The 54,061-nt window shown below is 62.8% G+C and carries 62 protein-coding genes (2 of these 62 running past the window's edge); 46 read left to right on the top strand and 16 right to left on the bottom strand.

Features of this window, described 5'->3' with window-relative positions; translation table 11 throughout:
- Nucleotides 1–258: the 5' end (the start) of a hypothetical protein gene (locus LBW87_RS08680; protein WP_225201050.1), read on the bottom strand. Its footprint begins 648 nt before the window's first position; only the first 258 of its 906 coding nucleotides appear in the window; the start codon lies at nt 256–258; its stop codon lies beyond the left edge, outside the window.
- A 434-nt stretch (nt 259–692) separates the two neighbouring features.
- On the opposite strand from LBW87_RS08680, the gene LBW87_RS08675 reads away from it, so the two are divergent.
- Nucleotides 693–3,083 carry a penicillin-binding protein 1A gene (locus tag LBW87_RS08675; RefSeq protein WP_413927629.1) on the top strand — a complete coding sequence of 797 codons (2,391 nt, stop codon included), beginning with the start codon at nt 693–695 and terminating at the stop codon, nt 3,081–3,083.
- Between the two features lie 70 nt (nt 3,084–3,153).
- Here LBW87_RS08675 and LBW87_RS08670 read toward each other — a convergent pair whose 3' ends face one another.
- The 4 genes from LBW87_RS08670 to LBW87_RS08655 form a co-directional block, all read right to left on the bottom strand.
- Nucleotides 3,154–4,350: a serine hydrolase domain-containing protein gene (locus LBW87_RS08670; RefSeq protein WP_225201049.1), complete on the bottom strand. Its 1,197-nt coding sequence runs from the start codon at nt 4,348–4,350 to the stop codon at nt 3,154–3,156.
- 10 nt (nt 4,351–4,360) lie between these two features.
- Nucleotides 4,361–5,104 carry a 7-cyano-7-deazaguanine synthase QueC gene (queC, locus tag LBW87_RS08665; RefSeq protein WP_225201048.1) on the bottom strand — a complete coding sequence of 248 codons (744 nt, stop codon included), beginning with the start codon at nt 5,102–5,104 and terminating at the stop codon, nt 4,361–4,363.
- Nucleotides 5,105–5,165: 61 nt separating this feature from the next.
- Nucleotides 5,166–5,933 (bottom strand): DUF3108 domain-containing protein, encoded by a 768-nt coding sequence (locus LBW87_RS08660; RefSeq protein ID WP_225201047.1) that lies wholly within the window; start codon nt 5,931–5,933, stop codon nt 5,166–5,168.
- A 75-nt stretch (nt 5,934–6,008) separates the two neighbouring features.
- Nucleotides 6,009–7,118 carry a DUF3108 domain-containing protein gene (locus tag LBW87_RS08655; protein WP_225201046.1) on the bottom strand — a complete coding sequence of 370 codons (1,110 nt, stop codon included), beginning with the start codon at nt 7,116–7,118 and terminating at the stop codon, nt 6,009–6,011.
- A gap of 122 nt (nt 7,119–7,240) precedes the next feature.
- Between LBW87_RS08655 and LBW87_RS08650 the strand changes: the two genes are divergently transcribed.
- From LBW87_RS08650 to rfaE2, 4 genes are all read left to right on the top strand, one after another.
- Nucleotides 7,241–8,575: a branched-chain amino acid ABC transporter substrate-binding protein gene (locus LBW87_RS08650; RefSeq protein WP_225201045.1), complete on the top strand. Its 1,335-nt coding sequence runs from the start codon at nt 7,241–7,243 to the stop codon at nt 8,573–8,575.
- Between the two features lie 34 nt (nt 8,576–8,609).
- Entirely contained in the window at nt 8,610–9,416 is an 807-nt protein-coding gene (locus tag LBW87_RS08645) for a PhaM family polyhydroxyalkanoate granule multifunctional regulatory protein (protein WP_225201044.1), read from the top strand.
- 151 nt (nt 9,417–9,567) lie between these two features.
- The gene (locus LBW87_RS08640; RefSeq protein WP_225201043.1) at nt 9,568–10,425 is read left to right on the top strand and encodes a ferritin-like domain-containing protein; all 858 of its coding nucleotides are present in this window, start codon (nt 9,568–9,570) and stop codon (nt 10,423–10,425) included.
- Nucleotides 10,426–10,543: 118 nt separating this feature from the next.
- Nucleotides 10,544–11,026 (top strand): D-glycero-beta-D-manno-heptose 1-phosphate adenylyltransferase, encoded by a 483-nt coding sequence (gene rfaE2 / locus LBW87_RS08635; protein WP_225201042.1) that lies wholly within the window; start codon nt 10,544–10,546, stop codon nt 11,024–11,026.
- A 29-nt stretch (nt 11,027–11,055) separates the two neighbouring features.
- Here rfaE2 and LBW87_RS08630 read toward each other — a convergent pair whose 3' ends face one another.
- On the bottom strand, nt 11,056–11,571 hold the full coding sequence (locus tag LBW87_RS08630) for a copper chaperone PCu(A)C (protein ID WP_225201041.1): 516 nt from the start codon (nt 11,569–11,571) through the stop codon (nt 11,056–11,058).
- A 194-nt stretch (nt 11,572–11,765) separates the two neighbouring features.
- On the opposite strand from LBW87_RS08630, the gene LBW87_RS08625 reads away from it, so the two are divergent.
- The 4 genes from LBW87_RS08625 to LBW87_RS08610 all read left to right on the top strand — a co-directional run bounded on the left by LBW87_RS08625 (nt 11,766) and on the right by LBW87_RS08610 (nt 15,643).
- Nucleotides 11,766–12,746: an ABC transporter substrate-binding protein gene (locus tag LBW87_RS08625; RefSeq protein ID WP_225201040.1), complete on the top strand. Its 981-nt coding sequence runs from the start codon at nt 11,766–11,768 to the stop codon at nt 12,744–12,746.
- Between the two features lie 138 nt (nt 12,747–12,884).
- Nucleotides 12,885–13,856, top strand: a complete 972-nt coding sequence (locus tag LBW87_RS08620; RefSeq protein ID WP_225201039.1) for an ABC transporter substrate-binding protein — start codon at nt 12,885–12,887, stop codon at nt 13,854–13,856.
- Between the two features lie 97 nt (nt 13,857–13,953).
- On the top strand, nt 13,954–14,847 hold the full coding sequence (locus LBW87_RS08615; RefSeq protein WP_225201038.1) for an ABC transporter permease: 894 nt from the start codon (nt 13,954–13,956) through the stop codon (nt 14,845–14,847).
- Between the two features lies 1 nt (nt 14,848).
- Nucleotides 14,849–15,643 carry an ABC transporter ATP-binding protein gene (locus tag LBW87_RS08610; RefSeq protein ID WP_225201037.1) on the top strand — a complete coding sequence of 265 codons (795 nt, stop codon included), beginning with the start codon at nt 14,849–14,851 and terminating at the stop codon, nt 15,641–15,643.
- Between the two features lie 51 nt (nt 15,644–15,694).
- On the opposite strand, the gene trmL is transcribed toward LBW87_RS08610, so the two are convergent.
- Nucleotides 15,695–16,177 (bottom strand): tRNA (uridine(34)/cytosine(34)/5-carboxymethylaminomethyluridine(34)-2'-O)-methyltransferase TrmL, encoded by a 483-nt coding sequence (gene trmL / locus LBW87_RS08605; protein WP_225201036.1) that lies wholly within the window; start codon nt 16,175–16,177, stop codon nt 15,695–15,697.
- Nucleotides 16,178–16,207: 30 nt separating this feature from the next.
- Complete coding sequence (locus LBW87_RS08600) at nt 16,208–17,056, bottom strand: ComF family protein (RefSeq protein WP_225201035.1); 849 nt, start codon at nt 17,054–17,056, stop codon at nt 16,208–16,210.
- Nucleotides 17,057–17,121: 65 nt separating this feature from the next.
- On the opposite strand from LBW87_RS08600, the gene LBW87_RS08595 reads away from it, so the two are divergent.
- The 8 genes from LBW87_RS08595 (at nt 17,122) to LBW87_RS08560 (ending at nt 23,198) form a co-directional block, all read left to right on the top strand.
- Nucleotides 17,122–18,063: a methyltransferase domain-containing protein gene (locus LBW87_RS08595; protein ID WP_225201034.1), complete on the top strand. Its 942-nt coding sequence runs from the start codon at nt 17,122–17,124 to the stop codon at nt 18,061–18,063.
- Between the two features lie 264 nt (nt 18,064–18,327).
- Nucleotides 18,328–18,549, top strand: coding sequence for a DUF2244 domain-containing protein (locus LBW87_RS08590; protein ID WP_225201033.1), 222 nt, complete (start codon nt 18,328–18,330; stop codon nt 18,547–18,549).
- Between the two features lie 8 nt (nt 18,550–18,557).
- Nucleotides 18,558–19,718: a cytochrome c oxidase subunit II gene (gene coxB, locus LBW87_RS08585; RefSeq protein WP_225201032.1), complete on the top strand. Its 1,161-nt coding sequence runs from the start codon at nt 18,558–18,560 to the stop codon at nt 19,716–19,718.
- Between the two features lie 48 nt (nt 19,719–19,766).
- Nucleotides 19,767–21,374, top strand: coding sequence for a cytochrome c oxidase subunit I (gene ctaD / locus LBW87_RS08580; RefSeq protein WP_225201031.1), 1,608 nt, complete (start codon nt 19,767–19,769; stop codon nt 21,372–21,374).
- A 24-nt stretch (nt 21,375–21,398) separates the two neighbouring features.
- Entirely contained in the window at nt 21,399–21,527 is a 129-nt protein-coding gene (locus LBW87_RS08575; protein ID WP_413927628.1) for a cytochrome oxidase small assembly protein, read from the top strand.
- Complete coding sequence (locus LBW87_RS08570; RefSeq protein ID WP_225201030.1) at nt 21,524–22,072, top strand: cytochrome c oxidase assembly protein; 549 nt, start codon at nt 21,524–21,526, stop codon at nt 22,070–22,072. The genes LBW87_RS08575 and LBW87_RS08570 overlap by 4 nt, the downstream gene beginning before the upstream one ends.
- Nucleotides 22,065–22,289 (top strand): DUF2970 domain-containing protein, encoded by a 225-nt coding sequence (locus tag LBW87_RS08565; protein ID WP_225201029.1) that lies wholly within the window; start codon nt 22,065–22,067, stop codon nt 22,287–22,289. Before LBW87_RS08570 ends, LBW87_RS08565 begins: the two co-directional genes overlap by 8 nt.
- Before the next feature lie 48 nt (nt 22,290–22,337).
- Nucleotides 22,338–23,198, top strand: coding sequence for a cytochrome c oxidase subunit 3 (locus tag LBW87_RS08560; RefSeq protein WP_225201028.1), 861 nt, complete (start codon nt 22,338–22,340; stop codon nt 23,196–23,198).
- 46 nt (nt 23,199–23,244) lie between these two features.
- Here the strand turns inward: LBW87_RS08560 and LBW87_RS08555 are convergent, their stop codons facing one another.
- Nucleotides 23,245–23,445, bottom strand: a complete 201-nt coding sequence (locus tag LBW87_RS08555; protein WP_225201027.1) for a twin transmembrane helix small protein — start codon at nt 23,443–23,445, stop codon at nt 23,245–23,247.
- Between the two features lie 90 nt (nt 23,446–23,535).
- Between LBW87_RS08555 and LBW87_RS08550 the strand changes: the two genes are divergently transcribed.
- The 5 genes from LBW87_RS08550 to LBW87_RS08530 are packed head-to-tail and all read left to right on the top strand — an operon-like array spanning nt 23,536 to nt 27,532.
- Nucleotides 23,536–24,267, top strand: coding sequence for an SURF1 family protein (locus LBW87_RS08550; RefSeq protein WP_225201026.1), 732 nt, complete (start codon nt 23,536–23,538; stop codon nt 24,265–24,267).
- A complete protein-coding gene (locus LBW87_RS08545) occupies nt 24,254–24,868 on the top strand; it encodes an SCO family protein (RefSeq protein WP_225201025.1) in 615 nt (204 codons plus the stop codon). Before LBW87_RS08550 ends, LBW87_RS08545 begins: the two co-directional genes overlap by 14 nt.
- Before the next feature lie 48 nt (nt 24,869–24,916).
- Entirely contained in the window at nt 24,917–26,029 is a 1,113-nt protein-coding gene (locus LBW87_RS08540; protein ID WP_225201024.1) for a COX15/CtaA family protein, read from the top strand.
- 1 nt (nt 26,030) lies between these two features.
- Nucleotides 26,031–26,924, top strand: a complete 894-nt coding sequence (gene cyoE, locus LBW87_RS08535) for a heme o synthase (protein ID WP_225201023.1) — start codon at nt 26,031–26,033, stop codon at nt 26,922–26,924.
- An 11-nt stretch (nt 26,925–26,935) separates the two neighbouring features.
- Nucleotides 26,936–27,532 (top strand): SCO family protein, encoded by a 597-nt coding sequence (locus LBW87_RS08530; RefSeq protein WP_225201022.1) that lies wholly within the window; start codon nt 26,936–26,938, stop codon nt 27,530–27,532.
- Between the two features lie 77 nt (nt 27,533–27,609).
- On the opposite strand, the gene rpoH is transcribed toward LBW87_RS08530, so the two are convergent.
- From rpoH to ftsY, 4 genes are all read right to left on the bottom strand, one after another.
- A complete protein-coding gene (gene rpoH, locus LBW87_RS08525) occupies nt 27,610–28,509 on the bottom strand; it encodes an RNA polymerase sigma factor RpoH (protein WP_413927627.1) in 900 nt (299 codons plus the stop codon).
- Nucleotides 28,510–28,832: 323 nt separating this feature from the next.
- Complete coding sequence (ftsX, locus tag LBW87_RS08520) at nt 28,833–29,756, bottom strand: permease-like cell division protein FtsX (protein WP_225201021.1); 924 nt, start codon at nt 29,754–29,756, stop codon at nt 28,833–28,835.
- Entirely contained in the window at nt 29,753–30,445 is a 693-nt protein-coding gene (locus LBW87_RS08515; RefSeq protein ID WP_225201020.1) for a cell division ATP-binding protein FtsE, read from the bottom strand. The genes ftsX and LBW87_RS08515 overlap by 4 nt, the downstream gene beginning before the upstream one ends.
- A gap of 12 nt (nt 30,446–30,457) precedes the next feature.
- Entirely contained in the window at nt 30,458–31,594 is a 1,137-nt protein-coding gene (gene ftsY / locus LBW87_RS08510; RefSeq protein WP_225201019.1) for a signal recognition particle-docking protein FtsY, read from the bottom strand.
- A 153-nt stretch (nt 31,595–31,747) separates the two neighbouring features.
- Between ftsY and LBW87_RS08505 the strand changes: the two genes are divergently transcribed.
- The 6 genes from LBW87_RS08505 to LBW87_RS08480 all read left to right on the top strand — a co-directional run bounded on the left by LBW87_RS08505 (nt 31,748) and on the right by LBW87_RS08480 (nt 36,760).
- Entirely contained in the window at nt 31,748–33,118 is a 1,371-nt protein-coding gene (locus tag LBW87_RS08505; protein WP_225201018.1) for a M16 family metallopeptidase, read from the top strand.
- 50 nt (nt 33,119–33,168) lie between these two features.
- Nucleotides 33,169–33,801 carry a ParA family protein gene (locus LBW87_RS08500; RefSeq protein WP_225201017.1) on the top strand — a complete coding sequence of 211 codons (633 nt, stop codon included), beginning with the start codon at nt 33,169–33,171 and terminating at the stop codon, nt 33,799–33,801.
- Between the two features lie 55 nt (nt 33,802–33,856).
- The gene (locus LBW87_RS08495) at nt 33,857–35,188 is read left to right on the top strand and encodes a M16 family metallopeptidase (RefSeq protein ID WP_225201016.1); all 1,332 of its coding nucleotides are present in this window, start codon (nt 33,857–33,859) and stop codon (nt 35,186–35,188) included.
- 10 nt (nt 35,189–35,198) lie between these two features.
- Nucleotides 35,199–35,852: a 16S rRNA (guanine(966)-N(2))-methyltransferase RsmD gene (gene rsmD, locus LBW87_RS08490; RefSeq protein WP_225201015.1), complete on the top strand. Its 654-nt coding sequence runs from the start codon at nt 35,199–35,201 to the stop codon at nt 35,850–35,852.
- A 37-nt stretch (nt 35,853–35,889) separates the two neighbouring features.
- On the top strand, nt 35,890–36,378 hold the full coding sequence (gene coaD / locus LBW87_RS08485) for a pantetheine-phosphate adenylyltransferase (protein WP_008115784.1): 489 nt from the start codon (nt 35,890–35,892) through the stop codon (nt 36,376–36,378).
- 115 nt (nt 36,379–36,493) lie between these two features.
- Nucleotides 36,494–36,760 carry a YfhL family 4Fe-4S dicluster ferredoxin gene (locus LBW87_RS08480; RefSeq protein WP_225201014.1) on the top strand — a complete coding sequence of 89 codons (267 nt, stop codon included), beginning with the start codon at nt 36,494–36,496 and terminating at the stop codon, nt 36,758–36,760.
- A 60-nt stretch (nt 36,761–36,820) separates the two neighbouring features.
- On the opposite strand, the gene LBW87_RS08475 is transcribed toward LBW87_RS08480, so the two are convergent.
- Both LBW87_RS08475 and LBW87_RS08470 read right to left on the bottom strand, forming a co-directional pair.
- Nucleotides 36,821–37,933: a sensor domain-containing diguanylate cyclase gene (locus LBW87_RS08475; protein WP_225201013.1), complete on the bottom strand. Its 1,113-nt coding sequence runs from the start codon at nt 37,931–37,933 to the stop codon at nt 36,821–36,823.
- Nucleotides 37,934–38,127: 194 nt separating this feature from the next.
- Nucleotides 38,128–39,036 (bottom strand): class I SAM-dependent methyltransferase, encoded by a 909-nt coding sequence (locus LBW87_RS08470; protein WP_225201012.1) that lies wholly within the window; start codon nt 39,034–39,036, stop codon nt 38,128–38,130.
- A gap of 230 nt (nt 39,037–39,266) precedes the next feature.
- On the opposite strand from LBW87_RS08470, the gene LBW87_RS08465 reads away from it, so the two are divergent.
- Both LBW87_RS08465 and LBW87_RS08460 read left to right on the top strand, forming a co-directional pair.
- Nucleotides 39,267–39,800 (top strand): DUF3833 domain-containing protein, encoded by a 534-nt coding sequence (locus tag LBW87_RS08465; protein WP_225201011.1) that lies wholly within the window; start codon nt 39,267–39,269, stop codon nt 39,798–39,800.
- Nucleotides 39,801–39,806: 6 nt separating this feature from the next.
- Nucleotides 39,807–40,349 carry a chalcone isomerase family protein gene (locus LBW87_RS08460; RefSeq protein ID WP_225201010.1) on the top strand — a complete coding sequence of 181 codons (543 nt, stop codon included), beginning with the start codon at nt 39,807–39,809 and terminating at the stop codon, nt 40,347–40,349.
- 101 nt (nt 40,350–40,450) lie between these two features.
- Here LBW87_RS08460 and ychF read toward each other — a convergent pair whose 3' ends face one another.
- A complete protein-coding gene (gene ychF, locus LBW87_RS08455) occupies nt 40,451–41,542 on the bottom strand; it encodes a redox-regulated ATPase YchF (protein WP_225201009.1) in 1,092 nt (363 codons plus the stop codon).
- A 294-nt stretch (nt 41,543–41,836) separates the two neighbouring features.
- Between ychF and LBW87_RS08450 the strand changes: the two genes are divergently transcribed.
- The 16 genes from LBW87_RS08450 to hisH all read left to right on the top strand — a co-directional run.
- The gene (locus tag LBW87_RS08450; RefSeq protein ID WP_225201008.1) at nt 41,837–42,640 is read left to right on the top strand and encodes an ABC transporter ATP-binding protein; all 804 of its coding nucleotides are present in this window, start codon (nt 41,837–41,839) and stop codon (nt 42,638–42,640) included.
- Nucleotides 42,637–43,416 carry a lipid asymmetry maintenance ABC transporter permease subunit MlaE gene (gene mlaE / locus LBW87_RS08445; RefSeq protein WP_225201007.1) on the top strand — a complete coding sequence of 260 codons (780 nt, stop codon included), beginning with the start codon at nt 42,637–42,639 and terminating at the stop codon, nt 43,414–43,416. The genes LBW87_RS08450 and mlaE overlap by 4 nt, the downstream gene beginning before the upstream one ends.
- Before the next feature lie 73 nt (nt 43,417–43,489).
- Nucleotides 43,490–43,966, top strand: a complete 477-nt coding sequence (gene mlaD / locus LBW87_RS08440) for an outer membrane lipid asymmetry maintenance protein MlaD (RefSeq protein WP_225201006.1) — start codon at nt 43,490–43,492, stop codon at nt 43,964–43,966.
- Nucleotides 43,963–44,679, top strand: a complete 717-nt coding sequence (locus LBW87_RS08435) for a VacJ family lipoprotein (protein WP_225201005.1) — start codon at nt 43,963–43,965, stop codon at nt 44,677–44,679. Before mlaD ends, LBW87_RS08435 begins: the two co-directional genes overlap by 4 nt.
- Before the next feature lie 150 nt (nt 44,680–44,829).
- Nucleotides 44,830–45,465, top strand: coding sequence for a phospholipid-binding protein MlaC (locus LBW87_RS08430; protein WP_225201004.1), 636 nt, complete (start codon nt 44,830–44,832; stop codon nt 45,463–45,465).
- 16 nt (nt 45,466–45,481) lie between these two features.
- Complete coding sequence (locus LBW87_RS08425) at nt 45,482–45,796, top strand: lipid asymmetry maintenance protein MlaB (RefSeq protein WP_320442722.1); 315 nt, start codon at nt 45,482–45,484, stop codon at nt 45,794–45,796.
- Between the two features lie 202 nt (nt 45,797–45,998).
- Nucleotides 45,999–46,910 (top strand): ABC transporter ATP-binding protein, encoded by a 912-nt coding sequence (locus tag LBW87_RS08420; RefSeq protein WP_225201002.1) that lies wholly within the window; start codon nt 45,999–46,001, stop codon nt 46,908–46,910.
- Nucleotides 46,907–47,671, top strand: a complete 765-nt coding sequence (locus LBW87_RS08415) for an ABC transporter permease (RefSeq protein ID WP_225201001.1) — start codon at nt 46,907–46,909, stop codon at nt 47,669–47,671. Before LBW87_RS08420 ends, LBW87_RS08415 begins: the two co-directional genes overlap by 4 nt.
- 42 nt (nt 47,672–47,713) lie before the next feature.
- Complete coding sequence (locus tag LBW87_RS08410; protein WP_225201000.1) at nt 47,714–47,950, top strand: BolA family protein; 237 nt, start codon at nt 47,714–47,716, stop codon at nt 47,948–47,950.
- Nucleotides 47,951–47,961: 11 nt separating this feature from the next.
- A complete protein-coding gene (murA, locus tag LBW87_RS08405; RefSeq protein WP_225200999.1) occupies nt 47,962–49,212 on the top strand; it encodes a UDP-N-acetylglucosamine 1-carboxyvinyltransferase in 1,251 nt (416 codons plus the stop codon).
- Between the two features lie 13 nt (nt 49,213–49,225).
- On the top strand, nt 49,226–49,876 hold the full coding sequence (gene hisG, locus LBW87_RS08400; RefSeq protein WP_225200998.1) for an ATP phosphoribosyltransferase: 651 nt from the start codon (nt 49,226–49,228) through the stop codon (nt 49,874–49,876).
- A 47-nt stretch (nt 49,877–49,923) separates the two neighbouring features.
- A complete protein-coding gene (gene hisD, locus LBW87_RS08395) occupies nt 49,924–51,237 on the top strand; it encodes a histidinol dehydrogenase (protein WP_225200997.1) in 1,314 nt (437 codons plus the stop codon).
- Nucleotides 51,238–51,241: 4 nt separating this feature from the next.
- Nucleotides 51,242–52,045, top strand: coding sequence for a DNA-methyltransferase (locus LBW87_RS08390; protein ID WP_225200996.1), 804 nt, complete (start codon nt 51,242–51,244; stop codon nt 52,043–52,045).
- Entirely contained in the window at nt 52,026–53,153 is a 1,128-nt protein-coding gene (hisC, locus tag LBW87_RS08385; protein ID WP_225200995.1) for a histidinol-phosphate transaminase, read from the top strand. Before LBW87_RS08390 ends, hisC begins: the two co-directional genes overlap by 20 nt.
- 40 nt (nt 53,154–53,193) lie before the next feature.
- Nucleotides 53,194–53,790, top strand: coding sequence for an imidazoleglycerol-phosphate dehydratase HisB (hisB, locus tag LBW87_RS08380; RefSeq protein ID WP_225200994.1), 597 nt, complete (start codon nt 53,194–53,196; stop codon nt 53,788–53,790).
- Nucleotides 53,791–53,829: 39 nt separating this feature from the next.
- Nucleotides 53,830–54,061: the start of an imidazole glycerol phosphate synthase subunit HisH gene (gene hisH / locus LBW87_RS08375; protein WP_225200993.1), read on the top strand. Its footprint extends 407 nt past the window's final position; only the first 232 of its 639 coding nucleotides appear in the window; the start codon lies at nt 53,830–53,832; its stop codon lies off the right edge, out of view.

Genomic DNA, 54,061 nt, shown 5'->3' with positions numbered 1-54,061 from the left:
CATGCCCAGCACGCCATCGCTGAAGCGACATTGCGTCAGCATGGCGCGTGCAGCATTGCAGAGCAGATCAAGGTCGGTGATGCGGCCATGTCGGCAGATGACTTGCCCGAACCGATGTTCGGCCAATCCATACAGTTGCAGTTGTGATCGGCGGCGTCGCAGTATGGCCAGCCGCAGATGCCGGGGCCCCACGTCGAGACCGAGGCGCGGGCGAAACGATGCCGGTGAAAGGGGAAAACGGGTCAGAAAATGGAACATTGCTCAGCCTCTTGGATGCGTCGGGGGGCGCGACTGGCTGGCGATGGCGATGCGTTGCCCAGGACGATACGAGGCGATTGTTCGTCAGTGGCGTTAGCAGCGGCAATAGAGGAAATTTGATGTTGTCGCCGGAATTGAATGAGGCTGGCCGATCGACGGATCGGCGCATGCCTCGTCATTTTGGTCTATTTGCAACAAATATCGTCCTCGTGCGGCGCTCGGCGATATCGGCCACTTGCTGCACGTTGGCGGGCAGATGCTGGCCGATCAAGGCCGCCACCGCGCATTTGCCTGCGCCAGGCGCCGAAAGACCATTTCTTGCCTGCGTCTGCGGGCACGCATGGCGAGGAAGGGCCAGCGGAGCCGCTATAATGCGGTCTTGTCAGTTCAACCCGGCTTCGGCCCGCTTTATCGCTTACCCTCGTTTATCTCGCATGTCTTCACCTCCAACCGCTGGCACCAGGCCGGCACCGGCCGGCCAGCCAGAACAGGGTCCGGCGCCCAAGAAGCGCCTGCACTGGTCGCTTCGCATCGTCCTTGGCCTGTTCGGCATCATCCTCGGGGTGGTGGCGATGGCCGCGCTGGGCGTGACCTTCATTGTCGCGCTCACTTATCCCAAGCTGCCCGACCTCGATACCCTGACCGATTATCGGCCCAAGATTCCGCTGCGGATCTTCTCGGCCGATGGCGTGCTGATCGGCGAGTTCGGCGAAGAGCGCCGCAACCTGGTGCACTTCAAGGATATTCCCGAGATTATGAAGAAGGCCGTGCTGGCCATCGAGGATGACCGTTTCTACGAACACGGCGGGGTCGACTATCAAGGCATCGCACGCGCGACCTTCTCGAACCTGTCGGGCGGCAGCGGCGGCGCCAGCACGATTACCCAGCAGGTGGCGCGTAACTTCTTCCTGACCAGCAACGAGCCGACCTTCCTGCAGAAGGCGACCCGCAAGTTCTTCTACGAGATTCCGCTGGCCTGGAAGATCGAAAACAACCTCAGCAAGGACCAGATCCTCGAGGTTTATATGAACCAGATCTATCTGGGACAGCGCGCCTACGGTTTTGCCTCGGCGGCCCAGATCTATTTCGGCAAGCAGCTCAAGGAACTGAGCATCGCCGAGTCGGCCATGCTGGCCGGCCTGCCCAAGGCGCCTTCGGCCTACAACCCGGTGGTCAACCCCAAGCGCGCACATGCACGCCAGCAGTACATCCTGCTGCGCATGCGCCAGCTGGGCTACATCACCGACGCCCAGTACCAGCAAGCGCGTGACGAGCAACTGCGGGTCAAGGGCGACAGCTCGGCCTTCGGCATGCATGCCGAGTACGTGGCCGAAATGGCGCGCCAACTGGTCTATTCGCAGTACAAGGACGAGACCTACACGCGTGGCCTGAACGTCTTCACCACCATCACCAAGACCGACCAGGACGCGGCCTATATCGCGCTGCGTCGCGGCATCATCGACTATGAACGTCGCCACGGCTATCGCGGTCCGGAAGGCTACATGGACCTGCCCGAAGGCTCGCGCGAGGTGGTGGAAGACGCCATCGAGGTCGAGCTGGCCGATCATCCCGACAGCGATGACATGATCGCCGCCGTGGTGACCGAGGCCAAGCCGAAGGAAATCACGGCAGTGCTGGCCACCGGCGAGGAAATCACCATTGCCGGTTCCGGTCTTGGCTTCGGCGCCAACCTGCTGTCGGACAAGGCGCCGCCGCAGAAGCGGATTCGCCGGGGCGCGATCATCCGCGTCTTCCAGGATGGCAAGAACTGGATCATCACCCAGATGCCCGAGGTCGAATCGGCCTTCGTTTCGGTCAATTCGCAGGATGGCGCGATCCGTTCGCTGGTGGGTGGTTTCGACTTCAACCGCAACAAGTTCAACCACGTCACCCAGGCATGGCGCCAGCCGGGGTCGTCGTTCAAGCCGTTCATTTATTCTTCGTCGCTCGAAAAGGGTTTGTCGCCGGCCACCATCATCAACGATGCGCCGCTGACCTTCACCCAGACCGGCGGCCAGGTATGGCAGCCGAAGAACTACGGCGGCAAGTTCGAAGGGCCGATCTCGATGCGGCGCGCGTTGCAGAAGTCGATCAACCTGGTGTCGATCCGCATCCTCGAACGCGTGGGTGTGAAATATGCGCAGGAATACATCACCCGCTTCGGCTTCGACGCCGACAAGAACCCGCCCTACCTGACGCTGGCGCTGGGTGCCGGTGCGGTGACGCCGCTGCAGATGGTGGGCGCGTACTCGGTGTTCGCCAACGGCGGCTACAAGGTCAGTCCGTACCTGATCACCAAGGTCACCGATGCCAACGGCGGGGTGCTGTCGCAGGCGCGCCCGGCCACCGCCGACGACGAATCGAACCGTGTCATCGATGCCCGCAATGCCTTCATCATGGACAGCATGCTGCGCGATGTGGTGCGCCACGGCACGGCGGTCAAGGCGATGTCGCTCAAGCGCACCGACCTGGCCGGCAAGACCGGCACCACCAACGATTCGATGGATGCCTGGTTCGCCGGTTATCAACCGGGCCTGACCGCCATCGCCTGGATCGGCTACGACCAGCCCAAGAGCCTGGGCGATCGTGAAACCGGGGGCGGCCTGTCGCTGCCGGTGTGGATCAGCTACATGTCGAAGGTGCTCAAGGATGTGCCCAATGTCGACCGCAAGGTGCCTGATGGCGTGATCGAATCGGGTGGCGAGTACTACTATGCCGAATATCCGCCGGCGGCCATGGTGCGGGACCTGGGCATGGGCGACCGCGCCGGATTGACGCCGGAAGAAGAGAAGGCCAAGACGCAGATGAAGAACGAACTGTTCTGAAGATATTCTCTGCGCCATGAAGAAAGCCGACCATCGCAGGATGGTCGGCTTTCTTCATGAATACCTCGAATCAGTTCGGTTTCAGTCCGGCTATCACATGGCTCAGTTGGCGCATGGCCAGCAGGGTCTCGATCTCGTCCTGCTCGACCCCGTGGTCGCTCAACTTGACGATCACCGTGTGCGTGGCCGGATTGACGTAGACATATTGCCCGAACACGCCGATGGCTGAAAAATCGCGATCGCCGGCATTGCCGGGCGGTATCCACCAGCCATCGCGATAGGCCAGTTTCTGTTCGCCGTTGATGACCTGGCGCGGCGTGTCGGCCCATTTGGCGCTGACGACCTGACGGGTCCCGGCGCGACCTTCATCGAGGTACAGCAGCCCGAGCCTGGCGAAATCACGTGCCGTGGTATTGATGCAGCAGAAGGCCTTTTCGATCCGGTGAGCGTCGCTGTCGACGCTCCAGGTGGCGTCCTGCTCCATACCCAGCGGTTGCCACAACGTTTCGCGGGCGTAGGCCGACAGGCTCTTGCCGGTGGCGCGCGCCAGCACCCGCGACAATACCAGGGTGTCGACGCTGCGATATTCCTGCCGACTGCCGGGCGCAAAGCGCAAGCCTTTGCGGCGGGCGATGAAACTGCCCAGGTCACGGCTCAGGTACATGCGCACCACCGGCGAGGTGAGCGAGCCGCCGTAGCGTTCGTCGACATCGATGCCGCTTCGCATATCGAGCAATTGGCCGATGGTGATGTCGGCGTAGGCGGGGGATATTTCGTCGCGGCCCAGGTAGGTGCTGATCGGGTCATCGAGCGACTTGATGCGGCCTTCGGCCAGTGCCGCGCCGGTCAGCGTGGCCACGAACGACTTGGCCACCGAGAACGAAGCGAAGCGCGAGTTGGCGTCGAAGCCGGCAGCGTAGTGCTCGAAGGCGATTCGGCCATCCTGGATCACCACCATGGCGCGCGTATGCGTGACGTCGAGAAAGTCTGCCAGTCCGATGTCGCTGCCCTTGGACCACGGCAGCCGCAGGCCATCGACGGCTTGCGGTTGCAGCGCCAGCGCGCGCGGCTGGGACGAGCGCGCCAGCGGCACGGCGTCGTACAGGCGCCAGGTCTGGCTACGCGGGGTGAGGTCGAATTGCAGGTCGAACAGCACCGGCAGGCTCGGCAGGTCGGCCTGGCGCCGCGCGATTTCGGCGCCCCCCAGCAGCACCAGCAGTGCAGCGGCGAGGTAACTGGCGCGTCTTGCGAAGGTCTTGTTGGTCATGCCGAGCGCATCAACCCGCGTGCTGCAGGTATTGGCGATAGCCGCGCGCGCGCAGTTCGCAGGCGGGACACTTGCCGCAGCCGTGGCCCCAGTCGTGCAGCGCGCCGCGCTCGCCCAGATAGCAGGTGTGGGTGTCGGTGCGAATCAGGTCGACCAGGGCGTCGCCACCCAGGGAATGCGCCAGCGACCAGGTTTCGGACTTGTCGATCCACATCAGCGGCGTCTCGATCTTCAGTTGCGTGGCCATGCCCAGGTTGAGTGCGACCTGCAAGGCTTTCATGGTGTCGTCGCGGCAGTCGGGATAGCCCGAGAAATCGGTTTCGCACATGCCGCCCACCAGCACGTTGAGGCCGCGCCGATAGGCCAGCGTCGCAGCCACCGTCATGAACATCAGGTTGCGGCCGGGTACGAAGGTGTTGGGCAAGCCGTTGTCCTGCATCGCGATCTCGACATCGCGCGTGAGCGCGGTGTCTGAAATGGAGCCGATCAGCGACAGGTCGATCATGTGATCTTCGCCCAGGCGGGCAGCCCATTCGGGCGAGAAGGCGCGGGTCTTTTCGAGCAGGGCCGGGCGAACCGTCAGTTCGACCGCATGGCGCTGGCCGTAGTCGAAACCGATGGTCTCGACGCGTTGATAACGTGACAGCGCCCACGCCAGGCAGGTGGTCGAATCCTGGCCGCCCGAAAACAGCACCAGGGCGCTTTGGGTCTTCAGGGTGGGGGCGATGGGCGTGTCGGCGACGGAGCTGGGCATGGTTTTCTCGTACGGATATGGCCGCCAGCGCCGATGTGGCGCCGGCTAGGGCTGGCGAAGCTTAGTTGGTTTTCTTGAGCGAATCCAGTACCTGCTCGATATAGTCGCCGTCAGGATCGGTGAAGCGCAGCTTGACCGGATACCACTCCATGGAGGGCGCCAGCCAGATGTCCAGTTTCTGGCCCTGGTTGTCCGGCGGCGGGGCGCGGAACACGTGCACCGCCTCGGTTTCGCCCTGCGCGGTACGGATCTTTTCCCGGCCGACCACCTTGAAACTCCACTGTTCGGCGTCGCGCGGGCCGGCCACGAAGAAATTCCATTCCGAATTGGTGGTCATGTGCGCCGCATTGGCACGTGCCACGGCCACCAGTTGCCAAGTGATGCCGGTGCGGTCCTGTTCGCCGCCCTGCAACGGGAAGCTGTCGGCTGATTGGGTGAAGGTGATCTTGTTCTGTTCACGATTGAATGTGGTGGTGCTGGGATCGCGCCGCAAGCGCTTTTCGACGAAGCGCTCGGGAGCCAGCCCGAAGCCATCGATCTGGCCTTCGCTGCTGGTTTCAAGAATCTTGCCCAGCAGCATGGCGCGGGTTTCGGTGGTGACGCTGTAGGTGGTCTTGCTGTGGGTCCATTTCACCAGCCCTTGCCCCTTCAGTTCGAGGCCGCTTTGCTTGGCCTGGATCGTGTAGCTGAGCTCAGCCGGGGGCGGCAGGTTGACCGCGCGTTTCTCGGCTGGATGGGGGGCGTCGGCGGCCTGGGCGCTCGCCAGGGCCAGCAGGCCCGTCAAAGCCAGCGCGGCGCTGTGGCGAATCAGTGCAGAGGTTTTTGTCATGGCGAACTCTTGTCTGGTTAGTCTTGGATGAAGGCATTGTGCCGTAAATGAAGGACCGGCCTGGTCGCGCTGAGTTCAGCGCTTGATCCGGGACAGCGACATCTCGAGGTAGTCGCCGTCCTTCTTGGTGTCGGTATAGCGCAGCCGCACCGGGTACCACTCTTGCTGGGGCGAGAACCAGATGTCGATGCGTTGATCGTAGGAGCCGGGCTTGGGCATGCGTACCACATGCCAGGTCTGGACGGTTCCGGCCGGCACCTGGATTTGTTCCTGCCCCAGCACCTGGACCCGCCACAGTTCGCCGTCGCGAACGCCGGCGACGAACAGGTCGATCACGGCGTCTGGCCGGTAGCGGGCGGCGTCGCCGCGCCCGATGGCGGACAACTGCCAGATCAGGCTGGCGCGGTCCTGCTCGCCGCCGCTGCGCGGGTAGCTTTCGGAAGACGACGAAAAATTGATGATATTGCGCTCGCGGTTGAAGTGCGTGTTGGTGGCCGCGCGGCGCATGCGTTTTTCGGTGTAGAGCTCGGGCGAGACGCCCCAGTCGTCGATGGCGCCGCTGCTGCTGAAGTTGAGAAACGTGAACAGGAAGTCCTCGGCCTTGCCGTCCAGTTGGTAGGTCTTGCCGTCGGTCTTCCAGTCCAGCGTGCCGTAGCCGTGCACGGGCATCTGGTTGTAGCTGGCCAGCACGTCGTATTCGAGGCGCGCAGTGGGGGGCGGGTCGGTATCGTAGTGGGTGCCGCCGGGCGGCTCGGCGGCGGCCGTGGTTTCGGCGGGTGTCGATGGTTCCGGCGTTTCGGGTGTTTCGGGCGTGCCGGCCGCTGCCGGGGTGTTGCTTCCCGAGCTTGCCAGGGAGGGGGCAGGCATGCTCACCACGGTCTCGCGGATCGGTTCGTCGGGCGGGTCGATGGAGGACTCACGGCTGCCCCGCGGCGGGCGTGGCGATGCTTTGGGCGCGGGCTTGGCACGCTCTCGCGACGCACGCAGGCTGGGCAGCGACACCGGTTGCTGCGGTGGCGCGACCGGTTGCAGGGTGACGGTGATGGCGGGCGCGTCTTGCGTGACGGCGGTGGCGATCAGGTGCTGCCGGCCCCAGTTCACCAGGAACAGGTGCAGGGCCAGCGCCAGCACGATCACCACCAGCGCGCGACGCCAGCGACCAGGACGGCGGAAAGCTTGTGACATGACCGAAGTGTAGCGCAAGCCCTTCGCACCCGGGCCAACTCTGCCGTTGGCGGTGGGCCGGGCGGGAGGACGTACAATGCGTCTTCCCTGCGGCCGAGTACCGCCTTCTACACAGGAAACCGATGACGCAATCGATGCAACGAGCAACGCAAGAATCGACGCAACAACCAACCTGCCTGCGGGCACTGGCAAGACTGGTGGCCTTGACGGCGCTGGTGCTGCACGCTGCGGCGCAGGCCGCCACTCCGGCTGCCACGCCGATTCGCATCGGCATGATCGATGGCTTGTCGGGCCCCTTTGCCAATGCCGGTGAAGCGGTGGTGCGCAATATCGGCTACGCCATCGACCAGGTCAATGCCCGTGGCGGCGTCAAGTTGCCGGACGGTCGCCATCCGTTGCAGTTGAGTACCTTCGATAACAAGCTGGGGGTGGAGGATTCGCTGGTGCAGTTGCGGCAATTGACCGACCAGCGGATTCCCTTCGTGATCGAAGGCAACAGTTCGGCGGTGGCCGCCGCATTGATCGACGCCGTCAACAAGCATAACCAGCGCGAGCCGGCCAACCGGGTGCTGTTCCTGAATTATTCGGCGGTCGATCCGACGCTGACCAACGAGAAGTGCAGTTTCTGGCACTTCCGCTTCGACGCCAGCGCCGACATGCGGATGCAGGCGCTGACCGAAGCCATCAAGGCCGATCGCACCACGCATCGGGTCTACCTGATCGGCCAGGACTACAGCTTCGGACGCCAGGTGGCCAAAGCCGCGCGCGAGCAGATCACCGCCAAGCGTCCCGATATCGCCATCGTCGGCGACGAGTTGCATCCGATCGGCAAGATCAAGGACTTCGCCCCCTACATCGCCAAGATGAAGAGCGCCGGTGCCGATGCCGTCATCACCGGCAACTGGGGCAACGACCTGACGCTGCTGGTCAAGGCTGCCAAGGACGCCGGCTTCAACGCCAAGTTCTATACCTTCTATGCCAATAGCCTGGGCGCACCTGCCGCCATTGGCGAGGCCGGCGTCGGCAGCGTGCGGGCGGTGGCCGAGTGGCATCCCAATGCCGGCACGGGCGCCGCCGATTCGCCCAGCGACGTGTTCTACCAGAAATATCGCCAGCGTTATCCCCAGCCCAAGGATGATTATCTCTATCTGCGCCAGCATGTCATGATCGAGATGCTGGTGGCGGCCATCGAGAAGGCCGGCAGCACCGAGGCCAAGGCGGTTGCAACCGCGCTGGAAGGCGCGCATTATCAGAGCGCATTTCATGATGCCACCATGCGCGCGGCCGACCACCAGTTGATCCAGCCGCTGTATCTGATGCTGATGCAGCGCGCCGCCAGCGGCGGTATCCGCTTCGATAACGAAGGCAGCGGCTACGGTTTCAGGACCGAGCGCTTCATTCCGGCCGAGCAGACCGTATTGCCGACAACATGCAGGATGCAACGCCCGCCACGCTGAAGGCGGACGATAATAACTACCCACAGGAGCCTCAATGCTGAATCACGACAAGATGCCGGGTGCCGGCTCGGCCGCCGATACGATCGATTTCATGAAGCAGATGTGGGGGAGTGTCGGCACACCGCCGATGATGATGCCTTCGCTGTCGGTTGAAGATATCAACAAGAAGATCTCCGATCTGAAGACCGTGGCCTCCTGGCTGGAGCTCAATCTCAACATGCTCAAGGGCACGATCCAGACGTTCGAGGTGCAAAGTGCCACCTTGTCGACGCTGCAGGCGATGAGCGCCATCATGGCCTCGAAGGGGGGCGACAGCGAAGCCGCAGCCGCCTCGGCCGCGCCTAGCTTTCCGTTCGGTTTCCCGATGTGGCCCGGCGGCGCGCCAGAGGCGGCGGCGCCAGCTGAACCGGAGCCCGAGCCCGAGGCCGCCGAGCCACCTGCCGACAGCGCGCAGGCCGAGCCCGAGTTGCCGCCCAGCCCGGATCTGCAGGCGGCCATCGGCAACCCCACTGCATGGTGGAATCTGCTGCAGGATCAGTTCAAGCAGGCGGTCGACAATGCCATGACCCACGTCCAGCCCGAGCCGGATGCGGCACTCAAGCCGACCCGGACGCGTAGCGAAAAAAAGACAACCGCGCCGAAAGCGGCCAAGAGTGTCGCGAAAAGCACCATCAAGCCCTCTGCCAAGTCTGTAACGCCTGCTAAAAATCCACAAAATACTGTTATTTCTAGCTCAACAGTCGGTAAGCAGCGTAAAGTAACGAAAAATGCCAGCCCCTCTGGACGCACGGGTGCTGTACAATCCGGGCACAACAAGAAGCCAGCCTCCCGCAAGCCATAGTCCCCCCAATCCACGCAACGCCGACTGCCAGGGCCTTCCCGGTTCAGGTGAGCAGGATTTGTCACATGCATGACATGTGCGGGACATAGTATGGGGAAGGTTGAATTTCCTTGTTAAAATCAAACACTTAACGCAAATAGGCAAACCGATAATGCTGTACCCAGAATTGTTCAAGTCGCTCGAGCAGGTCCGCTGGAATATGGATAAGGATATTCCCTGGGACCAGTTCGACCCTACGCTGCTGACCGACGAGCAGGCGCAGACCATCCGCATGAATGCCATCACGGAATGGTCGGCCTTGCCCGCCACCGAGATGTTCTTGCGTGACAACCGTGGTGACAGCGATTTCTCGGCCTTCATGTCGGTCTGGTTCTTTGAAGAACAAAAGCATTCGCTGGTGTTGATGGAATACCTGCGTCGCTTCCGTCCCGAGCTGTGCCCGACCGAAGCCGAACTGCACAATGTGCGTTTCGAATTCGATCCGGCGCCGCCCCTCGAGACCCTGATGATGCACTTCTGCGGCGAGATCCGTCTGAACCACTGGTACCGTCGTGCCGCCGAATGGCATACCGAGCCGGTGATCAAGCAGATCTACAAGATCATCAGCCAGGACGAGGCGCGCCATGGCGGCGCCTACCTGCGCTACATGAAGAAGGCGCTCACCGAAGTGGGCGACAAGGCGCGTGCCGCCTTCGCCAAGATCGGGGTCCTGATGGCATCGGCGCGTCGTACCGAAAAGCCGCTGCACCCGACCAACCTGCACGTGAACCAGGCGCTGTTCCCCAACGATACGGTGCAAAGTCGTCTGCCGGATCCGGAATGGCTCGAGCAATGGCTCGATACCCAGATCAAGTTCGACGGCGAATGGGAAAAGAAGGTGGTCGATCGCATTCTGCACAACATGTCGTTGCTGTTCGAATGCACCTTCGAGACGGTCCAGGACCTGAACCGCTATCGCAAGGAAGTGGCGGCACGCATGCTGGCGGCCAGCCAGCCCGCAGCCGTCTGAGCTGGTCGGTGATGGGCCTGCCGCGGCAGGCGCCGATCCGCTAAAATCGAAAGCCGCACATCCGTTGCGGCTTTTTTTTGTTGCACAGATTCAACCCGATTACAGGATCACCGCCCCCATGGCCGATTTCGAAGACAAGGTATGTACCCGCGACCAACTGCAGCAGCGCGTTGCCAGCCTGCCACAGCCGGTGGTGATGACCAATGGCGTGTTCGACATCCTGCACCGTGGCCACGTCACCTACCTGGCGCAGGCGCGCGCGCAGGGCGCCTCGCTGGTGGTGGCGGTCAATACCGACGCCTCGGTCAAGCGCCTGGGCAAGGGCGACGACCGGCCCATCAACACCTGCGACGATCGCATGGCCGTGCTGGCCGCGCTCGAATCGGTGTCGCTGGTGGTGGCGTTCGATGAAGATACGGGACTGGAGTCGGTGCAGCAGGCACGCCCGCAAGTCTATGTGAAGGGGGGCGACTACGATATGGCCGCCATCCCCGAGGGGCAGGCCGTGGCGGCCTATGGCGGCCAGGTGCTGGCGATTGCCTTCGAGCATGACCGCTCGACCACCAAGCTGCTGGCCAAGGTGCGCAAGCTGGCAGGCTGAGTCAACGCATCAGCCCGCCAGGCCCGGCATCAGTGATGCGCGTGGCCCTTCATGTCGTCCTTGCCGGCGGCAGCACCTGCGGCCAGGTCTTCGACATTGATCGTCACATCCACACGGCCGGCCTTTTCGAATGTCAGCGTCAGCGGCAGCTTGTCGCCCGCCTTGAGCGGTTTGGTCAAGCCCATCAGCATGATGTGATAGCCGTTACCCGGTTGCATGGCGATCTTCTGGCCCGGCTTGATCTCGAGTCCGCCATCGACTTCGCGCATCTTCATCACATTGCCTTCCATGGCCATCGTATGGATTTCGGTGGTCTTGGCGGCAGGAGTGGATAACGCCACCAGGCGGTCGGCCGCGGTGCCCTTGTTTTCGATGCTGAGATAGGCGCCGCCGGCGGGTTGGCCCGGCACCGTCGCCCGCGCATAGGGGTGACCGATGTCGAGCTTGCCGACATGATATTCGTGGGCCTGCGCCAGTGCCGGCGCGGCCAGAGCCGCAACTGCCAGCGCCAGTGCTGCGGCGCCTTGCTGGATGAACTGCTTCATGTGCATTCCTTTGTATTGTTCTGTGACGCGCCTGACAGACGCCGGGCGATTATATCAACTGCGGCAACAGCACCGATTGAGCCTGGACGTGGGCTCCAGCCCGGCAATGACGCTGCGCAAATTGATTGTTGGGGTGCGCTAGGCTAGACTTACCCACTTTTCGCCCATTGGCCACCACTTTCAAGAGGCAATCCATGTCCTACTCAAGCAAGATGACACTGCGCGCACTGGTCGGCGCACTGACCCTGGCAGCCGTCTGTACCGCGCCCGCGATGGCGGCGGACAAGTCGGTGGCGGTCACCGCGATTGTCGAACACCCCGCGCTGGACGCGGTGCGTGATGGCGTCAAGGATGAACTGAAGGACGCCGGTTTCGAAGCCGGCAAGAACCTGAAGTGGGATTACCAGAGCGCCCAGGGCAATACCGGCACCGCGGCCCAGATCGCCCGCAAGTTCGTCGGCGACAAGCCGGATGTGATCGTGGCCATCGCCACACCGTCGGCGCAGGCGCTGGTGGCGGCCACCAAGACCATCCCGGTGATCTATTCCGGCGTGACCGATCCGGTCGCCGCGCAGCTGGTGAAGGACTGGAAGGCGTCGGGCACCAACGTCAGCGGCGTGTCGGACGTGCTCGAACTCGACAAGCAGCTCGAATTGATCAAGAAGATCGTGCCCGCCGCCAAGCGCGTGGGCATCGTCTATAACCCCGGCGAAGCCAATTCGGCGGTGGTGGTCAAGGCATTGAAGGAACTGCTGGGCAAGTCCGGCATGACCCTGGTCGAAGCAGCAGCCCCGCGTTCGGTCGATGTCGGCACGGCCGCCCGCAGCCTGATCGGCAAGGTCGATGTGATCTATACCAATACCGACAACAACGTGGTGTCGGCCTATGAAGCGCTGGTGAAGGTGGGTAACGACGCCAAGATCCCGCTGGTGGCCTCCGACACCGACAGCGTCAAGCGTGGCGCCATCGCCGCACTGGGCGTGAACTACTACGACCTGGGTCGTCAGACCGGCCAGGTGGTGGTGCGCGTGCTCAAGGGTGAAAAGCCGGGCGACATCGCCTCGGCCACCAGCAGCAAGCTGGAACTGTTCGTCAACACCGCCGCAGCCCAGAAACAGGGCGTGACGCTGTCGCCCGAACTGGTGAAGTCGGCCAAGACGGTCATCAAGCAATAAGTTAAAGTAGCGCCTGCCGCGACCGGCCACGGTGGCGGCAGGGAAGAGTTTTGCCGGGATTGATCGCGTCAAATTCACGATAAGGGGCCAGGCGACACCGTTGCCCAGGCCACGACACCACTGAAAGAGGAGAGGACCGTGTTTAAGTTATCCACATCGTTGCGCGCCATTGCAGGCGCGCTGGCGCTGAGCGCCGTTTGCGCCGGCGCCCTGGCGGCCGAGAAGGTGGTCGCCATTACCTCATTCGTCGAACACCCGGCGCTTGACGCCGTGCGCGACGGCACCAAGGATGAACTGATCGCCGAAGGCTTCGAGCCCGGCAAGAACCTCAAATGGGATTTCCAGAGCGCGCAGGGCAACGCAGGCACCGCTGGCCAGATCGCCAAGAAGTTCGTTGGTGACAATCCGGATGCCATCGTGGTGATCGGCACCCCTTCGGCGCAGCCGATGGTGGCCTCCACCAAGACCATTCCGGTGGTTTACTCGGCCATTGCCGACCCGATGGCCGCGCAACTGGTCAAGGACTGGAAGCCTTCCGGCACCAACGTCACCGGCCTGTCGCACATGCTGGATCCGGTCAAGCAGGTCGAGATCATCAAGCGCGTGGTCCCCAATGCGAAGCGGGTCGGTATCGTCTACAATCCGGGCGAAGCCAATTCGGTCTCGGCACTGAACAACATCAAGGGTGAACTGCAAAAGCAGGGCATCACGCTGGTCGAGGCCGCTGCGCCCCGTTCGGTCGATGTGGGACCTGCCGCCAAGAGCCTGATCGGCAAGATCGACGTGATGTACAGCACCACCGACAACAACGTGGTCTCGGTGTTCGAGTCGCTGGCGAAGGTCTGCAACGACGCCAAGATCCCGCTGATCGCGTCCGACACCGGCAGCGTCAAGCGCGGCGCGGTAGCGGCCCTGGGGGTGAACTTCTATGACCTGGGTCGCCAGACCGGGAAGGTCGTGGCACGCATTCTGAAGGGCGAGAAGGCGGGCGACATTGCATCGTCGACCAGCAAGAATCTGGAGCTTTACGTCAACACGGCAGCGGCCCAGAAGCAGGGCGTGACGCTGACCCCGGAGTTCCTGAAGTCGGCCACCAAGGTCCTGAACTAAAGACGGGCGCCCGCCCTGGCGGCGGGCCCCGAGCAGAAGACATTCGGCATTTGCGTGGGACGCCAATGCCGAATGTGTTTTTTTTGAAAGTCCTGTCATGTCGCTGTATACCCTGTGGGGCGCGCTTGAGATCGGCCTGATCTTCAGCCTGGTCGCCCTCGGAGTGCTGATCTCCTTCCGCATTCTGGTCTTTCCCGATCTCACCGTGGACGGCAGTTTCCCGCTGGGCGGTGCGGTCGCCGCGACCATGATCGCGGCCGGTTTCGATCCCTTCCTGTCGACCTTCGTGGCGATCCTGGCCGGTGCGCTGGCCGGTTTCATCACCGCCTGGCTCAACGTGCGCCTGAAGATCATGGATCTGTTGGCCAGTATCCTGATGATGATTGCGCTGTACTCGATCAACCTGCGGGTGATGGGCAAGCCGAACATTCCGCTCATCTCCGAGGCGACCATCTTCACCGTGCTGCAGCCGGAGTGGATTCCCGATTTCATCGCCCGTCCGCTGATCCTGCTGATCGTGGTCACTGGCGTGAAGCTGTTGCTGGACTGGTTCTTCTCGTCCGAGATCGGCCTGGCCATGCGCGCCACCGGCGCCAACGCGCGCATGGCGCGGGCCCAGGGCATTGCCACCGGTCGCGCCACGCTGGCCGGCATGGCGCTGGCCAATGCGCTGGTGGCATTTGCCGGCGCGCTGTTTGCGCAGACCCAGGGCGGCGCCGATATCTCGATGGGCATCGGCACCATCGTCATCGGCCTGGCGGCAGTGATCATCGGTGAAAACATCCTGCCGGCGCGGCGCCTGGTGTGGACCACGCTGGCGGTCATCCTGGGCGCGATCCTGTATCGCTTCTTCATTGCGCTGGCGCTCAACAGCGACTTCATCGGCCTGCAGGCGCAAGACCTGAACTTGGTCACGGCCGTGCTGGTGATGCTGGCGCTGGTGCTGCCGATGGGCAAGCGCAAGCTGAAATTGTTCAAGAAGGGAGCCTGAGATGTTGAAAGCCAATGATCTCAAGATCACCTTCAATCCCGGCACGCCAATTGAAAACCCGGCACTGCGCGGGCTGTCGCTGGAGATTCCGACCGGCCAGTTCGTGGCGGTGATCGGTTCCAACGGCGCTGGCAAGTCGACCTTCCTCAACGCCATCTCGGGCGATCTGCTGATGGACTCGGGCAAGATCGAGATCGATGACGTCGACGTCACCCGCAAGCAGGCGTGGGACCGTGCCGGGCTGGTCGCACGGGTATTTCAGGATCCGATGGCCGGCACCTGCGAAGCCCTGACCATCGAAGAAAACATGGCGCTGGCGATGGCGCGCGGTCGTCGTCGCGGCTTCAACTTTGCCATTCGCGGCAAGATGCGCGAACTGTTCCGCGAAAAGCTGGCGATCCTCAACCTGGGCCTGGAAAACCGCCTGACCGACCGCATCGGCCTGCTGTCCGGCGGCCAGCGCCAGGCGGTCAGCCTGTTGATGGCATCGCTGCAGCCGTCGCGCATCCTGCTGCTGGACGAGCACACCGCCGCGCTTGATCCCAAGACGGCCGCCTTCGTGCTGGAACTGACGGCCAAGATCGTCTCCGAGAGCAAGCTCACCGCCATGATGGTGACGCACAGCATGCGCCAGGCGCTGGACTATGGCGACCGCACCGTGATGCTGCACCAGGGCCGCGTGGTGCTGGATGTCGCTGGCCCCGAGCGTGCCGGGCTGGATGTGCCGGACCTGTTGCGGATGTTCGAGCAGACCCGAGGCGAAAAGCTGGCCGACGATGCCTTGCTGCTGGGCTGAGCGAGGCCTGGCAGGCTAAAAAAAACCGGCTCTTCGTGAGCCGGTTTTTGGTTAACTTCCGCCGTCGTAGCCGTTCTGTCGCCAGGCTTCGTACACCACCACGGCTACCGTATTGGACAGGTTCAGGCTGCGGTTGTCGGGCCGCATCGGCAGCCGGATGCGCTGGCTGGTAGCGAACGACTCGCGCAGCTCGGGTGCCAGGCCACGGGTTTCGGCGCCGAACACGAAGGTGTCGCCGGGTTTGAAGGCCAGTCCTGCGAAGGGCGTCGAGCCATGGGTGGTCAGGGCGAACATGCGGGTGGGATCGAACAGCGGATCGGCGCGACGGGCCGCGAGAAAACGCTCCCAGTCAGGGTGCACCTGCATGGTGGCGTAGTCGTGGTAATCGAGCCCGGCGCGGCGCATCTTGGCGTCGTCGAGCGGAAAGCCGAGTGGTTCGATCAGGTGCAATTGGGCGCCGGTATTGGCGCACAGGCGGATGATGTTGCCGGTGTTGGGCGGGATTTCGGGTTCGACCAGTACGACGTGAAACAAATGCTTCTCCAATGAATGACGGGTTGCGGCTTACAACGCCAGGGTGCGCGCGAAGACCAGGTTGGTCACGCGCTTGGCGCCATGGCGCTTGAGGATGATGGCCACTTCGTTGAGCGTCTGGCCGGTGGTCATGACGTCGTCGACGATGCCCACGTGGCGACCCTTGACGTGGTCCGCCAGTTGATAGGGCAGGGCAAAGGCATTGCGCGTGTTGCGCGCCCGGGCCGTCAGCGGCAGGCCGGATTGCGCCTGGGTGTCGCGCACCCGCTCCAGCAGTTGTGGCTGCAAGTCGATATCGAGCAGGCGTGACAGCGGCCGGGCAATCTCCAGCGCCTGGTTGAAACCGCGTTCGCGCAGGCGCGCCGCGCCCAGCGGCACCGGCGCCAGCATGGTCGGCAGCGGCAGCTGGATGTCGCTGCCCGGCAACGGGTCGCGCAGCGCCGCATGGCGGATCAGGTCCGCCAGCAGGGGCGCCACCCGCAGATCGCCGCCGAATTTCAGCGCCAGCGCCATCTGGTCGGCCGGGCCAATGTAGTCAGTGGCGACGATGGTGGCATCGAATGCAGGCCGGTCCTTGAGGCAGGCGCCGCAACGCGGATCGCGCCCGGTCACCGGCATGGGCAGCGCGCATTGCACGCAACGCCGATGCTGGCGCGTGAAAAAGCGCTGGCGGCACGGCGTGCAGAGGGTGTCGTGCCCATCCTGGCCGCACAGCACGCACGTCGAGGGCAATAGTCGCGGCACCCGCGCCAGCGTGCGCCACAACCAGTGGCGGGCAGGCTTGGCAGTCGCCTTCTGCGCGGCATTCAGGCGCGCGGCCCTGGCCGCAGCCAGTGTCGGTTTGGCGGGTGGTGCCGGCTTGTGCGGTTTGGTGACCATGGTGCGCCCGGGGAAAAAGGATTTCGACTAAACTACGCGCAATTATCTCACCTGTCCCGCCGCCGATGTCCGTTGCCCCACCTTCCGCCAGCGCCAAGCTCAGCGCGCCGATCGACCTGCCTCTGGTGCGTCGCCATTTCGGACAGCCCCAGCGGGTCGCCGAATCCGACTTCCTGCGGCGCGAGGTATCGAACCGGATGCAGGAGCGGCTGGCGCTGGTCAAGATCGAACCGCGCCAGGTACTCGATGCCGGCTGTGGCGAAGGCGCCGACCTGCCGGTGTTGCAAAAGCGCTATCCGCAGGCGCAGGTGCTGGGCCTGGACGGCGCGCTCGGCATGCTCGATGTGGCGGCACAGCATCAACGCAGCGCGCAATCGTCGCTGGACCGCCTGTTCGGATCAGTCAACCGCTGGTTGGGCACCCCTGCTTCCAGCGGCCCCGAGCTGGTGTGCGGCGATTTTGCCCAGTTGCCGCTGGCGCCCAATAGCCTCGACCTGGTCTGGTCCAATCTGGCCGTGCACTGGCATCCGCAGCCGGACCGGGTGTTTGCCGAATGGCGTCGCGTGCTGCGGGTCGAAGGCCTGCTGATGTTTTCCTGCTTCGGGCCCGACAGCCTGCGCGAGGTGCGCACCGCCTTCGAGTCCATCGACCTGGCGCCGCACACGCTGCCGTTCGTCGACATGCACGATTTTGGCGACATGCTGGTCAACGCCGGCTTCTCGACCCCGGTGATGGACATGGAAACCATCACCGTCACCTATGCAACGCCGCGACGCCTGCTGGCCGACGTGCGCGCCTGGGGTGGCAATCCACTCGAGACCCGGCGCCGGGGGCTGCTCTCGCGCAGCCAGTACCAGCGCTTGTTGCAATCTTTCGAGGCCATGCGCGGCAGTGACGGCAAGATCCCGCTGACCTTCGAGGTGGTGTATGGCCATGCCTTCCGTCCGGTGCCGCGCACCACGGCGGCGGGCGAATCGATCATCCGTCTGGATTTTCCCAAGAAGTAAGCACTGCCAGGTGGGACAGGGTTAACGCACCAGTTGTGCACCAGTTGTGCAACAGTTGTCGGAACGTCACTGTGGGGCTGCCAGAAGCCTGCTTGATCGTTCGCGGCGTTACCCCTTATACTCAAATGGTTAAAAATATAAAGAGCCGCATAGCGGACACTGCGGGCGCCAACGCACACGCATGGTCCACTGGTGGTTCGACCACGAGACACGCTCGACCGACTATCATGCTGGCGAGGTGCTATGGAGACGCGGGAATGGATATTGAAGCGCAATTGCTCGATTGCGCCACGCCGGCAGGCGTGGGTCACCGCAATTTTCTGTACCGTATCGCTGACGAACCTGTCGGCGTTCTTCGTCCAGGGGGCCTGGACCATCCTGATCGTTACCGTCGCTGAAATGCGCTGCGTCCGGCGTTGCTGCTGCCTGCACGCCGATACTCGGGGCCGCTCGACCAACCAGATTCTTGTCATCCCGGGCTTTTGAGGAAATCCATGAAACATGCGAAGCGCCTTCAAACCTTGACCCTCGGAGCATCACTGCTGACGCTGGCCTTCCCGGCCCTGGCAGTGGTCGACAGCCAGGGAGGGCCGGCAGTGAGGCAGATGAACTTCCAGCCGCCCGTCACCCGCATCGCCGAACAGATCTACGACCTGCACACCCTGATGCTGATCATCTGCCTGGTGATCTTCGTGGCGGTGTTCGGCGTGATGTTCTATTCGATCCTCAAGCACCGCAAATCGCTGGGGCACAAACCGTCGACCTTCCACGAGAGCACCTACGTCGAGATTGCCTGGACCGTGGTGCCGTTCCTGATCGTCATCGGCATGGCGCTGCCGGCCACCAAGACCGTGGTGGCGATGAAGGACACCTCCAATGCCGACATCACCATCAAGGTCACCGGCATGCAGTGGAAGTGGGGTTACGACTACCTCAAGGGGGAAGGCGAGGGGATTTCCTTCCTGTCCAACCTGGCCACGCCGCGCGAGCAGATCACCGACGCCAGCATCAAGAAGAATGACAACTACCTGCTGGAAGTCGACAACCCGGTGGTGGTGCCGGTCAACAAGAAGGTGCGCATCGTCACCACCGCCAATGACGTGATCCATTCGTGGACCATTCCGGCCTTCGGCGTGAAGCAGGACGCGATCCCCGGCTTCGTGCGCGACACCTGGTTCCGGGCCGAGAAGATCGGCACCTATCGTGGCCAGTGCGTGGAACTGTGTGGCAAGGACCACGCCTTCATGCCGATCGTGGTCAATGTCGTCAGCGACGCCGACTACAAGAAGTGGGTGGAAGAAAAGAAGAAGGAAATGGCAGCCAATGCCGATGATCCGAGCAAGACCTGGACCATCGACGAACTCAAGCAGCGCGGCGAGAAGGTCTACGTGGCCAACTGCGCCGTGTGCCACCAGGCCAATGGCAAAGGTTCTCCCGGCACCTTCCCGGCGCTCGATGGCGATCCGGTGGTCAACGGCCCGCGCGCGGCCCAGATCAATGTGGTCCTCAACGGCAAGAATGCCATGCCGCCCTGGAAGGGCGTGTTGAACGACACCGAAATCGCCGCCGTGATCACCTATACCCGTAACAGCTGGTCGAACAAGGCGCAGGAAAACATCGTCCAGCCGGCAGAAGTCGTGGCCAGCCGCAAATAAACGAATACGACGCGCACACCGCATCGCACAGGCATCGGAGACCGCAACATGACCACTACCGTCGACCACGCACCGGCCCATCCGCATGACCCGGGGCACGAGCACGGCCATCACGATCATCCGCACGGCTGGCGGCGCTGGCTGTTTGCCACCAACCACAAGGACATCGGCAGTCTCTACCTGTGGTTCTCGTTCACGATGCTGCTCTCGGGCGGGGTGCTGGCGCTGCTGATCCGGGCCGAGCTGTTCCATCCCGGCCTGCAGTTCTTCCGTCCCGAGTTCTTCAACCAGCTCACCACCATGCACGGGCTGGTGATGGTGTTCGGCGCCATCATGCCGGCCTTCGTGGGCTTCGCCAATTGGATGATCCCCCTGCAGATCGGGGCTTCCGACATGGCGTTTGCGCGCATGAACAATTTCTCGTTCTGGCTGCTGCCGCCGGCGGCGCTGCTGCTGGCCGGGTCGTTCCTGGTGCCGGGCGGCGCCACCGCCGCCGGCTGGACGCTGTACGCGCCGCTGTCGACCCAGATGGGGCCGGGCATGGACATGGCCATCTTCGCCATGCACATCATGGGCGCGTCTTCGATCATGGGTTCGATCAACATCATCGTCACCATCCTCAACATGCGCGCGCCCGGCATGACCCTGATGAAGATGCCGATGTTCTGCTGGACCTGGCTGATCACCGCCTACCTGCTCATCGCCGTCATGCCGGTGCTGGCCGGCGCCATCACCATGACGCTGACCGACCGCCATTTCGGCACCTCGTTCTTCAACGCCGCCGGCGGTGGCGACCCGGTGATGTACCAGCACATCTTCTGGTTCTTCGGTCATCCCGAGGTGTACATCATGATCCTGCCGGCCTTCGGCATCGTCTCGCAGATCATCCCGGCGTTTGCCCGCAAGCCGCTGTTCGGCTACGCATCGATGGTGTACGCCACCGCCTCGATCGCGATCCTGTCGTTCATCGTCTGGGCGCACCACATGTTCACCACCGGCATGCCGGTGACGGCGCAACTGTTCTTCATGTACGCCACGATGCTTATTGCGGTGCCGACCGGGGTCAAGATATTCAACTGGATCGCCACCATGTGGCGCGGCTCGATGACCTTCGAGACGCCAATGCTGTTCTCGGTCGGCTTCATCTTCGTGTTCACCATGGGCGGCTTCACCGGACTGATCCTGGCGGTGACGCCGATCGATATCCAGATGCAGGACACCTACTACGTGGTGGCGCACTTCCACTACGTGCTGGTGGCCGGCTCGCTGTTCGCGCTGTTCGCCGGGTATTACTACTGGGGCCCGAAGTGGACCGGTTTCATGTACAACGAATGGCGCGGCAAGTTTCACTTCTGGGCGTCGCTGATCACCTTCAACGTCACCTTCTTCCCGATGCACTTCCTGGGGCTGGCGGGCATGCCGCGTCGCTATGCCGACTATCCGGCGCAGTTCACCGATTTCAACATGGTGGCGTCGATCGGCGCATTCGGTTTCGGCTTGTCCCAGGTGTATTTCCTGTTCTGCGTGGTGATTCCTTCGATCAAGGGCGGCCAGAAGGCCGACGCCAAGCCGTGGGAAGGCGCCGAGGGGCTGGAGTGGACCGTGCCGAGCCCGGCGCCCTTCCATACCTTCGAAGAGCCGCCGATCGTCAAGTAAGCAGTCAACCTCACTGGAGACGTCATGCCTGAGCTGCCCAAGTTGCCTGAGCGAAAGCAACCGAACAACGTGCGCACCGGCCTGTTGCTGGCACTGGTGGCGCTGGCGTTCTTCGTGGGCATCTTCATCAACCGCATCTGGTTTGCCAAATGAGTGACGACCGGCGCATCCTGGGTCTCAATCGCGTGATGCTGCGCAAGCTGCTGGTGGTGGCGGTGCTGATGTTCGGTTTCGGTTATGCGCTGATCCCCTTGTACAAGAAGATCTGCGAGGTGACCGGGGTCAATTTCCTGACGCCGCGCGATATCACCGTCGAAGCGCCGAGCAACAGCCAGATCGATCGTTCGCGCACGGTGACCATCGAGTTCGATGGCAACGCGCAGGGGCCCTGGCGCTTCCGGCCGACCGTCACCAGCATGAAGGTGCATCCAGGCGAGATGACGCAGGTGGTCTATGAGGTAGTCAATACCCAAGCCCGCAATGTCGACGCCCAGGCCATTCCCAGCTATGCGCCGCAGCAGTCGGCGGCCTTCTTCAAGAAGGTCGAGTGTTTTTGCTTTACCCAGCAGACCCTGGGACCGAATCAGGCCAAGCAGATGCCGGTGGTGTTCTACATCGACCCCAATCTGCCGCGCGACGTGACCACCATTACCTTGTCGTATACCTTCTTCGAGATCGGTGGCAAGGGAAATGGATGATCTGAAACAGGCCAGTCGCCGGCGCGCCTCGTTCGGCGCCACCATAAAGGCGGTGTTGTGGTCGTTCTTCGGGGTGCGCGGCAAGCGCGGCTACGAGCAGGATGCAGCGCGGCTCAATCCGCTGCATGTGATCGTCGCCGGGGTGATTGCAGCGGCCCTGTTCGTGCTGGGGCTGATCGTGGTGGTCAAGCTGGTGGTGGGGCAGGCGGCTGGCTGAGGCCGGGAATAAATCAGGTACATCTGGAAACCGAATCGGGAGAAGGACATGAGTTCACAGCAAGCCAAGGCGCCGCACTACTTTGTTCCGGGGCCATCGCGCTGGCCATTGCTGGCTGGCATTTCGATGCTGGTCACCATGATCGGCGCATCGGCCTGGGTCAACGGCGCCAGTTGGGCGCCTTATGTCAACCTGCTCGGCATCCTGATGGTGCTGGTGGTGCTGTACTACTGGTTCGGCGAGGCGATCCACGAGTCCGAGTCCGGCCTGTACAGCGAGCGCATCGACCTCTCGTACCGCTGGAGCATGAGCTGGTTCATCTTCTCCGAGGTGATGTTCTTCGCCGCCTTCTTCGGCGCCTTGTTCTACGCCCGCAGCATCTCGCTGCCCTGGCTGGCCGACCTCGACCACAAGGTGCTCTGGCCTGACTACACCGGGCAGTGGGCCGGCACCGGGCCGGCCGGCACGATCGAAAGCTTCAATGTCATGGGGCCGTTCCCGATCCCCACCATCAACACCTTGCTGCTGCTGACGTCGGGCGTCACGCTGACCTTCTCGCACCACGCGCTGCGCGCCGGCCATCGGCGGGCGACATCGCTGTGGCTGTTTGCCACCATCCTGCTGGGCGCGATCTTCATGGGCTTCCAGGCCTATGAATACATCCATGCCTACAGTGAACTGAACCTGAAACTGACATCGGGTATCTATGGCTCGACCTTTTTCATGCTGACCGGCTTCCACGGCTTTCACGTGACGATGGGGGCGATCATGCTGTCGGTGGTGCTGTACCGGCACTTGCGCGGGCATTTCACGCCCACCAATCACTTCGCCTTCGAGGGCGCGGCCTGGTACTGGCACTTTGTCGATGTGGTGTGGCTCGGCCTGTACGTGGTGGTGTACTGGCTCTAGCGCCGGAAGCCGCAACCGGAGCCGCACCAAGGGGTGCGGCTTTTTTTTAGCGGATGCCGGTGGGCTGGATCCAGCCCAGCTTGTAGCACAGCAGGATCAGCAGGAACAGCGCCACCGACAAGCCCACGCGCCAGGTCAGCGCCTGTACGGTGCGGTCGCTTTTTCCCTTGTCACGCATCAGGAATATCAGGGCCGACGCCAGGCTGGCAAGGATCAGAATGAAGGCAATCGCGACGAAGATTTTCATACGGGTAAAATCCCTCTGTCTCCTGCCGCGCCTGATCGCCGGTACGCGACTGTTTGACGCGACTGTTGAAAATATTTTCCGGCCATTGTAATGCCAATCAGATTCCGAATTCGCTGGGTACCCTTGTGCGCCACATTGATGGTCGCTGCCGCCGGCATCATGCTGGGGCAGTGGCAGACGCGTCGCGCCGAAGAGAAGATCGAGATCCAGCAGCGCCTGGAGTCGCGCGCCAAACAGGCCCCCCTGCTGGCGCTGCCGGCCGATAGCGCCATCGACGAAGCCGAATTCAGGCATGTGCTGCTGTCGGGCGAGTTCATTCCGCAATGGACCATCTATCTCGAGAACCGGCCGCACGCCGGCGTCAGCGGATTTCATGTGCTGATGCCATTTAGAATAGCCGGCTCAAGCCAGGTGGTGATGGTGGGGCGCGGCTGGGCGCCACGCGACGCGGTCGATCGCACGCGGGTGCCGCAACTGGTCACGCCCACCGGCGTGGTGCGCATACAGGGCGTGCTGCGCCGGGGCGCCGGGCATGTGCTGCAGCTGGGGCAACCCGATGCACCACGACCTGGCGCGATCCTGCAGAACCTGGATATCGTGGCGCTGGCCGAAGCCAGCGCACTGCCGTTGTCGACTGCGGTGATCGAACAGACCGGTGCGCCCGAGGCCGCCGGCGATGGCCTGGTGCGCGACTGGCCGCTGCCCTCGCTGGGCGTTGACCGGCATCGCGCCTATGCCTTGCAGTGGTACGCACTGGCCGCGATGGCACTGATTTTTTTCCTCGTAACGGGACTTAAGCGTGGACGCAATGACAAAGCCTGAAGCAGGTTCGGTGGCAGACGACAAGCGCCGCTGGCGTGGTCGCTGGAAGTTGCTGCTGGTGGTGGCGGTGTGCGCCGCGCCGATGATCGCTTCCTATCTCACCTATTACGTGATCAAGCCGGAAGGGCGTAACAACTACGGCACCCTGCTCGATCCGCGGCAATACCCGATTCCCGACCTGGGCAGCACGGCGCTCGATGGTCATCGCGCCGGCCTTGAGGATTACCGGGGCAAGTGGGTCATGCTGCAGGTCGATCGCGGCGACTGTACCGAGGTTTGTCGCAACAAGCTGTTCACCATGCGTCAGCTCAGATTGATGCAAGGTAAGGAGATGGAACGGGTCGAGCGCGTGTGGCTGATCGTGGACCGCGAACCGGTGCAGACCATGCTGATGCGCGAATTCGACGGCACCGACATGCTGCGCGTGGATGCGGCGCGGCTGCGCTCCTGGCTGCCGGTGGAGGCGGGCACCATGGCCGAAGACCATATCTACCTGATCGATCCGCTGGGCAACCTGATGCTGCGTTTCCCCAAGGACCCCGATCCGGGGCGCATGAAGAAGGATATTTCCAAGGTGCTGCGCGCTTCGGCCATCGGTTGATGCCCGCGCGCCGGAAATCAGGATTTTTTTAGAAAAGAGATGCAAACGATGTTGATTCAACTGGGCCTGATGGGCCTTCTGGTGGCCTTGATTCCGTTGACGCTGGTGTGGGTCTCCAGCGATGCCAACAAGTATCGCAAGCTGGTGTGGGTAACACTTTTCCTGACCTTCGACCTGATCATGTTCGGCGCCTTCACGCGCCTGACCGATTCCGGCCTCGGTTGCCCCGACTGGCCGGGCTGCTATGGTCACTCCAATCCGCTGCTGGCGCACGAACATATCAGTGCCGCCCAGGAAGCCATGCCCACCGGGCCGGTGACGGTGGCCAAGGCCTGGATCGAGATGACGCACCGCTACCTGGCCATGGCGGTCGGGGTGTTGATCATCACGATGGTGGTGATCGCCTGGCGGCGCTGGATCAAGTCGCGCCGCACCGATGCCGATTTCCGCCCCGGTTTTCCCACCGCGCTGTTGGGTTTCGTGTGCCTGCAAGGGGCCTTCGGCGCCTGGACCGTGACCATGAAGCTGCAACCGGTGATCGTCACCATTCACCTGTTGCTGGGATTGACCCTGCTGGCGATGCTGGCGTGGATGGGCGCGCGCCAGGATACCCATCTGCCGGTGACGCGGCTGGGCCGTTCGCTGGCGCGACCGGCGGCGATCGGCATGCTACTGCTGGTGTTGCAGGTGGCGTTGGGCGGCTGGGTCAGCACCAACTACGCGGCGCTGGCCTGTAGCGACTTTCCGTTATGCAATGGACAACTGGTGCCGGAGATGGATTTCGAGCACGGCTTTACGCTCTGGCGCCACCTTGGCATGACCGCCGCAGGCGACTACCTGCCGTTCCAGGCGCTCACGGCAATCCACTGGGTGCACCGCAGTTTTGCCTTTGTCGTGATCTTGTATGTTGTATGGCTGGCACACCGGGCAATGGGCGACGGCGGACTGCGCCGCACCGGGCGCTGGCTCTTGCTGGTCATCGGTTTGCAGCTGTTGACCGGGCTCGCCACCATCTATTTCAACTGGCCGCTGGCCATTGCCGTGGTGCACAACGGCGGTGCGGCGCTGCTGGTGCTGTTACTGGTCATGTTAAACTACAAGGCTAGATTCGCTCCTGCCGGCGCTGCCAGCCCGGGCGATGCGCCAGCCGCTGCCACCTGACATGACCACTCTGACTGCCCAACCCAATCGTATTGCCCAGTACTGGGCGCTGACCAAGCCGCGCGTGACGCAGCTGGCCGTGTTCTGTGCCGTGATCGGCATGTTCCTGTCCACGCCCGAGTTGCCCGACTGGCGCAAGGTGGTGTTCGGCACCCTGGGCATCTGGCTGCTGGCCGGCGCCGCCTTCGCCATCAATTGCCTGGTCGAGCGCGAGATCGATTCGCGCATGGCCCGCACCGCCCGCCGCCCGATGGCGCGGGGCGAGATCACGGTGCCGCAGACGCTGGTGTTTTCGGGTGTGCTGGGCGGTTTGGGCATGTGGGTGCTGTATGCACTGGTCAACCCGCTGACCATGTGGCTGACCTTCGCCACCTTCCTCGGCTACGCCATCATCTACACCATCCTGCTCAAGCCGGCGACGTCGCAGAACATCGTCATCGGCGGGCTGGCCGGCGCCATGCCGCCAGCGCTGGGCTGGGCCGCGATGGCCAACGACGTACCGATGCAGGCCTGGGTGCTGGTGCTGATCATCTTCATCTGGACCCCGCCGCATTTCTGGGCGCTGGCGATGTACCGTCGCGACGACTACGCCAAGTCGGGCCTGCCGATGCTGCCCATCACGCACGGCATGGAAGTGACCAAGCTGCATATCCTGATGTACACCATCGCCTTGGTGGCGACCACCATGCTGCCGTTTGCCATCGGCATGAGCGGCCTGATCTACCTGGGCACTGCCATCGTGCTGGACGCGATCTTCTTCTGGTTCTCGTGGCAGATCTATCGCCACTACACCGATCTGATCGCCCGCCGCGCCTTCGCCTATTCGATCGTGTACCTGTCGATCCTGTTCGCGGTCCTGCTGGTGGACCATTACTTCCTGTTCCGCACCTTCTGATGACGGCCCCGATGAAGCGAATCCTGAGCACGCTGTTGCTGGCTGCCTGCGCCACCTTGCTGGTGGCATGCGGCCCGTCCAAGCCTGAAGTCAAGTTCAACAACACCGACGTCACCGGGCTCGACTATGCCAAGGACTTCGCCCTGACCGACCACAACGGCACCCCCCGTACGCTGGCGGACTTCAAGGGCAAGGTGGTGGTGATGTTCTTCGGTTACACCCAGTGTCCCGATGTCTGCCCCACCACGATGGTCGAGATGTCCAATGTGATGAAGGAGCTGGGCGCCGACGCCGATAGGGTGCAGGTGTTGTTCGTCACGGTCGATCCGGATCGTGATACCCAGCAGATCCTGTCGCAATACGTGCCGGCATTCGACAAGCGCTTCCTGGGCCTGCGTGGTGACGCCGCCGCCACCGAGAAGGTCGGTCGTGAATTCAAGGTGTTCTACCAGAAGGTGCCGGGCAAGGAGCCGGGCAGCTATACGATGGACCACACCGCCGGCAGCTATGTGTTCGATCCGCAGGGGCATATCCGCCTGTTCGTCAAGCACGGCCAGGGCCCGCAGACGCTGACCCACGATATCAAGTTGCTGCTGTCCTCATCCTGACCTGCGGGTCGGAAGGCTAAAAAAGAAAGGCACCCGAAGGTGCCTTTCTTTTTTGCTGCCTGTCAATGTCGTGCAGATCAGGAAAACGCCTGCAGCGATGTCTTCATCTTCTTCAATGCTACCGCTTCGATCTGGCGGATACGTTCGGCAGACACGCCGAACTCGTCAGCCAGCTCATGCAGCGTTGCGCCCGAGCCATCATCATTGGCCAGCCAGCGCGCTTCAACGATGCGACGCGAGCGGTCATCCAGCTTCGACAACGCTGCTTCCAGCCCTTCGGACTGCATGCGATCGTACTGCTTGGCTTCCATCACGCGGGTCGGCTCCGAGGTTTCGGACGACAGGTAGGCGATCGGCGCGAACTTGTCATCTTCATCATCGGTGGGCGACTCCAGGGCGATATCGCGACCCGAGAGACGGGTTTCCATCTCGATCACTTCTTCGCGCTTCACGTCCAGCGTCTTGGCCAGGGCATCGACCTGGGCTGGCGTCATGGTGTCCAGGCCCGACTTGTGGCTGCGCAGGTTGAAGAACAATTTGCGTTGGGCCTTGGTCGTGGCAACCTTCACCAGGCGCCAGTTCTTCAGGATGTATTCGTGAATCTCGGCCTTGATCCAGTGCATGGCGTACGACACCAGGCGCACGTTCTGGCCCGGATCGAAGCGCTTCACGGCCTTCATCAGGCCGATATTGCCTTCCTGGATCAGGTCGGCGTGCGGCAGGCCATAACCCAGGTAGCCGCGCGCAATCGACACCACCAGGCGCAAGTGCGACAACACCATCTTCTGGGCGGCGCCCAGGTCGTTGTTCTCGCGCAGCTTGCGCGCCAGGCTCATTTCTTCTTCATGAGTCAGCATCGGCAGGCGGTTCACTGCCGAGATATATGCGTCGATATTGCCCAGGCTGCCGGAAAAACCGAGCGCGAGTGCATTGGACTCGACTGGCATGAGTGCAGTTTGTGCAGACGCAGATTTCATTGATTTCTCCTTTTGTCCCGACGGAAAGCCACGTACGGTTGGCGGCAATGCTAAAACTGGAGCATTTCGATAGGGTATTCTAGCACTCGCTAATTGAGAGTGCTAATTGCAGTTTTGGAAGGCCCCGATAGAATCGCTCTATTGCAATTGTGATAATGATTGCTTGTTTCGTCCCTGCCATCTTAGAAGGAATTCGACAAACAAAGTTGCGATGGAGGTCAAAAGCGGCGCAAAAAGGTGTAACAAAGTTTGCAGCCGGGAGAGCAAGGCCGCCAGAGGCAGTCTGGCGGCCAATGATGCAGTACAGCGGGTTTGACGCGATGTCAGCCCATGCGCGCCAGGTGGCGCCGCACCGACATCATTGCTCCCAGCAGCCCCAGCAGGGCGCTGATGGCGAGCAGCAAGGCGATGGCGGTCGGGCTGGGCAGCGCCAGCTGGAATTCGGACGCATAAAGATGCGCAAAATCGATGATCGCCGCATTCAGCGGCTGCTGCGCCGCCACTACCAGGCCCAGCGCCACCACGCCGGCGCACAGGCCCAGCAAGGCGCCGGTGTAGTAGAAGGGGCGATGGATGAAGGATTTGGTGGCGCCCAGCAGGCGCGACACCTCGATCTCTTCGCTCTGGGTCATCACCTGCAGGCGGATGGTGTTGAACACCACCGCCACCACCACCGCGCCCAGGGTCATGCCCAGGAACAGCAGCACCAGCCGCAGGATGCGCAGCAGCGCGGCCAGGCGCTTGACCCAGGCTGAGTCGATCTGCACCGTATCCACGCCCGGCTGGTTCTTCAGTTTCTGGGCAATGTCGTCCACGCGACCGGCGTCCATGGCGTTTTCGAAGCCCGGCAGGCGCAGCACATAGCTGTCTGGCAGCGGATTACTGCCCAGCGTGGCCAGGACATCGCCCATGCCGCTCTTGTTCTTGAGCGCGTCGAAGGCCTTCTCGCGCGGGACGAATTCGATCTTGCCCACCGTGTCGCTCTGCTTGAGCACCTGTTCGATGGTGCGGCCCATGGCCTGTGAGGTGTCGCGGCTGGCGTCGAGCTTCATGAAGATGCTGATTTCAGGCTCGACCGACATCTGCTCCGAGATCGGGCGTACGTTCTCGAGCGCCGACAGGCCGGCGAACGGCAGCGCCAGGGCGATCGACACCACCAATACGTTGAGCAGGAAGTTGCCCGGCGAGCGCAGCAGGTGGCGCAGCGCGTCGGCCATGGCGGCCCGGTGTTGGCGCAACCAGTTCATGGCGATACCTCCACCGGGTTGGCCACGCCGTTATGCCAGCCATCGACGATGCGGCCCCGGTCCAGGTACACGATGCGGTCGGCGCCGGTCAGGTATTGCTCGTCGTGGGTCGAGATCAGGCAGGTCACGCCCACCCCGTGGAACGACTTCAATGCCGCCAGCACCTTGTTGGCATTGGCGCGGTCGAGATTGGCGGTCGGCTCGTCAGCCAGGATGATCTGTGGACGGTTGACGATGGCGCGGGCGATGGCCACCCGTTGCTGCTCGCCGCCGGACAGCTCCTGCGGCTCGGAGGTGGCCTTGTCCAGCAGGTCGACCTTGTCCAGCGCGGCGCGGGCACGCCGCTCGGCGTCGGCGCGCGAGGCGCCGGTGACGATCAGCGGCAGCATCACGTTCGACAGCAGGTTGCGGTCCAGCAGCAGGCGCTGTTGCTGGAAGATCAGTCCCAGGTTGCGGCGCAGGTAGGGCAGGCCGGAGGCCTTGATGCCGCCGATGTCCTGGCCGTTGACCGACAGGGTGCCGGCGCTGGGGCGCTCGATGGCGGCAATCATCTTCAGCAGCGTCGACTTGCCGGCGCCGGAAGGTCCGGCCAGGAAAAGCAGTTCGCCTTTCTGCACCGACAAAGAAATGTCGCGCAAGGCATAGACCTCACGCGCATATTGCTTGGATACCCGGGAAAATTCGATCATCTAAGTATGGTCTCAGCTCAGCAGGGCATCGACGAATTCGGTGGCGTCGAACGGCTGCAGGTCTTCGATCTGCTCGCCGACACCGATGAAATACAGCGGCACCGGACGGGTCTTGGCGATGGCGGCCAGGATGCCGCCCTTGGCGGTGCCGTCCAGCTTGGTGACCACCAGGCCGGTCAGTCCCAGTGCGTCATCGAAAGCCTTGACCTGGGCCAGCGCGTTCTGGCCGGTATTGCCGTCGATCACCAGCAGGATCTCGTGCGGCGCCGAGGCCATGCCCTTGCCGATGACGCGCTTGATCTTCTTGAGCTCGTCCATCAGGTGCAACTGGGTCGGCAGGCGCCCGGCGGTATCGATCATCACCACGTTGGTGCCACGCGCCTGGGCCGAATGCACGGCGTCGAACGCCACTGCGGCCGGGTCGCCGGACTCCTGTGCGATCACCGAGACATTGTTGCGCTCGCCCCAGACCGCCAATTGCTCGCGGGCAGCGGCGCGGAAGGTGTCGCCGGCGGCCAGCAGCACCGATTGCTCGTGCGCCTGCAGATGCAGCGCCAGCTTGCCGATGGTGGTGGTCTTGCCGGCGCCGTTGACGCCGGCGATCATCATCACCAGCGGCTGTTCGCGGCCCAGCACCAGCGGGCGCTGCAGCGGACGCAGCAATTCGATCAGCAGGTCCCGCAAGGCAGTGCGCACCTGCGCCGCCTCGGTCAGGCGCTCGGCCTTGACCTTCTTCTTGAGCTCGGCGAGCAACCACTGGGTAGCATCGACACCGGCGTCCGACACAAGCAGGGCCGACTCGAGTTCTTCATAGAGGTCGTCATCGATGCGCGCGCCCACGAACAGCGTAGTCAGGTTGCTCGACGTCTTGGACAGCCCCGACTTGAGGCGCGTCAGCCACGAACGCTTGGCTTCTGGCGCCGGTGCGGGGGCCGACACGATCTCGACCTCCGCTTCCTCGATGACGACCACTTCTGGCTGCGCCGCCGACAACGGCACAACATCGACGGCCGCAGGCGCGACGGCGACAGGCGCCACAGCAGCAGGGGAGGGAACGGGAGCGGCGGGTGCTTCAGGCGCTGCCGGCTGCGTCAGCGGGACTTCTGGCTGGGCTTCCGGCTTCGGCTTTCTCTTGAAGAAACTGAACATCGGGTGGCGTATGGATATGTTGGGTGACGACAGCGGAGCGCGGGCGGTCTGGCATGCCCTGACAAGCGCATGGGACAGGTTACAATTGCCCGTCCAAAAGACCTGAGCGGCAGCCTGGGTCGAAGAATGTTGCATTTTATCAGAGCGCAGCCCATGAATTTGAAGATCAGAGCAATCCTGTCCATCGGCCTTTTCGGCATGTGCGCCGCGCTGGCGCAGGCGCAGACGGCCCGCGAGTTCGTGCTCGGCAATGGCATGAAGGTGGTGGTCAAGGAAGACCGTCGCGCCCCGACCGCCGTACAGATGGTCTGGTACAAGGTGGGATCGATCGATGAGCTCAACGGCACCACCGGCATTTCGCACGCCCTCGAGCACATGATGTTCAAGGGCACCAGGAAACACAAGGTAGGCGAATTCAGCCGCCTGGTGGCCGAGATGGGCGGGCGCGAGAATGCCTTCACGGCCAACGACTACACCGCCTACTTCCAGCAGATCGAGAAATCGCACCTGGAGGCCGTGATGGCGCTGGAGGCCGATCGCATGGCCAACCTGCAGTTCGACGCCGCCGAATTCTCCAAGGAAATCCGGGTCGTCATGGAAGAGCGCCGCTGGCGCACCGATGACCAGCCGATGGGCTTGCTCAACGAAGCACTCAACGCCGCCGCCTGGACCGCGCATCCCTACCATCACCCGGTGATCGGCTGGATGGATGACCTGGAAAACATGACCGTGCAGGACCTCGCCGCCTGGTATCGCCAATGGTATGCGCCCAACAATGCGACCCTGGTCGTGGCCGGCGATGTCGATGCCGACCGCGTGCTGGCGCTGGCCAGGAAGTATTTCGGCAAGATTGCCGCACAGCCTCGCCCGCGCGCGCGGCCGCAGAATGAGCCGCAGCAACTGGGGCTGCGCCGGGTGACGGTCAAGGCGCCGGCCGAAAACTCCTATGTGGTGCTGGGTTTCAAGGTGCCGGCGCTGCGCCAGGTCGAGCAGGACCAGGAAGCCTATGCCCTGGATGTGCTGTCGGCGGTGCTCGATGGCTATGAAAATGCGCGCCTGAGCGCCAACCTGATCCGCACCGGTAACCAGGCCACCAGCGTCAGCGCCAGCTATAGCGGCGTGTCGCGGGGGCCGGTCCTGTTCACGCTGGAGGGCACGCCGGCCGCAGGCGTCAGCACCGAACAGCTCGAAGCGCTGCTGCGCGGGGAAGTGGCCCGCATCGCCAGCGAGGGCGTGTCCGAGCAGGAGCTGCAACGGGTCAAGACGCAATTGATCGCGTCCCAGATCTACAAGCGCGACTCGGTGTTTGGCCAGGCCATGGAGATCGGCATGATGGAGACCACCGGCATCGGCCAGAAGAATATCGACCGCATCATCGATCGCCTCAAGACGGTGACGCCGGCCCAGGTGCAGGCGGTCGCCGCCAAGTATTTCAAGGACGACAACCTGACCATCGCCACGCTGGTGCCGCTGCCGCTGGATGGCAAGAAGCCGAGCCCGCCGCCGGCTGGCCTGTTGCATTAAGACGCAGATCTCGTCGCGCTACGGATTCGCTGTTCCTCACGGAGAAAAACATGCCTGTTATCGTCGTGGCCAATCCCAAGGGGGGCGTCGGCAAGAGCACCTTGTCGACCAACCTGGCCGGTTACTTCGCCAGCCAGGGGCATGGCGTGCTGCTGGGCGACATCGATCGCCAGCAGTCGGCCCGCGCGTGGCTGGCACTGCGCCCGCCGCAGGCACGGCCGATCACCACCTGGGACATCAGCGAAGACTACATTGCCAAGCCGCCCAAGGGCACCTCGCATGTGGTGCTCGATACCCCCGCCGGCCTGCATGGCTGGCGGCTCAACGATGCGCTGAAGATGGCCGACAAGATACTGGTGCCGCTGCAGCCGTCGATCTTCGACATCCTGGCCACCCAGGATTTCCTGCGCCGGCTGGCCGATGAAAAGGCGGTGCGCGAAGGCCGTATCGACGTCGGCATCGTCGGCATGCGGGTCGATGCGCGGACTCGTTCGGCCGACCAGTTGCATCGATTCATCGACGGCCTGAAGCTGCCAGTGCTGGGCTACCTGCGCGACACGCAGAACTATGTACAGCTCGCCGCGCATGGCCTGACCCTGTGGGATATCGCGCCGTCCCGCGTGCAGCGCGACCTCGACCAGTGGCAGCCGGTGCTGGAGTGGGTAGAAAAGAAACACGGCTGAACCCTCGCCATTTGCGGCGGTGCGGCCCGATTGCAGTCCATTTTCCTTGAGTCTCATGAAAAAAATCCTTGCCTTGTTGCTTCTTTCCTTCTGCGCCGCCGCGCCTGCCATGGCCGCGTTGCAGATTGAATCCTGGACCCAGCCCGACGGCGCGCGGGTGCTGTTCGTGTCCAATCACAGCATTCCCATGCTGGACGTCAGCGTCCAGTTCGATGCCGGCCAGCGGCGCGATCCTGCGGGCCGCGCCGGGCTGGCCGAGCTGACCGTGGCCAGCCTTAGCCGTGGCGTCGCCGGTGGTGGCAGCGATCTGTCCGAGGCGCAGATCCTCGACGGCTTCGCCGACGTCGCCGCCGAGCGCAATTTCGGCGCCGGCCAGGATCGTTCCGGCATCACCTTGCGGTCGCTGTCATCGGCCACCGAGCGCGACACCGCGCTGGCGCTGCTGGCGCGCACGCTGGCGCATCCCAGTTTTCCGCAGGCCGCCCTGGAGCGCGACAAGGCATTGGCTATCTCTGGCATCCGTGAAGAGCTGACCAAGCCCGAAGCGATTGCCGAGAAGGCATTCATGCAAGCCATCTACGGCAGTCACCCCTATGCCATCGATGCCAGCGAAACCAGCGTGCAGGCCATCACCCGCGATGATGTCGTGGCGTTCCATCGTGCGCACTACGTGGCCAATCGCGCCGTCATCTCGATGATCGGCGACATCACGCGGGCCCAGGCTGAACGCATCGCCGCCGACCTGACCCGGGGCCTGCCGCAGGGCGCCCCATTGGCGGCGCTGCCGGACGTCACGGCGCCCAATGGTGGCGAGCAGCGCATTGCGCACCCGGCGTCGCAGTCGCACATCCTGATTGGCGCGCCGGCACTGAAGCGTGGCGATCCGGATTTCTTTGCCTTGACCGTCGGTAACTACATCCTCGGCGGCGGCGGTTTCGTTTCGCGCCTGACCGATGAGGTGCGTGAAAAGCGCGGCCTGACCTATAGCGTCTACAGCGGCTTCTCGCCACTGGCGCAGCCGGGGCCGTTCCAGATCGGCCTGCAGACCAAGAAAGAGCAGACCGGCGAAGCCTTGAAGGTGGTGCGCGCCACGCTGGCCCGCTTCCTCAATGACGGGCCGACCGCAGCCGAGATGAAGGCCGCCAAGGACAACCTGGCCGGTGGCTTCGCGTTGCGCATCGACAGCAATGCCAAGCTGATCGAGAACCTGTCGGTGATCGGGTTCTACAACCTGCCGTTGGATTATCTCGACCGCTGGACCGACCAGGTCAAGGCCGTCAGCGTCAAGGATGTGCGCGCTGCCTTCGGTCGCCATATCCATGCGGATCAGCTGGCGACGGTGATCGTCGGCGACGCCGATGCCGCTACCCCGACCGCGGCCAAGTGAGGGGATGGCGATGAAGCAAGCTCAACCAAGGAAACAGGCGGGCAAGCCTGCCGCCGCCCGTGTCGTGCCGCATCAGGTGCGCATCATTGGCGGCCAGTGGAAACGTACTCCCTTGCCGGTGCTGGATGCCGAAGGTTTGCGTCCGACCCCGGACCGGGTCCGCGAGACCGTCTTCAACTGGCTCACCCATCTGTTCGACGGCGCCTGGGAAGGCATCGACTGTCTCGACCTGTTTGCCGGCTCCGGTGCGCTCGGCTTTGAAGCGGCCAGTCGCGGCGCGGCGCATGTGACGATGGTCGAACTGGGCACGGCGGCGGTACGCCAGCTCGAAGCCACGCGCGACAAGTTGCGTGCCGGGCAAGTCAACGTACAGCGCGCCGATGCGCTCTCGGCGGTGCGCAACCTGGCGCAGCATCGCCCGGGACGATTCCAGCTGGTATTCATCGATCCGCCCTACAACGGCGGCTGGCTCGAAAAAATGTTGCCACTGTGCCAGCCCCTGTTGGCGCCGCAGGGCCTGGTCTATGCCGAAGCCGAATTTGCGCTCGACGGCGACGACGCGCCCGAATGGATGGCCGATTGGGAGGTGCTGCGTTCGGACAAGGCGGGCATGGTCTTCTATCATTTATTGCAACGCAAAAGCACCTCACGAATTGAGGCATAATGCGCGTTCTGATTGATTTGCCGGTGAGGAGACACCCATGGTGACAGCAGTATATCCAGGGACATTCGATCCGTTGACGCGTGGCCATGAAGATCTGGTTCGACGCGCGTCCGGGTTGTTTGACAAGTTGGTGGTGGGAGTGGCGGACAGCAAGAACAAGAAGCCGTTTTTCTCGCTCGAGGAACGCCTCTCGATTGCCAATGAAGTACTGGGGCATTATCCGAATGTCCAGGTCGAGAGCTTTTCCGGCCTGTTGAAGGATTTTGTGCGGCAGAACAATGCGCGCGTGATCGTGCGCGGCCTGCGCGCCGTGTCGGACTTCGAATACGAATTCCAGATGGCCGGCATGAACCGTTATCTGCTGCCCGACGTCGAGACCTTGTTCCTGACGCCGTCGGACCAATATCAATTCATCTCGGGCACCATCGTGCGCGAGATCGCCATTCTCGGCGGCGATGTATCGAAGTTCGTGTTTCCGTCAGTCGAGAAATGGCTGAAGACCAAGATAGCGAAGCAGGAAGGGTAAGCCCGACTGTGGTAGCCAACGCAACAAGGCAGGGTAAGGCAATGAACGGCAGGGCAGACGGGTTTGACGATGTGAAGGCATGCGGCACTGGCTGCATGCACACCGGGGAGTGGCCATGGCACTGATGATCACGGACGATTGCATCAATTGCGACGTGTGCGAACCAGAGTGCCCCAACGAAGCGATCTTCATGGGGCCGCAGATCTACGAGATCGATCCCGGGAAATGCACCGAATGCGTCGGTCATTTCAATGAGCCGCAATGCCAGCAGGTGTGTCCGGTGTCATGCATTCCGTTCGACCCGGCCTGGCGCGAAAGCCCGGAGCAACTGATGGTCAAGTTCGAGCAACTCCAGGCGCAGGCCAAGACCGGAACCGTCTGAATCGGCTTGTCTGGTGGATGCGTTGAGTGAAAGGAAAAAAGCCGGCATCGCCGGCTTTTTTCATGGTGACTGCACCACCCGGTTGCGGCCGCTTTCCTTGGCCTGGTACAGCGCCTGGTCGGCCGCCTTGAGCATGGCTTGCTTGACCTCTTCGGCCGGCCGGCTGCGATCCGGCGGCACCAGCGAGGCGGTGCCGATGGAGGCGCTGATCCTGAGCGGATCACGCGAGCCCTCGATCATGATGCCGCGACTGCAGATGCCGGCACGGATGCGCTCGGCGATCCGGGCCGCGTCTTCGCGGGTGGCATGCGTGAGAAGCACCACGAATTCTTCACCGCCGAAGCGCCCCAGCGCGTCCGACAGGCGCAGCTCTTTCTTGATGCGCGCGGCGACTTCGCGCAGCACATCGTCACCGCTCTGGTGGCCGAAATTGTCGTTGACGCGCTTGAAATGATCGATGTCGATGAACAGGCAGGACAGGGCCGAGCGCTCGCGCTGGCCACGCGCCACTTCTTCGTGCATGCGCTGCTCGATGTAGCGGCGGTTGTTGACCCCCGTGAGCGGGTCGGTCAGGCCGATATGCTTGAGGCGCTCATTGTTGATGACGTTTTCGAGGCAGATCGCCACCACCGTCGCCAGGCGTTCGATGAAATCGGTCGCCAGCGTGCGGGTGAAGCGTTCCCGGTAGGCGCTGCCCAGCGCCAGGTAGCCCAGCAGCCGATGCTGGCGCACCAGCGGCAACACCGCCACGCTGACCGGCTGGTAACGGGGAAACAGTGACTCGTGATGCGCGGGCAGGTATTCGCCCAGGCGCGGTTTTTCGGCGCTGAGGTGATCGTCTTCGGGCACCGACGGAATCGGTTCTTTCAGGAACAGCAGGTTGGGAAACTCCTGCATGCCGATCTGCAGGTCACGCAATATGCGCTGGATTGCATAATCGCCATCGATCAGCGACAGGGTCACACTCTCCAGGTTGAACACGCCTGGCATGCCATTGAGCATGGTATCGATCAGTTCGCGGAATTCGCTGGCGCTGATCAATTTCAGGTCGAACGCCTGGTGCCGCTCGATGATCGACTGGTTGATGTGCGCCTGCTGCAACAGATCCTGCAATTCGGATCGCAGCTGCTGGTTGTCGGCGATAAGCATTTCCGTGTCGACAGCGGATGTCATTTGCGTTTCCGGCGAGGCCGGCTCCCTTTGCCCAGACCGGTTTCCCGGTTCCCCTGCCGCAGGCTCAAGGCATGCGGCGTCATCATGCTGCACGGCCCTCGTGCTGCACTGCGTTAACGGCAGCACCCAGCCCGGCTGTAGCCCTGTCGTTAAAAAAGCATTGCTGGTACTGGCTCAGCAAGTTCCGTTCCCGCTCAGGCGGCCTCGGGCACGAAAAAGCGCTGGCCCATTTCTTCCAGGCCCAGCGTGCGCAACACCTCCTGCAGGCGCTCGGTGGGGCGGCGTCGCGGCAGGTCGCGGTATTGGGCGACGATCAGTTCGTTCTTCATCGAATGCTCCCAGCCGACCAGTTCGGTCACGCTGACCTTGTAGCCGTGCGCCTCCAGTTGCAGGCAGCGCAGCACGTTGGTGACCTGGCTGCCGAATTCGCGGGTATGCAGCGGATGACGCCAGATCTCGGTCAGCGAGTTGTTCAGCGATTTGCCCTTGTTGCGGTTGAGCACCGACGCCACTTCTGCCTGGCAGCACGGCACCAGCACGATGAAGCGGGCCTTCTTGTGGAGCGCGAAGTGGATCGCATCGTCGGTGGCGGTGTCGCAGGCATGCAAGGCGGTGACGACATCGATGGCGGCCGGCAAGCGCTCGGAAGTGATCGAATCGGCCACCGACAGGTTGACGAACGACATGCCGCCAAAGCCCAGGCGCGACGCCAGTTCTTCGGACTTGCGCACCAGTTCTTCGCGGGTTTCGATGCCATAGATGTGCGGCGCGCCCTGCAAGGCCTTGAAGAACAGGTCGTACAGGATGAAGCCCAGGTAGGACTTGCCGGCGCCATGGTCGACCAGCGTCACATCAGGGTGATCCTGCAGCACTTCGGCCAGCAACGGCTCGATGAACTGGTAGAGGTGATAGACCTGCTTGAGCTTGCGGCGGCTATCCTGATTCAGCTTGCCGTCGCGGGTGAGGATGTGCAGTTCCTTGAGCAGCTCGATGGACTGGCCCGGACGAATATCGTGCGGCACGGCCGTCGCATTGTCGGACTGTTCGGAAGGGGGACGTTTGCCCTGGGGGCGACCCGATTTCTTCGGGGCTTGCTTGCTCATGATGTGGTGCCGGATCGGACTGCCAGCCTTGGCGCGCCCGCAGATTGGGAAACCGCAGATATTACCCGGTTTCATCTTCCACCGGAGTCCCCGGCGGCCTGACGCGTTGCAGCAGCGCCGCTTTCCGATTGAAATTACCAGTTGGTAAAATAAGTTACCAATTGGTAGATTTTGTGGTTTTTTCGGGTTACTCTTGATCGACACTTTCTGCATTCGTGAAGGAGAAGCCCATGCATCGATGGATCCGACGGTTGGTTGCGCTATGCCTGCCCTGGCTGCTGGCCGCCTGTGCCTCGCAAGACATCGGCGACTACGCCCAGGCGCGGCCGCAGTTCGACCCGGCGCAATTCTTCGCTGGCCGCACCCAGGCCTGGGGCATATTCCAGAAGCGTGACGGTAGCGTGGCGCGGCGTTTCCATGTGGTCATCGACGGCCGCGTGGAGGGACGCAAGCTGACCCTGGACGAGCGCTTTCGCTATGACGATGGCGAAACACAGCAGCGCGTCTGGAGCCTCGAACGCCAGGACGATGGCACCTGGCGCGGCACGGCCGGCGATGTGAAGGGGGTTGCCATCGGCGAAGTCGCGGGCAATACCCTGCACTGGCGTTACACGCTGGTGCTGCCGGTCAAGGACACCACCTACGACATGCGCATGGATGACTGGATGTACCTGATCGACGACAAGACCATGATCAACCGCACCAGCATGCAGAAGTTCGGCATCGAGGTCGGCCAGGTCAGCCTGTTCTTCCGCAAGGATTGAGCGGCCATGCGCAGCGGGTCTCGCTGGTGGGCAGGCGCTTTGCATTGCGCATTGCTGTCGATGCTGTTGCTGAGTGGGCCGTCCCAGGCTGGCGAGCTGTGGCGTCAGGCGCTACCGCAGGCGCAGCCATTGGGCAGCGGCCAGATGACCTGGCTGGGCCTGCGCATCTACCAGGCCACCTTGTGGGCGACACAGCCTGCGCCGGATTTCACGCAGCCGTTCGCGTTGCAACTGACCTACAGGATGTCGATCAGCCGCGAGCGACTGGCGAACACCAGCATGGACGAAATACGTCGTTTGAGTGGATCGCCGATTGCACCCGAGACGCTGCTGCGCTGGCAGGCGGCGCTGGAAAAGACCTTGGTCGACGTGGCGCGCGACGATCAATTGATTGGCGTCTATCTGCCCGGGCGCGGCTTGCAGTTCTACGATGCCGACAAGTTGTTGGGCGAGATCGACGACCCGGCCCTGGCGCGGGCATTCTTCGATATCTGGCTTAGTCCGGGCACTCGCGATCCGGCGTTGCGCAAGCGCTTGCTGGGGCAGTAGGCAATACGCAGTGCGGACGCCAGAATGCAGAAAGCCCCGCATCTCCAGGAAATGCGGGGCTCTCGGTATTGCTGGTCTTGCAGGTGAGCGCTGCTGCTTGTTTAGACGTTAAACAAGAAATTCATCACATCCCCATCCTTGACCACGTATTCCTTGCCTTCGGCGCGCATCTTGCCCGCTTCCTTGGCGCCGGTTTCACCCTTGAAGGCGATGTAGTCTTCATAGGCGATGGTCTGGGCGCGGATGAAGCCGCGTTCGAAATCGGTGTGGATCACGCCTGCTGCCTGCGGGCCGGTGGCGCCCACCGGCACGGTCCAGGCGCGCACTTCCTTGACGCCAGCGGTGAAGTAGGTCTGCAGGCCCAGCAGTTTGAATGCGGCGCGGATCAGGCGATCCAGGCCGGGCTCCTGCATGCCCATGTCGGTCAGGAAGTCGATCTTGTCGGCGTCGTCCAGGTCGGCGATCTCGGCTTCGATGGCGGCGCAGATGGCGACGATCGGCGCGTTCTGCTCTTTCGCGTAGGCGGTCAGCTGGTCCAGCAGCGGGTTGTCGGTGAAACCGCTATCGGACACGTTGGCCACATACATGGCCGGCTTGGCGGTGATCAGGCACAGGGGCTTGATCAGCAGCATTTCCTCGGCGTCCAGGTTCAGCGCGCGCACCGGCTTGGCTTCGTCCAGCGCCGGCATGATGCGTTCGAGCAGGGCCACCAGCTTGGCCGCGTCCTTGTCGCCCGAGCGGGCTTTCTTCTGTTCGCGATGGATGGCCTTTTCGACCGTGCCCATGTCGGCCAGCGCCAATTCGGTCTGGATCACGGCGATATCGTCCAGCGGGCTTACGCGGCCTGCCACGTGGATCACATTGGGGTCTTCGAAGCAACGCACCACGTTGACGATGGCGTCAGTCTCGCGAATGTGCGACAGGAACTGGTTGCCCAGGCCTTCACCCTTGGAGGCGCCCGCGACCAGGCCGGCGATGTCGACGAATTCGACCGTGGCCGGCAGGATGCGCTCGGGCTTGACGATCTCGGCTAGCGCAGTCAGGCGTGGATCCGGCACTTCGACGACGCCGACGTTGGGCTCGATGGTGCAGAACGGGTAGTTCTCGGCGGCGATGCCAGCCTTGGTCAGCGCGTTGAAGAGAGTGGACTTGCCGACGTTGGGCAGGCCCACGATGCCGCATTTGAGACTCATGACAGAATTCTTCCGAAAGCAAAAGCGCCATTGTATCAAGGCCCACGGGGATGCCCTAGCGTTGCGCGCGCGCCACGGCTAGCGTTCTGCTGCGCACTGCAGCAAATTAACTGACTGATTTGTCAGTAAAGGCCTTTGTCGGCAACGGCGGCCAAGTAGCGGTAAAAACATCCGAAACGTCAAAAACCGCCCCTTTTTGTTGCAAACGTTTTACATCTGGTGTTGCCGCCTTGAAAGCGCTTGGACAAATTTGCTCTACAATGTCGCTTTTCCAAGCTCTCTGCGAAAGCCGCTTTGCCAAATATCGTTGAAATCCGCGATCTGCATTTCCGCTATGGCGACCGTCCCATCCTGTCCGGACTGCGCATGGATTTTCCACGCGGCAAGGTGGTGGCGGTAATGGGCGGCTCCGGTTCCGGCAAGACGACCATCTTGCGCCTCATTGGCGGCCAGTTGCAGCCGCAAGAGGGCACGTTGCAGGTGGATGGCGAAAACGTCCCTGGAATGGCCACGCGCCAGTTGTATCTGCTGCGCCGCAAGATGGGCATGCTGTTCCAGAATGGTGCATTGTTTACCGATATGACGGTGTTCGACAACGTCGCCTTTCCGCTGCGCGAACATACCGACCTCGATGAGCCGCTGATTCGTGACCTGGTGTTGATGAAGCTCAATGCCGTTGGCCTGCGTAACGCCGCCCAGCTCAAGCCGGCCGAGATTTCCGGCGGCATGGCGCGCCGCGTGGCGCTGGCGCGCGCCATTGCGCTCGATCCGCTGCTGATCATGTATGACGAGCCGTTCGCCGGTCTCGATCCGATTTCGATGGGCGTGACCGCCAACCTGATCCGCCGTCTCAACGATGCGCTGGGCTCGACCTCGATCCTGGTGTCGCATGACGTCAATGAGTCGTTCGGCATTGCCGACTATGTCTATTTCCTGTCGCAGGGCAAGATCGTGGCGCAGGGTACGCCGGCCGAGATGCGCGAATCGACCGATCCTTATGTGAAGCAATTCGTGCATGCCGAGACCGACGGCCCGGTGCCGTTTCACTACGCCGGCAAGTCGCTGGCCGAGGATCTCGGCCTGGGAGGTCGCCCATGATCGGCCGTCTGATCGGCGGCCTGGGCCGCAGCGTGCGCGAATTCATCGCCGGCGTCGGCTTTGCCGCGCGCATGTTCATCAATATGCTGGGGGCGTCGGCAGGCCTGCTGCGCCGGCCGCGCCTGATTACCGACCAGATTCATTTCATCGGCAACTATTCGCTGGTGATCATTGCCGTGTCGGGCCTGTTCGTCGGTTTCGTGCTGGGCCTGCAGGGTTACTACACGCTCAATAAATACGGCTCCGAGCAGGCGCTCGGCCTGCTGGTGGCGTTGTCGCTGGTGCGTGAGCTCGGCCCGGTGGTGACGGCGCTGCTGTTTGCCGGTCGCGCGGGTACTTCGCTGACCGCCGAGATCGGGCTGATGAAGGCCGGTGAGCAGTTGTCGGCCATGGAAATGATGGCGGTCAATCCGCTGCAGCGCGTCGTGGCGCCCCGCTTCTGGGCGGGCGTGATCGCCATGCCGGTGCTGGCGGCCATCTTCAGCGCGGTCGGCATCATGGGCGGTTATGTGGTCGGGGTGCTGATGATCGGCGTCGATGAAGGCGCCTTCTGGTCGCAGATGCAGGGCGGAGTCGATGTCTGGGCCGATATCGCCAACGGCGTACTGAAGAGCATCGTGTTCGGCATCGCCGTCACCTTCGTGGCCTTGTTCCAGGGATATGAGGCGCAGCCTACGCCAGAAGGCGTGGCCCGTGCCACCACCCGCACCGTGGTGATTGCTTCGCTGACCGTGCTGGGACTGGATTTTCTGCTGACCGCGCTGATGTTCAGCTGAGTCGGTCACGACGATTAACGACGAACATAGAAGACGGCGGGCGACATGCCCGCCATGAATGAAAAGGGTGGATATGCAACGTAAATCACTGGACGTCTGGGTTGGCATCTTCGTGCTGCTGGGCGTGGCGGCGCTGGTGTTCCTGGCCCTCAAGGCCGGCAACATGAGCTCGCTGTCATTCGGCCAGAAAACCTACACCATCAAGGCCAGTTTCGATAACATCGGTGGCTTGAAGTCGCGTGCTGCGGTCAAGAGCGCCGGCGTGGTGGTTGGTCGGGTCGATTCGATTCGATTCGACGACCAGACCTTCCGCGCGACCGTCATCGTGAACATGGACGACAACTACAAATTTCCGAAAGACAGTTCTGCCAAGATCCTGACCTCGGGTTTGCTGGGCGAGCAGTACATTGGAATCGAGCCGGGTGGCGATACCGCCAACCTGGCATCGGGCGATACGATAAAAATGACACAGTCCGCGATTGTTCTGGAGAATCTGATCGGTCAGTTTCTCTACAGCAAGGCGGCCGAGGGAAAGGATGATTCAAAATGAAATACGCAGCACGCATCGCCGCACTGGCATTGGCAGCAGCCCTCTCCGGTTGCGCCACCACGAATAATCCGAACGACCCGCTGGAAGGTTTCAACCGGGCCATGTTCAGCTTTAACGACGGCGTCGACAAGGTCGCCCTGAAGCCGGTCGCGCAAGCCTACGATACCGTCGTGCCGGGCCCGGTGCAGACCGGCATTGGCAACTTCTTCGGCAACATCGGCGATCTGTGGTCGTCGATCAACCAATTGCTGCAAGGACGTATCGAGCAGGGCGTCTCGACCTTCATGCGGGTGGCCATCAACACCACCTTCGGTCTGGGCGGCGTGCTCGATGTGGCGACCGAAGCGCGTCTGCCACGCGAAAAATCCGATTTTGGCCAGACCCTGGGCAAGTGGGGCGTGGGCTCGGGTCCTTACCTGGTGCTGCCGTTCTTCGGTCCGTCCACGCTGCGCGATACCGCCGGCCTGCCGATCGACCTGTACGGCGACCTGTGGACCTACAAGCGTCCGATCCGCTGGCGCAATGTCGGCAGCGTGGTGCGTGTGATCGATCGTCGCGCCCAGTTGCTGGATGCCGGATCCTTGCTGGAAGACGCTGCGCTGGACAAGTATGACTTCGTCCGCGACGCCTACCTGCAACGTCGCCAGTCGCAGATCGACGGTAGTCGCAGTGGCGGCGGTGATCAGCGCAAGGAAGAAGCGGTCAAGCCCTGATCGAAGGGGATGACCGCCGAGGCGAGTGCCTGCCCACGCAGCCGCTCGCCTTGAATTTTTGCCCGAACGCACCATCTAACAATGCCGGCCTGCTGAGTTGTCAGTTTGTACAGGCCAGCCGCGTTCGGCTCAATCTGAATGGATAGAATTATGAAGATCTTCACCAAATTCCTCGCCGTTACCATTGCCGCATCGGCATTCGCCTTTGCCGGCGCCGCCAGCGCCCAGGAAGCCCCGGACGCACTGGTCAAGCGTATCAGTTCCGAAGTGCTCGACACTGCCCGCAGCGACAAGGACATCCAGTCCGGCAACAACAATCGCATCATGCAGCTGGTCGAACAGAAGATTCTGCCGTATGTCGATTTCGAACACATGACCCGTCTGGCCGCCGGCCGCTTCTGGCGTCAGGCTACTCCCGACCAGCAGAACCAGCTGATCACCGAATTCCGCAGCCTGCTGGTGTACACCTACGCCGGCGCACTGTCGCAGGTGCGTGACCAGAAGATCGAGTTCAAGCCGCTGCGCGCTGCCGCCGGCGATACCGATGTCGAAGTCAATTCGCAAGTGATCTCCTCGCGCGGCGGTGAGCCGATCCAGATCAGCTACCGTCTCGAAAAGAAGGGTGATGGCTGGAAACTGTACGACGTCAACGTGCTGGGCGCCTGGCTGGTCGAAGCCTACAAGGGCACCTTCACCAGCGAGATCAACCGCGGTGGCATCGATGGCCTGATCAAGGCACTGTCCGACAAGAACAAGCAGCTGGCTGCACGCGCCAACAAGAAGTAAGTCGTCTTCGCCCGTTATCCAGCCAGGAACCGTCATGTTCAAGCCCGCCAACTCGCTGACTTTCAAGAACGCCAGTGCCGTCCTGCGTGATGGTCTGGCGGCGATTGCCGGTGGCCAGTCCGGGATTGACCTCTCTGACGTGACGGTGGTCGACTCGTCTGCCGTGGCCACCTTGCTGGCCTGGCGGCGTGAGGCGCAACAGCGTGGCGTGGCCCTGGATTTCGGCGTGTTGCCGGCCAATCTGCAAAGTCTGGCCGACCTGTACGGCGTGTCGGTGTTGCTGCATGGCACCGATACTGCACCTACCTCCGCTACCGATCGACATCACTGACGGCAGCTTTTTCCCCACCGGGGTGTTGCGTGCAAGCGCGGCTGACCGGCCCGGGAACCCGAATTCCCCTATAATCACCGGTTTTATCGCGTCACGGTTCCCGCTTTCAAGGCCCGTCCTGTGACGCCCTGCGGCGTTGCGGGCCGCCGCTTCCTCGACTTTTCTCCTGCACGTAACGAACTCTAGGGCTGTCCCAGGCATCATGGCCGCATTGCAAATCAATGACATCAAGAAACGCTACCAGTCGCTGCAAGCGCTGGGCGGCGTTTCGCTGGCAATCGAGGAAGGCGAATTCTTTGGCCTGCTCGGTCCCAATGGCGCCGGCAAGACCACGCTGATCTCGATCATCGCCGGCCTGAACCGGGCCGACTCCGGCAACGTCACCATCCACGGCCACGATGTGGTCAGCGACTACCGCAACGCCCGCACCAAGCTGGGCGTGGTGCCGCAGGAACTGGTGTTCGATCCCTTCTTCACGGTGCGCGAGACGCTGCGCATGCAGTCCGGCTACTTCGGTCTGAAGAACAACGACCGCTGGATCGACGAGGTGATGGACAACCTGGACCTCACCAACAAGGCCGATACCAACATGCGCGCGCTGTCGGGCGGCATGAAGCGGCGCGTGCTGGTGGCCCAGGCGCTGGTGCACAAGCCGCCGGTGATCGTGCTCGACGAGCCCACCGCCGGGGTCGATGTCGAACTGCGCCAGACCTTGTGGAAATTCATCGGCCGCCTCAACCAGGAGGGCCACACCATCGTGCTGACCACGCACTACCTGGAAGAAGCGCAGGCCCTGTGCAACCGCATCGCCATGCTCAAGTTCGGCCACGTGGTGGCGCTTGATTCGACCGATGCGCTGATCAAGCGGATATCCGGTTCGCAGCTGGTGCTGCGCCTGAAGCAGGGCGCCTTGCCGGACAGCCTCAAGCCGCTGGTGACACGCCCCGAAGAACTGCTGGGCGGCAACAAGTTCACGCTGCGCGTGACCGATTACAACGAAGTCGAACCGATCCTGGCCGCGTTGCGCCAGGCCGGCGCCGAACTCGATGACATGCAATTGCAGCAGGCTGACCTGGAAGACGTCTTCATCCAGATCATGGGAGAAGAAAAATGACCGGATTCCAGACCCTGTTCTACAAGGAAATCCTGCGTTTCTGGAAGGTCGCCACGCAAACCGTGACCGCGCCGATCCTGACCGCCGTGCTGTATCTGCTGATCTTCGGCCATGTGCTGCAAGATCATGTGCAGGTCTATCCGGGGGTGCAATACACCGGATTCCTGGTACCTGGCCTGGTGATGATGAGCGTGTTGCAGAATGCCTTCGCCAACAGTTCGTCGTCGCTGATCCAGTCCAAGATCACCGGCAACCTGGTGTTCGTGCTGCTCACCCCCCTGTCGCACTGGGAACTGTTCGGCGGTTATGTGCTGGCCGCCGTCGTGCGCGGCCTGATCGTCGGCGCCGGGGTGTTCGCAGTGACGGCCTGGTTTGGCCATCTCGATTTCGTCGCGCCGTTGTGGATCCTGGTGTTTGCGCTGCTGGGCGCCGGCATCCTGGGGACGATGGGCTTGATCGCCGGCATCTGGGCTGAAAAGTTCGACCAGCTGGCCGCGTTCCAGAATTTCCTGATCGTGCCGCTGACCTTCCTCGCCGGCGTGTTCTATTCGATACATTCGCTGCCGCCGTTCTGGCAGACGGTGTCGCATTTCAACCCGTTTTTTTATATGATCGATGGCTTCCGCTACGGGTTCTTCGGCCAGTCCGACATTGCTCCCACGACCAGCCTGGCCATCGTCGCCGTGTTCTTCGTCGCACTTGCCACGCTGGCCGTGCGCATGCTCAAGAGCGGTTACAAATTGCGCGCTGGCGCGCACTGAGCGGCGTCGCCCAGTCATCCTATCCTTGTGAAGAGCCGAATCATGCTACCCACTCCCGAACTCGTCAAAAACTACATCGTCGCCGGTCTGGCGTGCCAACACATTGAAGTCGAGGGCGATGGCCAGCACTTCACTGCGGTCATCGTCTCCGAAGCGTTTGCCGGCAAGCAGCGCATCCAGCGTCACCAATTGGTCTACGCCGCGCTGGGCGACCGCATGCGTGAAGAAATCCACGCCCTGTCGATGAAGACATTGACTCCCGAAGAATTCCAGAAATAAGGCCCAGCATCATGGACAAGCTCCTCATCCGCGGCGGCAAGCGCCTGTCCGGCGAAGTCACCATTTCCGGCGCCAAGAATGCGGCGTTGCCGATCCTGTGCGCCGGCTTGCTCACGGCCGACGACCTGCGCCTGACCAACATTCCGCATCTGCAGGACGTGCTCACCATCACCAAGCTGATGAAGCAGATGGGCCTGCGGGTGCAGGAAAACGGCGAAGAAGTGGTCTTGAACGGCAATGACATCACCCGTCTGGAAGCGCCCTACGAGCTGGTCAAGACCATGCGCGCCTCGATCCTGACCCTGGGGCCGTTGCTGGCGCGCTTCGGCGAGGCCAAGGTGTCGCTGCCCGGTGGCTGCGCGATCGGTTCGCGTCCGGTCGACCAGCACATCAAGGGCTTGCAGGCGATGGGCGCCGAGATCCACATCGATGGCGGCTATATCTATGCCAAGGCCAAGCGCCTCAAGGGCGCGCGCATCGTGACCGACATGATCACCGTCACCGGCACCGAGAACCTGCTGATGGCGGCGGTGCTGGCCGATGGCGAAACCGTCCTCGAAAATGCGGCGCGCGAACCGGAAGTGGGCGACCTGGCCCAGTTGCTGGTCAAGATGGGCGCAAAGATCGAAGGCATCGGCAGCGACCGCCTGGTGATCCAGGGCGTGGAGCGCCTGCACGGCGCCACCCATGACGTGATCGCCGACCGCATCGAGACCGGCACCTTCCTGTGCGCGGCGGCGGCCGCCGGTGGCGATGTGACGCTGCGCCGTACCCGTTCGGGCCTGCTCGATGCGGCGCTCGACAAGCTGCGCGAAGCTGGCGCGATCCTGACCACGGGTGACGACTGGATCCGTATCCAGATGGCTGCACGCCCCAAGGCAGTGAGCTTCCGTACTACCGAATACCCGGGCTTCCCGACCGACATGCAGGCCCAGTTCATGGCGCTCAACTGCATTGCCGACGGCACCAGCCACGTCACCGAAACCATCTTCGAAAACCGTTTCATGCACGTCCAGGAACTGAACCGCCTGGGCGCGGCGATCGATATCGAAGGCAATACCTCCATCGTCAAGGGCGTCGACAAATTCATCGGCGCGCCGGTCATGGCGACCGACCTGCGGGCATCGGCCTCGCTGGTGATCGCCGGCCTGGCGGCCCAGGGCGAAACGCTGATCGAGCGCATCTATCACCTCGATCGCGGCTACGACCGGATGGAACTGAAGCTGTCGTCGATTGGCGCCGACATCGAACGCGTCAAATAAGCAGATACAGAACATGACTCAACAATTGACGCTGGCCCTGTCCAAGGGCCGCATCTTCGAAGAAACCCTGCCGCTGCTGGAAGCCGCCGGCATCAAGGTGTCCGAAGACCCGGAATCGTCGCGCAAGCTGATCCTGCCGACCAACGACCCTGCCGTGCGGGTGATCATCGTGCGCGCCTCTGACGTGCCGACCTACGTGCAATACGGCGCGGCCGACTTCGGCGTGGCCGGCAAGGACGTGCTGATGGAACACGGCGGCGAAGGCCTGTACCAGCCGATCGACCTCAATATCGCCAAGTGCCGCCTGTCGGTCGCCGTGCAAGAGGGTTTTGACTACGCCAATGCGGTGCGCCAGGGGGCGCGCCTGCGGGTGGTGACCAAGTACGTCAAGACTGCGCGCGAGCACTTTGCGGCCAAGGGCGTGCACGTCGACCTGATCAAGCTGTATGGCTCGATGGAACTGGGCCCGCTGGTCGGCCTGTCGGACGCCATCGTCGATCTGGTCAGCACCGGTGGCACATTGCGCGCCAACAAGTTGGTCGAGGTCGAGCACATCATCGAGATCTCGTCGCGCCTGGTGGTCAACCAGGCCGCCCTGAAGCTCAAGCGCGAACGGCTGCAACCGATCCTGGATGCGTTTGAAAAGGCATCCCGCCCGAAGTGACACCGATAGTGACATCGACTGAACCAGCCGCACACCAGGTAGACCCCATGAGCATTGCCATCCGAAAACTCGATTCCACCGAACCCGGCTTTCGCGAGAAGCTGGCCGCCGTGCTGGCCTTCGAAGCCAGTGAAGACGAAGCCATCGATCGCGCCGCCGCCACCATCCTGGCCGACGTGAAGGCACGCGGTGATGCCGCCGTGCTCGATGCCACGCATCGTTTCGACCGCCTGCAGGCGGGTTCCGTGGCGGCGCTGGAAATCGGACGCGATGCCTTGCAGGCAGCCCTGGCCGGATTGCCCGAGACCCGGCGCGCCGCATTGCAGACCGCCGCCGACCGCGTGCGCGCATACCACGAGCGGCAGAAGAAGGAATGCGGCTCGGACGGTTTCCTGTACCGCGAGGCGGACGGCACCGAACTGGGCCAGAAGGTCACGCCGCTGGACCGCGTGGGTATCTACGTGCCGGGCGGCAAGGCGGCCTATCCGTCGTCGGTGCTGATGAATGCGATTCCCGCCAAGGTGGCCGGCGTGGCCGAAGTGATCATGGTGGTGCCGACCCCCGACGGCGTACAGAACGAGCTGGTGCTGGCGGCCGCCGCTATCGCCGGCGTCGATCGCGTCTTCACCATCGGCGGCGCCCAGGCAGTCGGCGCGCTGGCCTATGGCACCGCCACCATCCCCCAGGTCGACAAGATCGTCGGTCCCGGCAACGCCTATGTGGCGGCCGCCAAGCGACGCGTGTTCGGCGTGGTGGGCATCGACATGATTGCCGGTCCTTCCGAAATCCTGGTGATCTGCGACGGCAGCACCGAGCCCGACTGGATCGCCATGGACCTGTTCTCGCAGGCCGAGCACGACGAACTGGCGCAATCGATCCTGCTGTGTCCCGATGCCGACTACATCGCTCGCGTCGAGGCCAGCATCAACAAGCTGCTCGACACGATGCCCCGGCGCGACGTGATCCGCACATCGCTCACCGACCGCGGCGCGCTGGTCAAGGTGCGCGACATGGAAGAAGCCTGCGAGATCGCCAATCTGATCGCCGCCGAGCACCTGGAGATTTCGGCCGAAGAGCCGCAGCAGTGGGCCGACCTGGTGCGCCATGCGGGCGCCATGTTCCTCGGTCGTTTCTCGTCCGAATCGCTGGGTGACTACTGCGCCGGACCGAACCACGTGCTGCCGACGTCGCGCACGGCGCGTTTCTCGTCGCCGCTGGGCGTGTACGACTTCCAGAAGCGCTCCAGCCTGATCCGGGTGTCCGAAGCGGGCGCCCAGACCCTGGGCCGGATCGCCGCCGAGCTGGCTTATGGCGAAGGGCTGCAGGCCCACGCCCGTTCCGCCGAACTGCGCCTGAAATGATGCGATGACGGCAGCCGCGGACGAAGGCTGGATCGATCGCGTGCATTGCGAGGATGCGCTGGCCGGCCTGCGGCGCATTCCCGACGGCAGCATCGACCTGCTCATCGCCGACCCGCCCTACGGGTTGGGCAAGGATTACGGCAACGATTCCGACAAGCTCGAGGCGGCCACCTACCTGGCCTGGACCGAGCGCTGGATCGACGCCGCGTTGCCCAAGCTGAAGGCCAATGGCAGCCTGTACATTTTCCTCACCTGGCGTTACTCGCCCGAGATCTTCGTCATGCTCAAGCAACGCATGATCATGCTCAACGAGATCGTCTGGGATCGCCGGGTGCCGTCGATGGGCGGCAGCACGCGCCGTTATTCGTCGGTGCATGACACCATCGGTTTCTTCGCCCGCGCCAAGGACCATTTCTTCGATCTCGACGCCATCCGCATTCCCTACGACGCCCAGACCAAGAAGGCGCGTTCGCGTTCCATCTTCGTCGGCGCCAAGTGGCTCGAGATGGGCTACAACCCGAAGGATGTCTGGAGCGTGTCGCGGCTGCATCGCGAGCACCGCGAGCGCGCCGACCATCCGACCCAGAAGCCGCTCGAGATCATCGAACGCATGGTCAAGGCCTCGTGCCCGCCGGGCGGCGTGGTGCTCGACCCGTTCATGGGCAGCGGCACCACGGCGGTGGCCGCCAGGCGCTGCGGCCGACGCTTTGTCGGCTTCGAACTCAATCCGGATTACTGTGAACTGACCCGCCAGCGGCTGGACGCGCTGCAAGCCACGAGCCCCCAAGATGAACCGATCACCGACTGACGCCGACCCCCTTGCGCCACTGATTGCCAGCGTGATCCGCGCCGACGTGCGCGCCCAGTCGGCCTACCATGTGCCGGATGCCGCCGGCATGGTCAAGCTCGACGCGATGGAAAATCCCTACACGCTGCCGCCGGCGCTGCGCCAGCAACTGTCGCTGCGATTGGCCGAAGTCGAATTGAATCGTTATCCGGTGCCATCCTATGGCGCGCTGAAGCAGGCCATCTGCCGCGAGCAGCAAGTGCCGCAGGGTTACGATGTGCTGCTGGGCAATGGCTCGGACGAGCTGATCTCCATCATCTCCACCGCCTGTGCCGGCGAGGGCCGAAAGGTGCTGGCGCCTGAACCCGGTTTCGTGATGTACGCCGTATCGGCGCGGCTGGCCGGACTGGATTACGTGGGCGTGCCGTTGCGCCCCGATTTCACGCTCGACCTGCCGGCCATGCTGGCCGCGCTGGAGCAGCACCGTCCGGCAGTGACCTATCTGGCCTATCCCAACAATCCCACCGGCACCTTGTTCGACGCGCAGGAAGTGCTGCAGATCGTGGCCGCAGCCGCCCCGTTCGGCATCGTGGTGGTGGACGAGGCCTATGGCCCGTTTTCGCCGCACAGCCTGATGGATGAGTTGCCGCGCTTCAATAATCTGGTGCTGATGCGTACCGTGTCCAAGCTGGGCCTGGCCGGACTGCGCCTGGGCTACATGTCGGCCGCGCCGGCGCTGTTGCGCGAATTCGACAAGGTGCGCCCGCCCTATAACATCAACGTGCTGACCGAGGCGGCGGCGCTGTTCATGCTGGAACACCTCGATGTGCTGCAGGCGCAAGCGGCCGAGTTGCGTGCCGCGCGCACCGGCTTGTCAGCCCGGCTGGCGGGATTGCCGGGCGTCGACGTGTTCCCGTCGGCTGCCAATTTCGTGTTGATCCGGGTCCCGGATGCCGATAAAGTCTTCGCCGCACTGGCCGCGCGCAAGGTGCTTGTCAAAAATGCCGGTAGAATGCACGGATTGTTACAAAACTGTTTGCGCATCACGGTCGGCGCCGAGCATGAAAATGCGCAGCTGCTGGCGGCGCTGGCAGAGGCCTTGCAGGTGTCGTCTTCGGCACCAAATTAAACAGTATTCCCTTTCGTCTGAACCCCGCGTTACCCTGACCATGTCTACACCGAGAACCGCAGAAGTCGTCCGCAACACCAACGAGACGCAGATTCGCGTAGCGATCAACCTCGATGGAACCGGCAAGCAGCAGCTCGACACCGGCGTGCCATTCCTCGATCACATGCTGGACCAGATCGCCCGGCACGGCCTGATCGACCTCGACATCCACGCCCGTGGCGACCTGCACATCGATGCCCACCATACGGTGGAAGACGTCGGCATCACCCTGGGCCAGGCCTTTGCCAAGGCCATCGGCGACAAGAAGGGCATTCGCCGCTACGGCCACGCCTACGTGCCGCTGGACGAAGCGCTGTCGCGCGTGGTGATCGATTTCTCGGGCCGTCCCGGTCTCGAGTATCACATCCCGTTTACGCGCTCGATGATCGGCGGCTTCGATGTCGACCTCACCAGTGAGTTCTTCCACGGCTTCGTCAATCACGCGCAAGTGACATTGCACATCGACAACCTGCGCGGCATCAACGCACACCACCAGTGCGAGACCGTGTTCAAGGCCTTCGGTCGTGCGCTGCGCATGGCGATCGAACTCGATGATCGGGCCGCCGGCACCATTCCGTCGACCAAGGGCAGCCTGTAATCACACCCGTGTGCCGGCGTAACAGCCGGTCATTCCGATATGAATAAAATTGTTGTAGTGGATTACGGCATGGGCAACCTGCGCTCGGTGGCGCAGGCGCTGCGCCATGTCGCGCCCGAGGCCGACGTGCGTATCTCGGGCGAGGTCGCCGATATCAAGTCCGCCGATCGCGTGGTGCTGCCGGGCCAGGGCGCCATGCCCGACTGCATGCGCAGCCTGCGCGAATCCGGCGTGCAGGAGGCGGTGCTGGAAGCCGCGCGTAGCAAGCCGC

The sequence above is a fragment of the Herbaspirillum sp. alder98 genome, from assembly GCF_020179755.1.
Classification (GTDB): Bacteria; Pseudomonadota; Gammaproteobacteria; order Burkholderiales; family Burkholderiaceae_D; genus Herbaspirillum.
The sequence above is the reverse complement of the archived record's forward strand: the minus strand, read 5'-3'. Positions and strand labels throughout refer to the sequence as shown.

Bases quoted from the DNA above. Each gene is read 5' to 3' on its own strand.
- LBW87_RS08675 (WP_413927629.1), top strand. From the start codon at position 693: ATGTCTTCACCTCCAACCGCTGGCACCAGGCCGGCACCGGCCGGCCAG.
- LBW87_RS08670 (WP_225201049.1), bottom strand. From the start codon at position 4,350: ATGACCAACAAGACCTTCGCAAGACGCGCCAGTTACCTCGCCGCTGCA.
- queC (WP_225201048.1), bottom strand. From the start codon at position 5,104: ATGCCCAGCTCCGTCGCCGACACGCCCATCGCCCCCACCCTGAAGACC.
- LBW87_RS08660 (WP_225201047.1), bottom strand. From the start codon at position 5,933: ATGACAAAAACCTCTGCACTGATTCGCCACAGCGCCGCGCTGGCTTTG.
- LBW87_RS08655 (WP_225201046.1), bottom strand. From the start codon at position 7,118: ATGTCACAAGCTTTCCGCCGTCCTGGTCGCTGGCGTCGCGCGCTGGTG.
- LBW87_RS08650 (WP_225201045.1), top strand. From the start codon at position 7,241: ATGACGCAATCGATGCAACGAGCAACGCAAGAATCGACGCAACAACCA.
- LBW87_RS08645 (WP_225201044.1), top strand. From the start codon at position 8,610: ATGCTGAATCACGACAAGATGCCGGGTGCCGGCTCGGCCGCCGATACG.
- LBW87_RS08640 (WP_225201043.1), top strand. From the start codon at position 9,568: ATGCTGTACCCAGAATTGTTCAAGTCGCTCGAGCAGGTCCGCTGGAAT.
- rfaE2 (WP_225201042.1), top strand. From the start codon at position 10,544: ATGGCCGATTTCGAAGACAAGGTATGTACCCGCGACCAACTGCAGCAG.
- LBW87_RS08630 (WP_225201041.1), bottom strand. From the start codon at position 11,571: ATGAAGCAGTTCATCCAGCAAGGCGCCGCAGCACTGGCGCTGGCAGTT.
- LBW87_RS08625 (WP_225201040.1), top strand. From the start codon at position 11,766: ATGTCCTACTCAAGCAAGATGACACTGCGCGCACTGGTCGGCGCACTG.
- LBW87_RS08615 (WP_225201038.1), top strand. From the start codon at position 13,954: ATGTCGCTGTATACCCTGTGGGGCGCGCTTGAGATCGGCCTGATCTTC.
- LBW87_RS08610 (WP_225201037.1), top strand. From the start codon at position 14,849: ATGTTGAAAGCCAATGATCTCAAGATCACCTTCAATCCCGGCACGCCA.
- LBW87_RS08600 (WP_225201035.1), bottom strand. From the start codon at position 17,056: ATGGTCACCAAACCGCACAAGCCGGCACCACCCGCCAAACCGACACTG.
- LBW87_RS08595 (WP_225201034.1), top strand. From the start codon at position 17,122: ATGTCCGTTGCCCCACCTTCCGCCAGCGCCAAGCTCAGCGCGCCGATC.
- coxB (WP_225201032.1), top strand. From the start codon at position 18,558: ATGAAACATGCGAAGCGCCTTCAAACCTTGACCCTCGGAGCATCACTG.
- ctaD (WP_225201031.1), top strand. From the start codon at position 19,767: ATGACCACTACCGTCGACCACGCACCGGCCCATCCGCATGACCCGGGG.
- LBW87_RS08575 (WP_413927628.1), top strand. From the start codon at position 21,399: ATGCCTGAGCTGCCCAAGTTGCCTGAGCGAAAGCAACCGAACAACGTG.
- LBW87_RS08570 (WP_225201030.1), top strand. From the start codon at position 21,524: ATGAGTGACGACCGGCGCATCCTGGGTCTCAATCGCGTGATGCTGCGC.
- LBW87_RS08565 (WP_225201029.1), top strand. From the start codon at position 22,065: ATGGATGATCTGAAACAGGCCAGTCGCCGGCGCGCCTCGTTCGGCGCC.
- LBW87_RS08560 (WP_225201028.1), top strand. From the start codon at position 22,338: ATGAGTTCACAGCAAGCCAAGGCGCCGCACTACTTTGTTCCGGGGCCA.
- LBW87_RS08555 (WP_225201027.1), bottom strand. From the start codon at position 23,445: ATGAAAATCTTCGTCGCGATTGCCTTCATTCTGATCCTTGCCAGCCTG.
- LBW87_RS08550 (WP_225201026.1), top strand. From the start codon at position 23,536: ATGCCAATCAGATTCCGAATTCGCTGGGTACCCTTGTGCGCCACATTG.
- LBW87_RS08545 (WP_225201025.1), top strand. From the start codon at position 24,254: ATGACAAAGCCTGAAGCAGGTTCGGTGGCAGACGACAAGCGCCGCTGG.
- LBW87_RS08540 (WP_225201024.1), top strand. From the start codon at position 24,917: ATGTTGATTCAACTGGGCCTGATGGGCCTTCTGGTGGCCTTGATTCCG.
- cyoE (WP_225201023.1), top strand. From the start codon at position 26,031: ATGACCACTCTGACTGCCCAACCCAATCGTATTGCCCAGTACTGGGCG.
- LBW87_RS08530 (WP_225201022.1), top strand. From the start codon at position 26,936: ATGAAGCGAATCCTGAGCACGCTGTTGCTGGCTGCCTGCGCCACCTTG.
- rpoH (WP_413927627.1), bottom strand. From the start codon at position 28,509: ATGAAATCTGCGTCTGCACAAACTGCACTCATGCCAGTCGAGTCCAAT.
- ftsX (WP_225201021.1), bottom strand. From the start codon at position 29,756: ATGAACTGGTTGCGCCAACACCGGGCCGCCATGGCCGACGCGCTGCGC.
- LBW87_RS08515 (WP_225201020.1), bottom strand. From the start codon at position 30,445: ATGATCGAATTTTCCCGGGTATCCAAGCAATATGCGCGTGAGGTCTAT.
- ftsY (WP_225201019.1), bottom strand. From the start codon at position 31,594: ATGTTCAGTTTCTTCAAGAGAAAGCCGAAGCCGGAAGCCCAGCCAGAA.
- LBW87_RS08505 (WP_225201018.1), top strand. From the start codon at position 31,748: ATGAATTTGAAGATCAGAGCAATCCTGTCCATCGGCCTTTTCGGCATG.
- LBW87_RS08500 (WP_225201017.1), top strand. From the start codon at position 33,169: ATGCCTGTTATCGTCGTGGCCAATCCCAAGGGGGGCGTCGGCAAGAGC.
- LBW87_RS08495 (WP_225201016.1), top strand. From the start codon at position 33,857: ATGAAAAAAATCCTTGCCTTGTTGCTTCTTTCCTTCTGCGCCGCCGCG.
- rsmD (WP_225201015.1), top strand. From the start codon at position 35,199: ATGAAGCAAGCTCAACCAAGGAAACAGGCGGGCAAGCCTGCCGCCGCC.
- coaD (WP_008115784.1), top strand. From the start codon at position 35,890: ATGGTGACAGCAGTATATCCAGGGACATTCGATCCGTTGACGCGTGGC.
- LBW87_RS08480 (WP_225201014.1), top strand. From the start codon at position 36,494: ATGGCACTGATGATCACGGACGATTGCATCAATTGCGACGTGTGCGAA.
- LBW87_RS08475 (WP_225201013.1), bottom strand. From the start codon at position 37,933: ATGACATCCGCTGTCGACACGGAAATGCTTATCGCCGACAACCAGCAG.
- LBW87_RS08470 (WP_225201012.1), bottom strand. From the start codon at position 39,036: ATGAGCAAGCAAGCCCCGAAGAAATCGGGTCGCCCCCAGGGCAAACGT.
- LBW87_RS08465 (WP_225201011.1), top strand. From the start codon at position 39,267: ATGCATCGATGGATCCGACGGTTGGTTGCGCTATGCCTGCCCTGGCTG.
- LBW87_RS08460 (WP_225201010.1), top strand. From the start codon at position 39,807: ATGCGCAGCGGGTCTCGCTGGTGGGCAGGCGCTTTGCATTGCGCATTG.
- ychF (WP_225201009.1), bottom strand. From the start codon at position 41,542: ATGAGTCTCAAATGCGGCATCGTGGGCCTGCCCAACGTCGGCAAGTCC.
- mlaE (WP_225201007.1), top strand. From the start codon at position 42,637: ATGATCGGCCGTCTGATCGGCGGCCTGGGCCGCAGCGTGCGCGAATTC.
- mlaD (WP_225201006.1), top strand. From the start codon at position 43,490: ATGCAACGTAAATCACTGGACGTCTGGGTTGGCATCTTCGTGCTGCTG.
- LBW87_RS08435 (WP_225201005.1), top strand. From the start codon at position 43,963: ATGAAATACGCAGCACGCATCGCCGCACTGGCATTGGCAGCAGCCCTC.
- LBW87_RS08430 (WP_225201004.1), top strand. From the start codon at position 44,830: ATGAAGATCTTCACCAAATTCCTCGCCGTTACCATTGCCGCATCGGCA.
- LBW87_RS08420 (WP_225201002.1), top strand. From the start codon at position 45,999: ATGGCCGCATTGCAAATCAATGACATCAAGAAACGCTACCAGTCGCTG.
- LBW87_RS08415 (WP_225201001.1), top strand. From the start codon at position 46,907: ATGACCGGATTCCAGACCCTGTTCTACAAGGAAATCCTGCGTTTCTGG.
- LBW87_RS08410 (WP_225201000.1), top strand. From the start codon at position 47,714: ATGCTACCCACTCCCGAACTCGTCAAAAACTACATCGTCGCCGGTCTG.
- murA (WP_225200999.1), top strand. From the start codon at position 47,962: ATGGACAAGCTCCTCATCCGCGGCGGCAAGCGCCTGTCCGGCGAAGTC.
- hisG (WP_225200998.1), top strand. From the start codon at position 49,226: ATGACTCAACAATTGACGCTGGCCCTGTCCAAGGGCCGCATCTTCGAA.
- hisD (WP_225200997.1), top strand. From the start codon at position 49,924: ATGAGCATTGCCATCCGAAAACTCGATTCCACCGAACCCGGCTTTCGC.
- LBW87_RS08390 (WP_225200996.1), top strand. From the start codon at position 51,242: ATGACGGCAGCCGCGGACGAAGGCTGGATCGATCGCGTGCATTGCGAG.
- hisC (WP_225200995.1), top strand. From the start codon at position 52,026: ATGAACCGATCACCGACTGACGCCGACCCCCTTGCGCCACTGATTGCC.
- hisB (WP_225200994.1), top strand. From the start codon at position 53,194: ATGTCTACACCGAGAACCGCAGAAGTCGTCCGCAACACCAACGAGACG.